The 57,671-nt window shown below is 66.7% G+C and carries 43 protein-coding genes (1 of these 43 running past the window's edge); 21 read left to right on the forward strand and 22 right to left on the reverse strand.

Features of this window, described 5'->3' with window-relative positions; genetic code table 11:
- The first annotated feature begins 34 nt into the window (after positions 1 to 34).
- Positions 35 to 12,004, forward strand: coding sequence for a filamentous hemagglutinin family protein (locus AC27VE_RS18610; RefSeq protein ID WP_488704656.1), 11,970 nt, complete (start codon positions 35 to 37; stop codon positions 12,002 to 12,004).
- A gap of 32 nt (positions 12,005 to 12,036) precedes the next feature.
- Here AC27VE_RS18610 and AC27VE_RS18615 read toward each other — a convergent pair whose 3' ends face one another.
- Positions 12,037 to 12,933 carry a LysR substrate-binding domain-containing protein gene (locus AC27VE_RS18615; protein WP_488704657.1) on the reverse strand — a complete coding sequence of 299 codons (897 nt, stop codon included), beginning with the start codon at positions 12,931 to 12,933 and terminating at the stop codon, positions 12,037 to 12,039.
- 150 nt (positions 12,934 to 13,083) lie between these two features.
- Here AC27VE_RS18615 and AC27VE_RS18620 point away from each other — a divergent pair, with 150 nt between their 5' ends.
- Together AC27VE_RS18620 and AC27VE_RS18625 are read left to right on the forward strand one after the other, a co-directional pair.
- Positions 13,084 to 13,479 carry a RidA family protein gene (locus AC27VE_RS18620; RefSeq protein ID WP_006223328.1) on the forward strand — a complete coding sequence of 132 codons (396 nt, stop codon included), beginning with the start codon at positions 13,084 to 13,086 and terminating at the stop codon, positions 13,477 to 13,479.
- A 1-nt stretch (position 13,480) separates the two neighbouring features.
- A complete protein-coding gene (locus AC27VE_RS18625) occupies positions 13,481 to 14,638 on the forward strand; it encodes an NADH:flavin oxidoreductase (protein WP_488704658.1) in 1,158 nt (385 codons plus the stop codon).
- Between the two features lie 24 nt (positions 14,639 to 14,662).
- Here AC27VE_RS18625 and AC27VE_RS18630 read toward each other — a convergent pair whose 3' ends face one another.
- The 6 genes from AC27VE_RS18630 to AC27VE_RS18655 all read right to left on the reverse strand — a co-directional run bounded on the left by AC27VE_RS18630 (position 14,663) and on the right by AC27VE_RS18655 (position 20,784).
- The gene (locus AC27VE_RS18630) at positions 14,663 to 15,160 is read right to left on the reverse strand and encodes a transporter suffix domain-containing protein (protein ID WP_488704659.1); all 498 of its coding nucleotides are present in this window, start codon (positions 15,158 to 15,160) and stop codon (positions 14,663 to 14,665) included.
- Complete coding sequence (locus AC27VE_RS18635) at positions 15,157 to 16,242, reverse strand: DUF2955 domain-containing protein (RefSeq protein ID WP_488704693.1); 1,086 nt, start codon at positions 16,240 to 16,242, stop codon at positions 15,157 to 15,159. The genes AC27VE_RS18630 and AC27VE_RS18635 overlap by 4 nt, the downstream gene beginning before the upstream one ends.
- A 19-nt stretch (positions 16,243 to 16,261) precedes the next feature.
- The gene (locus tag AC27VE_RS18640) at positions 16,262 to 17,413 is read right to left on the reverse strand and encodes an HlyD family secretion protein (protein WP_488704660.1); all 1,152 of its coding nucleotides are present in this window, start codon (positions 17,411 to 17,413) and stop codon (positions 16,262 to 16,264) included.
- Positions 17,406 to 18,959 carry an efflux transporter outer membrane subunit gene (locus AC27VE_RS18645; RefSeq protein ID WP_488704661.1) on the reverse strand — a complete coding sequence of 518 codons (1,554 nt, stop codon included), beginning with the start codon at positions 18,957 to 18,959 and terminating at the stop codon, positions 17,406 to 17,408. The genes AC27VE_RS18640 and AC27VE_RS18645 overlap by 8 nt, the downstream gene beginning before the upstream one ends.
- A gap of 449 nt (positions 18,960 to 19,408) precedes the next feature.
- Entirely contained in the window at positions 19,409 to 19,960 is a 552-nt protein-coding gene (locus AC27VE_RS18650; RefSeq protein WP_488704662.1) for a Dps family protein, read from the reverse strand.
- A 149-nt stretch (positions 19,961 to 20,109) separates the two neighbouring features.
- Positions 20,110 to 20,784 (reverse strand): TetR/AcrR family transcriptional regulator, encoded by a 675-nt coding sequence (locus AC27VE_RS18655; protein WP_488704663.1) that lies wholly within the window; start codon positions 20,782 to 20,784, stop codon positions 20,110 to 20,112.
- A gap of 111 nt (positions 20,785 to 20,895) precedes the next feature.
- Here AC27VE_RS18655 and AC27VE_RS18660 point away from each other — a divergent pair, with 111 nt between their 5' ends.
- The gene (locus tag AC27VE_RS18660) at positions 20,896 to 21,597 is read left to right on the forward strand and encodes a DAPG hydrolase family protein (RefSeq protein ID WP_488704664.1); all 702 of its coding nucleotides are present in this window, start codon (positions 20,896 to 20,898) and stop codon (positions 21,595 to 21,597) included.
- 61 nt (positions 21,598 to 21,658) lie between these two features.
- Positions 21,659 to 22,831 (forward strand): MFS transporter, encoded by a 1,173-nt coding sequence (locus AC27VE_RS18665; protein WP_488704665.1) that lies wholly within the window; start codon positions 21,659 to 21,661, stop codon positions 22,829 to 22,831.
- Positions 22,832 to 23,202: 371 nt separating this feature from the next.
- On the opposite strand, the gene AC27VE_RS18670 is transcribed toward AC27VE_RS18665, so the two are convergent.
- Together AC27VE_RS18670 and AC27VE_RS18675 are read right to left on the reverse strand one after the other, a co-directional pair.
- Positions 23,203 to 23,415, reverse strand: coding sequence for a YbdD/YjiX family protein (locus tag AC27VE_RS18670; RefSeq protein ID WP_085946884.1), 213 nt, complete (start codon positions 23,413 to 23,415; stop codon positions 23,203 to 23,205).
- A gap of 18 nt (positions 23,416 to 23,433) precedes the next feature.
- Positions 23,434 to 25,515: a carbon starvation CstA family protein gene (locus tag AC27VE_RS18675; RefSeq protein WP_488704666.1), complete on the reverse strand. Its 2,082-nt coding sequence runs from the start codon at positions 25,513 to 25,515 to the stop codon at positions 23,434 to 23,436.
- Between the two features lie 313 nt (positions 25,516 to 25,828).
- On the opposite strand from AC27VE_RS18675, the gene AC27VE_RS18680 reads away from it, so the two are divergent.
- The 7 genes from AC27VE_RS18680 to pdxR all read left to right on the forward strand — a co-directional run bounded on the left by AC27VE_RS18680 (position 25,829) and on the right by pdxR (position 33,180).
- Positions 25,829 to 27,250 (forward strand): cache domain-containing protein, encoded by a 1,422-nt coding sequence (locus AC27VE_RS18680; protein WP_006223340.1) that lies wholly within the window; start codon positions 25,829 to 25,831, stop codon positions 27,248 to 27,250.
- Entirely contained in the window at positions 27,247 to 27,903 is a 657-nt protein-coding gene (locus AC27VE_RS18685; RefSeq protein WP_315130930.1) for a response regulator, read from the forward strand. The genes AC27VE_RS18680 and AC27VE_RS18685 overlap by 4 nt, the downstream gene beginning before the upstream one ends.
- A gap of 125 nt (positions 27,904 to 28,028) precedes the next feature.
- Entirely contained in the window at positions 28,029 to 28,574 is a 546-nt protein-coding gene (gene folE, locus AC27VE_RS18690; protein WP_006223342.1) for a GTP cyclohydrolase I FolE, read from the forward strand.
- Positions 28,575 to 28,802: 228 nt separating this feature from the next.
- Entirely contained in the window at positions 28,803 to 29,831 is a 1,029-nt protein-coding gene (gene tauA, locus AC27VE_RS18695) for a taurine ABC transporter substrate-binding protein (protein ID WP_088588276.1), read from the forward strand.
- A gap of 30 nt (positions 29,832 to 29,861) precedes the next feature.
- Entirely contained in the window at positions 29,862 to 30,698 is an 837-nt protein-coding gene (locus AC27VE_RS18700) for a taurine ABC transporter ATP-binding protein (protein ID WP_006223344.1), read from the forward strand.
- Positions 30,691 to 31,518 carry an ABC transporter permease subunit gene (locus AC27VE_RS18705; protein ID WP_035212592.1) on the forward strand — a complete coding sequence of 276 codons (828 nt, stop codon included), beginning with the start codon at positions 30,691 to 30,693 and terminating at the stop codon, positions 31,516 to 31,518. The genes AC27VE_RS18700 and AC27VE_RS18705 overlap by 8 nt, the downstream gene beginning before the upstream one ends.
- A 123-nt stretch (positions 31,519 to 31,641) precedes the next feature.
- On the forward strand, positions 31,642 to 33,180 hold the full coding sequence (pdxR, locus tag AC27VE_RS18710; RefSeq protein ID WP_280027387.1) for a MocR-like pyridoxine biosynthesis transcription factor PdxR: 1,539 nt from the start codon (positions 31,642 to 31,644) through the stop codon (positions 33,178 to 33,180).
- A 46-nt stretch (positions 33,181 to 33,226) separates the two neighbouring features.
- Here the strand turns inward: pdxR and AC27VE_RS18715 are convergent, their stop codons facing one another.
- The 11 genes from AC27VE_RS18715 to xsc form a co-directional block, all read right to left on the reverse strand.
- Positions 33,227 to 34,642: an NAD(P)/FAD-dependent oxidoreductase gene (locus AC27VE_RS18715; RefSeq protein ID WP_488704667.1), complete on the reverse strand. Its 1,416-nt coding sequence runs from the start codon at positions 34,640 to 34,642 to the stop codon at positions 33,227 to 33,229.
- Positions 34,643 to 34,712: 70 nt separating this feature from the next.
- On the reverse strand, positions 34,713 to 35,105 hold the full coding sequence (locus AC27VE_RS18720) for a nuclear transport factor 2 family protein (RefSeq protein WP_488704668.1): 393 nt from the start codon (positions 35,103 to 35,105) through the stop codon (positions 34,713 to 34,715).
- Between the two features lie 110 nt (positions 35,106 to 35,215).
- Positions 35,216 to 36,190: a CobW family GTP-binding protein gene (locus AC27VE_RS18725; protein ID WP_488704669.1), complete on the reverse strand. Its 975-nt coding sequence runs from the start codon at positions 36,188 to 36,190 to the stop codon at positions 35,216 to 35,218.
- Position 36,191: 1 nt separating this feature from the next.
- Positions 36,192 to 37,847: an amidohydrolase gene (locus tag AC27VE_RS18730; protein ID WP_427959634.1), complete on the reverse strand. Its 1,656-nt coding sequence runs from the start codon at positions 37,845 to 37,847 to the stop codon at positions 36,192 to 36,194.
- A 25-nt stretch (positions 37,848 to 37,872) separates the two neighbouring features.
- On the reverse strand, positions 37,873 to 38,898 hold the full coding sequence (locus tag AC27VE_RS18735) for an ABC transporter ATP-binding protein (RefSeq protein WP_488704670.1): 1,026 nt from the start codon (positions 38,896 to 38,898) through the stop codon (positions 37,873 to 37,875).
- The gene (locus AC27VE_RS18740) at positions 38,895 to 39,893 is read right to left on the reverse strand and encodes an ABC transporter ATP-binding protein (RefSeq protein ID WP_488704671.1); all 999 of its coding nucleotides are present in this window, start codon (positions 39,891 to 39,893) and stop codon (positions 38,895 to 38,897) included. Before AC27VE_RS18740 ends, AC27VE_RS18735 begins: the two co-directional genes overlap by 4 nt.
- A complete protein-coding gene (locus tag AC27VE_RS18745; protein ID WP_488704672.1) occupies positions 39,890 to 40,792 on the reverse strand; it encodes an ABC transporter permease in 903 nt (300 codons plus the stop codon). The genes AC27VE_RS18740 and AC27VE_RS18745 overlap by 4 nt, the downstream gene beginning before the upstream one ends.
- Complete coding sequence (locus AC27VE_RS18750) at positions 40,789 to 41,757, reverse strand: ABC transporter permease (protein WP_006223354.1); 969 nt, start codon at positions 41,755 to 41,757, stop codon at positions 40,789 to 40,791. Before AC27VE_RS18750 ends, AC27VE_RS18745 begins: the two co-directional genes overlap by 4 nt.
- A 12-nt stretch (positions 41,758 to 41,769) precedes the next feature.
- Positions 41,770 to 43,347, reverse strand: coding sequence for an ABC transporter substrate-binding protein (locus AC27VE_RS18755; protein WP_488704673.1), 1,578 nt, complete (start codon positions 43,345 to 43,347; stop codon positions 41,770 to 41,772).
- A 132-nt stretch (positions 43,348 to 43,479) separates the two neighbouring features.
- The gene (locus AC27VE_RS18760) at positions 43,480 to 44,418 is read right to left on the reverse strand and encodes a bifunctional enoyl-CoA hydratase/phosphate acetyltransferase (RefSeq protein WP_488704674.1); all 939 of its coding nucleotides are present in this window, start codon (positions 44,416 to 44,418) and stop codon (positions 43,480 to 43,482) included.
- 81 nt (positions 44,419 to 44,499) lie between these two features.
- Positions 44,500 to 46,311, reverse strand: a complete 1,812-nt coding sequence (gene xsc, locus AC27VE_RS18765) for a sulfoacetaldehyde acetyltransferase (protein WP_488704675.1) — start codon at positions 46,309 to 46,311, stop codon at positions 44,500 to 44,502.
- Between the two features lie 161 nt (positions 46,312 to 46,472).
- On the opposite strand from xsc, the gene AC27VE_RS18770 reads away from it, so the two are divergent.
- The 6 genes from AC27VE_RS18770 to AC27VE_RS18795 all read left to right on the forward strand — a co-directional run bounded on the left by AC27VE_RS18770 (position 46,473) and on the right by AC27VE_RS18795 (position 51,828).
- The gene (locus tag AC27VE_RS18770; protein WP_006223358.1) at positions 46,473 to 47,231 is read left to right on the forward strand and encodes an IclR family transcriptional regulator; all 759 of its coding nucleotides are present in this window, start codon (positions 46,473 to 46,475) and stop codon (positions 47,229 to 47,231) included.
- 137 nt (positions 47,232 to 47,368) lie between these two features.
- Complete coding sequence (gene dbpA, locus AC27VE_RS18775; protein ID WP_006223359.1) at positions 47,369 to 48,757, forward strand: ATP-dependent RNA helicase DbpA; 1,389 nt, start codon at positions 47,369 to 47,371, stop codon at positions 48,755 to 48,757.
- 204 nt (positions 48,758 to 48,961) lie between these two features.
- Complete coding sequence (locus tag AC27VE_RS18780; RefSeq protein WP_006223360.1) at positions 48,962 to 49,369, forward strand: DoxX family protein; 408 nt, start codon at positions 48,962 to 48,964, stop codon at positions 49,367 to 49,369.
- 250 nt (positions 49,370 to 49,619) lie between these two features.
- Positions 49,620 to 49,784 carry a hypothetical protein gene (locus AC27VE_RS18785; RefSeq protein ID WP_006223361.1) on the forward strand — a complete coding sequence of 55 codons (165 nt, stop codon included), beginning with the start codon at positions 49,620 to 49,622 and terminating at the stop codon, positions 49,782 to 49,784.
- A 30-nt stretch (positions 49,785 to 49,814) separates the two neighbouring features.
- On the forward strand, positions 49,815 to 51,209 hold the full coding sequence (locus AC27VE_RS18790; protein WP_488704676.1) for an adenylate cyclase: 1,395 nt from the start codon (positions 49,815 to 49,817) through the stop codon (positions 51,207 to 51,209).
- 82 nt (positions 51,210 to 51,291) lie between these two features.
- Positions 51,292 to 51,828, forward strand: a complete 537-nt coding sequence (locus tag AC27VE_RS18795) for a peroxiredoxin (protein WP_088588289.1) — start codon at positions 51,292 to 51,294, stop codon at positions 51,826 to 51,828.
- A gap of 53 nt (positions 51,829 to 51,881) precedes the next feature.
- On the opposite strand, the gene AC27VE_RS18800 is transcribed toward AC27VE_RS18795, so the two are convergent.
- Positions 51,882 to 53,330: a CoA transferase gene (locus tag AC27VE_RS18800; RefSeq protein WP_488704694.1), complete on the reverse strand. Its 1,449-nt coding sequence runs from the start codon at positions 53,328 to 53,330 to the stop codon at positions 51,882 to 51,884.
- Positions 53,331 to 53,606: 276 nt separating this feature from the next.
- On the opposite strand from AC27VE_RS18800, the gene phrB reads away from it, so the two are divergent.
- Both phrB and AC27VE_RS18810 read left to right on the forward strand, forming a co-directional pair.
- The gene (gene phrB / locus AC27VE_RS18805; RefSeq protein ID WP_488704677.1) at positions 53,607 to 55,025 is read left to right on the forward strand and encodes a deoxyribodipyrimidine photo-lyase; all 1,419 of its coding nucleotides are present in this window, start codon (positions 53,607 to 53,609) and stop codon (positions 55,023 to 55,025) included.
- Between the two features lie 129 nt (positions 55,026 to 55,154).
- Positions 55,155 to 56,840 carry a methyl-accepting chemotaxis protein gene (locus AC27VE_RS18810; RefSeq protein ID WP_488704678.1) on the forward strand — a complete coding sequence of 562 codons (1,686 nt, stop codon included), beginning with the start codon at positions 55,155 to 55,157 and terminating at the stop codon, positions 56,838 to 56,840.
- An 18-nt stretch (positions 56,841 to 56,858) separates the two neighbouring features.
- On the opposite strand, the gene AC27VE_RS18815 is transcribed toward AC27VE_RS18810, so the two are convergent.
- Positions 56,859 to 57,191, reverse strand: coding sequence for a tetratricopeptide repeat protein (locus AC27VE_RS18815; protein WP_315845945.1), 333 nt, complete (start codon positions 57,189 to 57,191; stop codon positions 56,859 to 56,861).
- A 207-nt stretch (positions 57,192 to 57,398) separates the two neighbouring features.
- Here AC27VE_RS18815 and AC27VE_RS18820 point away from each other — a divergent pair, with 207 nt between their 5' ends.
- On the forward strand, positions 57,399 to 57,671 hold the 5' end (the start) of the coding sequence (locus AC27VE_RS18820; RefSeq protein ID WP_488704679.1) for a DUF1800 domain-containing protein. It continues 1,266 nt past the right edge of the window; 273 of the gene's 1,539 nt are visible here — the first part of the coding sequence; the start codon lies at positions 57,399 to 57,401; its stop codon lies off the right edge, out of view.

A 57,671-nucleotide genomic window follows, 5' to 3' on the forward strand; every position in this document is an offset into this window, starting at 1 on the left:
CGTGGAAGGCGGATTATGGGAAGCGCAAGGCACCATGGCCAAATGGGAAGGCGCACGCACCGCCGTCGCCACGGCCCGGGACGGCAAGCACACCGTCACCATCGAGCAAACGCAGTCGCGGGCCATCCTGAATTGGGACACCTTCAACGTGGGGCGCAACACCACGGTGCAGTTCAAGCAGGATGCCAGTGATGCCGTGCTAAATCGGGTGGTAGGCGCAGGAGCCAAGCCCAGCCAGATCCAGGGCGCGATCAAGGCGGACGGCACCGTGCTGGTCGTGAACCAGAACGGCGTGATCTTCACAGGGACAAGCCAGGTCAATACCCGCAACCTGGTCGTGGCCGCCGCCACCATCACCGACGACCAGTTCCGCGACAAGGGCTTGTTCGTCGACGCCGACGGCACGCAAGCGACGTTCAAGAATGCACGCGGGCAGGTGCAGGTACAGGCGGGCGCGCGCATCGACACCGCGCTGCCCACCACCGCCACCAAGGGCGGCGGCTACGTGCTGCTGCTGGGTAGCGAGGTCCACCATGCGGGCGCCATCACCACGCCGCGCGGCCAGACTGTGCTGGCCGCCGGCGACGACTTCGTCATCCGCCGCGGCTATGGCACGGACGGCAATCCGAAGTCCACCACCACGGGCAACGAAGTCAGCGCCATCCTGAAGCCGGAAAGCCAGGCTGGCCTGGTCCGCAACACCGGCCTGATCAGCGCCCCCACCGGCGACATCACGCTGACCGGCCACGACGTGCGCCAGGATGGCGTGCTGGTATCCACCACCGACATCGGTACCCGCGGCGCGATCCACCTGCTGAACCGTGCCAGCGACACGACCGGCAGCGTCACCCTGGGCGCGGACAGCGTCACGGCCGTTTTGCTGGAAGCCTCGGCCGTCACCGGTCTGGACAGCCAGCGAGATGCCGCGATCAAGGCGCTGGACGGCACCGCCACCAACAAGGCGAGCGGCAACTTCGACCACCTGAGCACCATTGCCGACCGGCAGGACCTGTCTCGCATCGAAGTCGTGACCGGCAATCTGGCGACGTTCCAAGGGGGGTCCACCACGCTGGCCACCGGCGGCCAGATTGCCGTGTCGGCCAAGAAGCAGGCCGTCCTGGACAGCGGCGCCGAACTGGACGTGGCGGGCGCAATCGGTGTGCGGATGTCGATGGAATCGAACAACCTGCAGATCAACGTGCAAGGCAACGAACAGCGCGACGCGCCCGTCAACCGCGACAGCAAGCTGCTGAACAACAGCGACGTCTGGGTGGACCGCCGGACCCTTGTCAAAGTGGCTAGCGGCACCAACGGCTATAGCGGCGACCGCTGGTACACCAGCGGCGGCCTGCTGGAGGTGGGCGGCTATCTGGTGAACGACAACCGCGGCGTGGGGCAATGGTTGGCCCAGGGCGGCACGGCCACGTTCACGGGTGGCGAATTGCTTACCCGTGCCGGTTCCGGCATCAACCTGTCGGGCGGCACACTGGATGTGCAGGACGGCGTGATCCGGCAGACCTGGCTGCGGGGCGCGGACGGCCGCCTGTACGAGGCCTCGCGGGCGCCGGGCGACTTGCTTTACACCGGCCTGTACAAGGGCTATGAACAGACCCACGAGCGCTGGGGCGACAAGGCCACGCGCACGTTCTACAACCCGTTGATCGCCCCTCGCGAACGGTTCGAAAGCGGCTATACCGTGGGCCGCGATGCTGGACAACTGATTGTGTCGACCAATGCCGCTCAACTGGCCGGCACGCTGACGGGCGAGGTCTATCAAGGCGCCCGTCAGGTCGACGCGCCGCAGTGGGACGCGGACGGCTACTCCCAATCCCAGACCGCCGTAGCGCGCCGTGCGCAACTGGTGGTGGGACGCTACACGCCGCTCTTTGACGCCAGCACCAACCTGCTTGCCTGGACCCTTGGCGGCGTGGCCCGGCAGGTCACGGCGGGCACGGGCGACGCCGACGCGGGCGAGATTCGCCTGGACGCGTCGTGGCTGAATACCGCCCGATTGGGCAACATCCGCCTGGCCGGCACCGAACAGGTGGCCATCAACGATGCGCTGCACCTGGCACCCGGCGCGGGTGTCGTCTTGTATGCACCGCAGGTTGATATCAACGCGGGCATCCAGGCGGCGGGCGGCCGGATCCTGGCAGGCAACGTCCTCAAGCAGTGGAACGCCAACGGCCGCAATGAAGATACGCCCGTGTCCGCCCCTGCCGGCAAACCCACCGGCGTCACGCTGGGCGCAGGCGCGGTGCTGGACACCAGCGGCCTGTGGACCAATTTGAATGCCACGCCCGATGCCTCGGCCAACCTGGCCTACCGCAACGGGGGCATCGTGGCGCTGCGAGACAGCACCGGCGTCACGCTGGAAGCCGGCAGTGTCGTCGACGTGTCGGGCGGCGCGGCCATGCTTGCGACCGGCAAGACGCGCAACGGCAAAGGCGGCGACATCACGCTGGCAGCCGGGGTCAATGCCGAAGGCGGCATGCTGACCCTGGACGGTGCGCTTGCCGGCCAGGGTGTGGACGGCGGCGGCAAACTGACGCTGCAAGCCGATAAGGTGCGCATCGTAGCTGCAGATCAGGTCCGCGCGGCGGTCGCGGCTGCGCGCGTCGACGAACAAGGCGTATCAATCCTGGCCGACAATGCATTCGGCCAAGGTTTTTCGCAGTACGAAGTCATCGGTTACCACGGTCTGGACGTCGCCGACGGCGCGCAACTGCGAGTGACGATGCCTGTGCAGCGTTACGCGCCAGGCGCACGCGCAGCCCATGACAAGGCCCAGGCCTTGTCCCTCTGGACGCCCCCGCTGTACCTGGAAGACCCGCTGAAAAGCACGTTGACGCAACGCAAGGGCGCAAGCCTGGCGCTGCAGGCGGGTACTGCGCAAGCCACCGCGGCGGAGCTCGCCGATACCGTGTTACGCGTGGGCGATGGCGCGCGGATCGAGGTGGATCCGGGCCAGAAGATCGATCTGGGCGGCGTCGGGCAGATTACGCTAAACGGTACGCTGAATGCCTGGGGCGGCGCCATTGCGGTCCGCGCGGTGCGCTCGGGTGCCACTGACGATGTGGCGGCGGCCGGCCATGGCCGATCCATCTGGGTGGGTGAACACGCCGTGCTGGACGTCGCGGGGCGCGCCGCCACGGCCATCAATGACCAGGGGAACACCTACGGCCGCGTGCAGGATGGAGGCAACATTGTGCTGGGCAGCCAGCTCGACGCGTCGCTGGGCGTCGTGGTGGCGCCGGATCTGTTCGTTGTGTTGCGCCCCGGCAGCCGCCTCGAAGCCTCTGGCAGCGCCGCGACCGTGCTGTCCAACGGCGCCCCCGCCGCTCTCGCGGGCGCGGGCGGAACCATCGCCATCAGCTCCGCCAATGGTCTGTACCTGGATGGCCAGATGAACGCGCGTGCCGGCGCCGCAGGCGCGCCCGCCGGCACGCTTTCCGTCGCCCTCGACGCGCCGGCCTATCGCATCGCGGCATTGACCGCGCGCGCGGACCAGGGACGCAATCTGGTCGTTTCGCAGCACACCGTGGAAGACGCCCTGGCCGGCTTTGGGGATGCGGACGCCGTGGCGGATGCGCTCGTCTACGGTCGCGGGACGCTCAGCACCGCTCAGGTCGAGGCTGGCGGCTTCGGCAATCTGAATCTGCTCAGCAACGGCACGATCAGTTTCGCCGGTGATGTCAGCGTACGCATGGCGCAAAGCCTGCGTCTGTTCAGCATTTCGATGGGCATGACGGAAGCGTCCACATCGACCGCGCGCGTGCTGCTGGCGGCACCTTATGTGATGCTGGCTGGCGCCACCGACAACGGCGCAAAAGACGGCTTTACCCGGCCGTCTTCCACCATCCCGCCGTCGCAGCGCAACAGCGAATCCGTGCTGCTCACGCAAGCCGGCTTCATCGATGTGCGCGACACGGTCGACTTGGGCTCGCTACGCGCCCTGCATGCGCCGGACGGCTCGGTCAGCCACATCGGCACCGGTTTTACCCTGGCCGATCTGCGCAGCCAAAGCGATATCCGCCTCCTTGGCGGACGCGGGTCGCAACTGGCGCTGTCGAACCAACCCTACACAACACTGCTGAACGCCCCCGGAAACCTGACCCTCACCGCCGCGCAGGTCTATCCCGACACGGGCGCCGTCACGCGCATCGTGGCGGGCGCGGGCAGCAGGCGCGACGGCGTGGCGGCCTACGAGGAAGGCAGCACCATCACCGTCCGCCGCAACACGGACACGTTGCCGCCCATGCCCTACAGCGCATTCGGCAGCCTGCGTCTGGCGGCCGACATCATCGACCAGGGCGGCGTATTGCGCGCGCCGCTGGGCCTGCTGGAAGTGGGCGTCAGCGACACCAGCGGCATCACATCCCGCGTCAGCCTCTTGCCGGGCAGCGTTATCTCCGTCAGCGGTCGGGGGCTGGTGATGCCTTACGGCGGCACCGTGGACGGCGTCAGCTACCAGTACGCCGGGCAGAACATTGCACTGACAGGCGTGGGCGCCGCCACGATCAGCGGCGAGTTGCGGGCGGGCCTGCAACTGGCCGGCAAAGAGGTTCGCGTAGGCGACGACGCCATGCTCGACCTGTCGGGCGGCGGTCAATTGCTGGGTGCCGGTTTTGTGACCGGGCGCGGCGGTTCCACCGACGCCCGGTTCAGCCCCCTGGTCCAGGTCAATGCCAAGGGCCAAGGCTTCACCCTTCCTGGCCTGGCCACCAATCCGGTCTACGCGCTGGTCCCTGGGGTGCAAGCCGCTATTGCGCCAACCGCGGCGGACGCACGCCAGACGTCGCCGCAAATCGGACAACAGGTCACAATCGGCGGCGGCGTACCGGGGCTGCCCGCCGGCACCTATACGCTGATGCCATCGACCTACGCCTTGATGCCCGGCGCCTTCCGCGTGGAAATCAATGGCGCCGCAACGGGGGTCGCGGCCAGGGGCGCCATGCCGTTGCGCAATGGCTCCTGGGCGCTCGCGGGCAGTTTCAGCATCGGCGGCACGGACATCGCCAGTGCCGTACCCAAGCAACTGCTGATCACGTCCGGGCAAGTGCTGCGCCAGATGTCGCAGTACAACGAAATGGATTACGCCTCCTTCGTGCAGGCCGACGCGGTGCGCCGCGGCGTGCCGCGCGCGATGCTGCCTGCGGATGCGCGCACGCTTCGGGTCCATCTGTCGCCGGGTGCCGAAGGCCAGGCGTTCTCGTTTGCGGGACGCACGGACTTCTCAGCTGCGACCACCGGTTATGGCGGCACCTTTGCCGTGACCTCGAGCGGGTTCGGCGCAGGCCATGTTGAAGTCACGGCAGCCGGTGCGGGGCGCAGCGCCGGATTCGAGGGGCTATCGCTGGATTCCGCCCAGCTCAGCGCAATGGGCGCACCGCGCATCGTCCTGGGTGCCCTGCCCAATGTGGACTATGCCGATAACAGCAATACCGTGGACTTCGGCTACGCGGGGACGCACTTCACGTCCCTGGTGATACGCGACGGCGCCACGCTGTCGGCCGCCGAAGTTTTCATGGTAACCAGCGGCCTGACCACAGGCATCACCGTCGAAAGCGGCGCAACGATCAACACCATCGGCCGTGGCAAAGCGCCCTTCGACTCCACCGCCGGCTACAACTATGGCGCGGCGGCCAGCAGCATCCTGGCCTTGTCCAACGGCTGGATCAACATGCTTCCGCCCACCGCGGACCAGCCCCCAAGCGGTGCCGGCCCGATCCGCATCGGCACCTGCGCCACCGCCCCCTGCTCGGGCCAAGCCCTGCTTTACACCGAAGGCACCCTGGCCGCCGTCACCAACAAGATCTTTGATCTGGGCGCCGCCGTCAGCTATGGCGCACGGTATCTGACCCTGGGCGTGGGCGCCGTCAACGCCGGCAGCGAACCGGCGCTGGCGGCCGCCGCCGCACGCGGCAGCCTGCCTGACGGGCTTACGTTGAACCAGAGCCTGCTGAACCGCCTGATGGCGGGCGATCGACGCTTTGGCGCACCGGCGCTGGAAATGCTGACGCTCGCCGTCAGCGACTCGTTCAACTTCGTGGGCAATGTCACGCTGGACACCACCGATCCGGCCACGGGCAAGTCCCGTCTGCAAACCCTGGCCCTGACCACCCCGGCCATCTACGGTCTGGGTCAGTCGGGCGACGTGGCCCTGCTGCGCGCCGGCAACCTGATCTGGAACGGATCGGTCGCGCCGCCCGTCGGCATCGTCGACAACGGCGCGGGCACCGGCAGCGGCAGGCTGGACATCCAGGCCGAGCGCATCGAATTCGGGTACGGCCCCTACACGCAAGCCCTGGGCGACGCCGACAACGCGCGCCTGGCACTGGGCTTTGCCGAAGTCAACCTGACGGCCAGTGACCGCATCACCGCCAATCACCGAGGCAGCCTGGGCGTCTATCAGTCGCGCGGGGCCTTCGACCCCATCGGCGGGTGGCAATACAGCGGCGGCACGCTCAACCTGAACGCGCCGCTAGTGACGGGCGAGGCCGGCTCCGTCAACCGCATCAAGGCGGGCAACGCCATCCATGTCAGCAGCCCCGCCACGGGCGCGCCCTCTCCTGCGCCTCAGGGGTTGGGCGCCGAGCTGGCGCTTGACGCCAGCTCGGTCCACCTCGACGGCCGCATCGCATTGCCCACGGGCAAGCTGAGCGTCAGTGCCGACAACACCTTGATCCTGGGCGCCAACGCCCATCTGGACGTGTCCGGCCGCCCCGTGCCGTTTGATGACATCACGAAGTACAGCTGGGGCGGCGACGTCAATCTGGAAAGTCGGCGCGGCGACATCAGCCAGGCTGCGGGCAGCACCATCGACCTGTCCGCGCAATACAACCGCGCAGGCCGTCTGACCGCGGTGGCGCTGGACGACAACGCCGGCCGCGTCGATCTGCAAGGCCGCATCCTGGGCGCGGCCTCGGGCGATTACGACGCTGGCGGCACGCGGGTGCCCTATGCCTTTGGCGAGGTGGACATCCGCGCGCAGCGCGTGGATTTTGCCGGTCTGAACCAACGGCTGAACGAGGGGCAAGTCTTTGGCGGCCGCAGCTTCCAGATCAAGCGCGGCAATCTGGTCGTGGGCGACGAGGTGCGGGCGCGCATCGTGAATATCTCGGTGGATAACGGCAGCCTGTCCGTGGCCGGCCGTATCGACGCCAGTGGCGAAGGCGTGGGCAGCATCCGCCTGGCCGCGCGGGACGGGCTGCGCCTGGCGTCCACCGCCGTGCTGGACACGCATGGCACGACGCTGCGCGTGGACAGCTACGGCAAGATCATCGACGCGCCCAACCGCGCCATCGTGGAATTGAACTCGGGCAAGGGCCTGCTGCAACTGGACGCCGGCGCCGTGATCGACCTGCGCGCCGGCACGGCCTCGACCCGACACGACGGCCTGCCCCGCGGCACGCTGGACCTGAACGCGCCCCGCTTAGGCGGCATCACCGCCGGCGACATCGACATCGACACGCGTGGCCCGCTGGATATTCGCGGCGCGCACAGCATCTCGGTGAACGGCGTCTGGGTCTACACCGACGCGACGCCGGGCACCGAGCCCACGGCGGACGGGAAACCTTATCAGGTCATTGACCAGGCCTACCTGAAGCAGTTGCACGAGGACAGCACCGGATTCATCAACCATGCCCTGGCCAATGGCAACCTCGTCAATACCAAGCTGGCCGGCCTGCGCGCCTATGGCGACGCGCTGCACCTGCGCCCCGGCGTCGAAATCCGCAGCGCCACTCCGGACGGCAATCTGGTGGTGCAAGGCGACCTGGACCTGTCCGGCTATCGCTACGCCAGCCTCAACCCGCATACGCCGCTGCGCCCGGGCGCCTATGGCTCCGGTGAAGTCGGGAATCTGGTCATCCGCGCCGGCGGCGACTTGCAGATCCATGGCAGCATCAACGACGGCTTCGCACCGCCTCCCGAGGTTAAGCAGGATCTGAACGGCTGGCGACTGCTGCCGGGCTTTGATTTCACCGGGGCCGACATGGTCACCCCGCATGCCGGCGTGGTGCTGGCGGCCGGCACCGCATTCCCCGGTGGCGTCGCCCTGAACTACGACGTCATGCTGCAAGGCGGCACCCTGTCCGAGAACGTCGTGCTGCCCGTTACCGCGCCCTTGGCGCGGGAGCTGTTGCTGCCCGCCGGCACGGTGCTGTCGGCGCCCATCTACCACCCGGACGGCAGCGTGGCCCAGGCCGCCGGTACCGTGCTGCGGCAGGATCTGACCCTGGCGCCCGGCATGCGCCTGGGCGCCGGCACCCGCTTGCTGACCAAGACCTTCATTGGCCCCGTCACCTGGCCCGCGGGTATCCCGCTGCCCAACAACGCGAACCCGGAAGGCGGCAACGTCTTCAACGAGGTCAAGCTGGCAGGCGAAGTCATTCTGCCGCGCGGCGCGCTGATTCCGTCGGGCACGAACGTGAAGTTGCGGGAGGGCGTGGAATACATCGACCTGCGCCCGCGTGTGGATGGCGCCCAGGGCCAGGTGTGGGCCGTGGCGCCCATGCTGCCCGAAGGGTCGCAATCCTGGTCAATGCGGCTGGCCGGCGGCGCCGATCTTGGCGCGGCCGACACGCGAACCACACGGTTTGGCGACAAGGACGCCAACAAGCCAGGCAATCTGGTGCTGGCCGACAACCACTACGGCATGTATGGCTTTGACGGCCCCCGCCCCTTCGTCTGGGGCGACCTGGTCGCCGAAATCCTGGGCATGCCCGAACTGATCGGACAGCCCGTGGACGACGAATTGGCCCAAAGTTTCGGCTACGCCGACGCCGCCGCGCTTTGCACGGACAACCCCGATTTTTGCGTACCCATGGGCGAAAGAACCTTCGTCGCCCGCCCCGCGACCGCGCGCTTCAGCGTTGTGCGCACGGGCACGGGCGACCTGGACCTGCTGGCGGGCGGCAGCCTGCGCATGCAGTCGCTTTATGGCGTCTACACCGCCGGGACATCGTCGGCCGGCACGTATTCGGGCGACCCCTACAATCAGCCCCGCCTGATCAATGCCGACGGCACTGTGCTGCGTGATCCCAGCAAGGGCTTTGAAGCGTTTGTGAACGGCGGGCCGGAAAGTGTCTATCGCGCCTGGTATCCGGATGGTGGCGGCAACGTCACACTGCGCGCCGGCGTCAGCCTGACGGGAGACCTGCTGAGAGGCTCGGAGGGGTCGAATAGCCGTCCCCAGCCCCGGTCCACCGGCTACAACTCCGATCAAGTCGGAAACTGGCTTTGGCGCCAGGGCAGCGGCGACGCGGCGATCGGCCAGGCCGAGCCCACGGCCTGGTGGCTCAACTTCGGCACCTACACCTCCAGTGACGCGATGCAGGCCGACGAACTGCGGGGGTTCACGGGCTTTGGCACCTTGGGCGGCGGCAACCTGGACATCGATGTTCGCGGCGATGCGGGCATCATCATGGCGCGCCCCATCAGCGACCGCGAACGCCAGATCAACGCGCAAAGCCAAGGGCTGGTGCTGGCGGTGGGCAGCACCGGCCGCATGTTGGCCGATGGCACCTTGGCGCTGACCGGCGGCGGCGACATCACCCTGCGTGTGGGCGGCGGCCTGAATCCCGCGCTGCCCAGCTACTATGAATCCACTGGCGCGGTGACCAACCTGCGCGGCCAGACCTTGCTGCAAGCCGCAGCCATCGGACGGCTGGATCCGCTCTACAACGTACGGGCCGTCCGCGACACGCGCGCCCTGGACCGCTTCCACGCAGCCTCCTTCAACGTCAACGGGGGCCTCACCCTGACACCCGGCGACAGCGCGTTCCACGTGCAAAGCCTGGGCGATCAGGCCATCGTGACCGCCCGGGATCCTGGACGCGTGTTCATGCCCGTGTCCATGCCCTATCTGCAGTCGGACGCCACACCGGGCGTGTACGGCGCCAACACCTGGTTCTCATTGTGGACCACCAACACCGCCATCGACCTGTTCAGCGCAGGCGGCAATGTGTCGCCGGTTTCCGCGTTAGGGGTGGACGGCGACGGCGTCATCATCTACCCGTCGCAATTCTCTGCGGTGGCCGCCAGCGGCAGCATCCAGTATTCCCGGAATACCTCCCTGGCACCGGGCGCGCTTGCACGCCTGGACCTCCTGGCAGGCAAATCCATCTACGGCAACGACGCTTCGTTCGGACGTACCAGCGCCAATACCAGCGCCCTGGCCTCGATCTACCGGCCCGCTTTTGTCGGCAGGGTGCAGGCTGCGACAAGCAGCAGCATCATCTGGGGACCCAACACACTATCGCCGGATGGCGCATACAAAGACCTGGCCCTGTTCGCCTTTGAATCGATCTCGGCTGCCACGTCCGGCGTCGTCGCCCCTTCACGCATCTACGCCAAAGAGGGCGACCTGATCGGCGTCAGCAGCGGCCGGCTGCTGCAACTGATCAGCAGCGGTACGACGCTGACCGGCACCAACTGGTATGCGGCGGGCGGCCCGGTGCGCATGATTGCCGGCCGCGACATCGTGGGCAGCGGCAGCCCCCTGGGATTCAACGGTACGCTGAACGACCCGTTTCCCCATCAGTACAGCAACAACTACTTCGTGCATGGCGACGCGCGCGATGTCTCCGTCGTTCAGGCGGGCCGCGACATCCTGTACAGCAATTTCACGGTTGCGGGCCCCGGCACACTGGAGATCAATGCAGGCCGCAATATCCTGATGGAAGACAAAGCCGCCATCGTCAGCCTGGGGCCTATCGTGCCGGGTGACACTCGCCCCGGTGCCACCATCGCAATACTGGCCGGGCTGGGCGCGAAGGGGCCCGACTACGCCGGTTTCCTGGGCCGCTACCTGGATGCCGGCAACCTGGCGGACCCCAGCCGGCCGCTGACCGACCAAGGCAAGCCGTTCAAGGCCTATGACGCGGAACTGCTCTTGTGGCTGACGCAACGGTATGACTTTGCCGGTAGCACCGACGATGCGCGAGCCTTCTTCAACGCCCTGCCGCCAGAGCAGCAACGGGTGTTTGCACGCCAGGTGTACTTTGCGGAACTGCGCGCGGGCGGCCGGGAATACAACGACAAGAGCAGCCCCCGCGAAGGCAGCTACCTGCGCGGCCGGCAAGCCATCGCCGCCCTCTTCCCCTCCCAGGGCGCTGACGGCCAGGCGCAGTCCTACCAAGGCGGCATCACGATGTACGGCGGAGCGGGAGTGCAAACCCGCAACGGGGGCAACGTCCAGGTGCTGACACCGGGCGGCGCGCAGGTTTATGGCGTGGAAGGTGCGGCGCCGCCGGGTTCCGCGGGCGTGCTGACCCAAGGCCGTGGCGATATCCAGCTGTATGCGCAAGACAGCATCCTGCTGGGCCAAAGCCGCGTCATGACGACGTTTGGCGGCGACGTGCTGGCGTGGTCGGCGCAAGGTGACCTCAACGCGGGGCGGGGTTCCAAAACCACGGTCGTGTACACCCCGCCGCGTCGCGTCTACGACAGCGTCGGCAACATCACGCTGTCGCCCGCCGCGCCGTCCAGCGGAGCAGGTATCGCCACCTTGGCGCCGTTGGCGGAAGTGCCCGCCGGCGACGTCGATCTGTATGCGCCACTAGGCACGATCGATGCGGGCGAAGCCGGCATCCGCGTGTCGGGCAACGTGTACATCGGAGCCCAGACGGTCTTGAATGCCGCCAACATCAAAACCCAAGGCGACAGCATCGGCGTGCCGGTTGCCGCCACCGTCAACACGGGCGCGCTGACCTCTGCCAGCAGTGCGGCGACCTCCGCCGCCAGCGCCGCCCAGGACTCCGCGCAACGCGCCCAGCAACAGGCGCGCCAGAATCAGCCGTCCATCATCAATGTGCAGATCCTGGGCTTTGGCGCGGAACCGATTTCCGGGGCCGAGCCGACGCCGTCCAAGGACGGCCAGCCCGCCAACGCCTCGGCGTACCGGCCCAACAATATGGTCCAGGTGGTAGGCGACGGCGCGTTGAGCGCGTCGCAATTGGCCAAGTTGAGCAGCGAGGAAAAGGCGGCATTCGGGCTGTAGAACGGGCACGCTGCTTCTTTCGGGACGGGGGCCTATTCCCCTTTCGCCTGCGCCGCCTGTGCCCGCAACCATTGCGCCACCGCCTGGACCGGCGCCGAGCGCGGCCGGTCGGCGTGCGTGGCCAGATGATAGGTGTGCCCGTCGATCGCCGGGCCGAAGGGCTGCACGAGGTGGCCGGCCTGCAGTTCGTCTGTTACCAACGCCAAGCTGACCAGCGCGATGCCATGGCCGGCGACGGCCGCCTGTATGGCATGGCCTTCGTCCGAAAAGCGCAGGCCGCTTGCCTGAGACGGTTCTTCCCGTTGCGCGACCTTGAACCAACGTTCCCACGTAGGGTTGTCGGGCTGCGGCCGCTTCCAGTCGAAACGGATCAGTGGCACGCGCGCCAAGTCTTCCGGGGACGTGACGCCCAGGCGCGGGTTTGACACCGGCGCGAACCGGTCGTTGAACAGGGGTTCTGTCACCAGACCGGGATACGGCCCGCGGCCATAGCGAATTGCGATATCGACCGCCGTCGATCGCAGGTCGACGAGATCGTCGCTGGCCAGCAACTGCAAGTCGATGCCGGGATGCAGGGCCCGGAAGTCGCTCATGCGCGGCACCAGCCATTTCACGGTGAAGGCATTCGTCGCGGAAATGCTGACCTGGGTCCGCGTTCGCTGTTGCATCAACCGGGTCAGCGTCGCTTCAAACGCATCGAACCCGTCACGCAGCACCGGGTAAAGCAGCATCCCCGCATCGTTCAGCGTCACCTTGCGCACTTGACGATCGAACAGTTCAAGACCGGTCTGCGCCTCCAATGCCCGGATCTGGTGGCTGACGGCGGTCGGGGTCACGGACAGTTCGTGGGCGGCAGCCTTGAAGCTGCCCAGGCGCGCGGCCGCTTCGAATGCGCGAAGCGCAGAGAGCGGAAGAAATCGGCGTTGCATGTGTAGAGCCTGACCTATAGATGAGAATTTCTCTTCTTATAGCTGACAAATGAACCTTTGTCACGAGCGATGGCGGTGCCTACATTTGAGGCCTGAACCGGCCATTCCCTGGCTGACCCGCCTCCCCCTACAAGTGAAGGAAATCGCATCATGCTGCAACGCGTCAAGACCCAACCCGACAATTACGAACCTTTCCTGCTGTCGCAAGGCATTCAGTACGGGAATCTGCTCTTCATCTCCGGGCAAGCCGGCGCCGCCGACGACGGCAAGATCGTCTCGGGCGGCTTTTTGGCCCAGGGCGAGCAGGCCTTCTCGAATTTGCGCCGCGCGTTGGAAGCCGGCGGCTCCAGCCTGGCGGACGTGATCAAGGTCACCATCTTCGTAACCGACATGGGACATTTCCAGGACGTGGTGACGCTGCGCCGCCGCTTCTTCTCGGCGCCCTACCCGGCCGACACGATCGCGGAGATCAAGGCGCTGTACGACCCGGCCGCGATGATCGAGATCGAGGCCATCGCCGCAGTACGCCACCCGGAGGGCCGTTGACATGGACACGACTTTCGATCGTTCGACCGGCGATGCGCACACTGCGCACGCCAGATTGTTCACGCCGCTGCAGGTGGGACGGGAATTGCGCCTGGCCAACCGTCTGGCCGTGGCGCCCATGACCCGGGTCAGCGCCACGGCGGACGGCCACGCCACCCCGCTGATGGCCGACTACTACGAAGCCTTTGCCGCCGGCGGCTTCGGCCTGGTGATCACCGAGGGCATCTATACGGACAAAGCCTATGCGCAGGGCTATCTCTTCCAACCCGGCCTGGCCGATGACGCGCAGCGCGATGCGTGGCGCACCGTGGTGGACCGTGTGCATGCGCACGGCGGCCGCATCATCGCGCAATTGATGCACGCCGGTGCGCTGTCGCAGGGCAATCCTTATTGCACCGGGACGAAGGGCCCCTCAGCCGTGTTGCCGGCGGGGCAGCAAATGGCCTTCTATCGGGGTGAAGGGCCGTACCGCTGGCCCGACGCGATGTCCGCCGATGACATCGCCCAAGCGATCGAAGGTTTCGCGCAGGCGGCGCGTCGAGCGCAGGAAGCAGGATTCGATGGCGTCGAGATACACGGCGCTAATGGGTACTTGCTGGACCAGTTCCTCACCGCCCACACGAATCTGCGCCAGGACCGCTACGGCGGCAGCCTGGAGAACCGCCTGCGTGTGACGGCGGAAGTCATCCAGGCCGTCCGGCAATCGACGACACAGCCCTTTGTCGTGGGCGTGCGCAGCTCGCAGGGCAAGGTCAACGACTTCACGCACAAGTGGGAAGGCGGCGAGGCCGATGCGGCGCAGATCTTCGGCACGCTCGGCGCGCTACCCATCGATTACCTGCACACGACCGAGTTCGAAGCCTGGAACGCCGCCTTCGGCGCGCCAGGCGCAAGCCTCGCCGCGCTGGCGCGTCGGCATGTTTCGGTGCCGGTGCTGGCAAACGGGTCGCTCCATGACGCGACGCAGGCCGCCGGGATGCTGGCGCGGCATGAGGCGGACTTCGTGTCGCTGGGCCGCGGCGCGCTCACGCACGCCGACTGGCCCCTGCGGCTGCGCGCTGGCCAGGCGCACGAGACGTTCGATCGCGGGTTGCTCGCGCCGATCGCTGACTTGGCCAATGCGGCTCGTCATCGTACGGCCCGTGCAGAGGCGAAGTAGCCAGTCGCATGAAAATGCCATTGCCTACACCGAGCGGACGAACAGGCCTCGCAGCTTGTTCCAGAAGTCGCCGCCCAGCACGAAAAAGCTCGCGATGAGCATGACGTCTCCCAGCAGTTGCAGCTGCCACAGGTTGGGCCTGAGCCCGGGCCAGATCTGGTCGATGTAGGGTTCAAGCATCGACGTCAGCAGCGGCAGGACGAACATCACCAAGCCAATGGCGTGGCGGACAGGACCAACCTTCTGCACCGGCGCCAGGCGCTTGGCGTGGCCGAAGACGATCGCCTTGAGCTGCTGGAATCCTTCTTTGCCCATGACGGCGATGCACGAGATCAGCAGCACTTTGTTGGCGATGAAGATCGCGCCCGTCAGGGCCGCGATGCGCGAACCCGGCGTGTCCATCGAGGCCGCGATCGGAATCAGGAGCCACAGCGCGAAGGCCAGGATGAACATTCCGATGCCGCACTTGAAGCGCCATCCGGCGGTGGAGGCAGCAGGGGGTTGAGTGTCTTGCGGGGTCATGGCGGGCTCCTTTTGAGTCTTCCAGGCGAATAGCGGTGAAGAAGGCCAGGTTTGCGCGGCGTCCGGGGTTGCGGTTCAAGCAGGCGCAGCATCAGGCAGGCATAGAGCGTGACGACGATGAACAATCCCATGCGCACCGCGAAGGCGGTGTAGACGTCCTTGCCCGCGACACTGTCCTGCACCGATTGGCCAAGCAGGATGATCAGCGTCACCAGCGTGTTCAACCAGAAGCTGGGCGGATGCCGCGTCGGGGCCAGTCGATAGAGTTTGCGCGCGGCCACCAGGCCAAACAGCAGCATCCACAGGAAGAACATCCACAGATTCACGAACAGGCTCAGCGCGCACCAGAAGACGATCGCCAGCGCGCCTCCCAACAGCGTCGAGCCCAGCAGCTCGCGCGCAGCGCCTTGCGCCGCGGCAACACCACTCTGTCGGCCCAGGCTGATCGATTTCAGGATGATGGGCATGTAGCCCAGCGGGTCGGTCAGCGCCAGCAGAAAAGCGGGCAGTACGACCAGCGACGCACGCAGCGCCAGCCGGCTGGCCTCGTTGTCGGGCAGGACCGGAGGCGGCGGCGGCACCGGCGCGTTGGGCAGTTCAGGAAGCAGCCAGTGGCAGAACCCCAGAACCAGGACGGCGACAAACAAGCCCTTGACCAGCGCCTCGATCACGATCGCAGCCAGCCTGAAATCGATGGTGCCGGCGGCCGAAATCATGGTCAGGCCGATGGCCAGGAACAGGGACACGAGGTTGTTGCCACCGCGCATGCCGAAGCGAAAGGCAAGAAAGAGCCCCAGGCCGATCAGCAGCACGCCGCTTAGCGGGTAGTAGCGCAGCACCGGGCTGAGCAACAGGCCCAGGGCCGTGGTCACCAGGACCACGACGATCAGGCCCAGGCCGGCCTTGAACGACAGCGGGCGGTTCATCGAGGCCAGCAGGAACAGGCCGAGCACCGGCGCGACCATGGGAATCGGCAGGTCCAGGCCGAAACCGATGGCCAGGCAGAGCGCGGTGCCGATGGCCAGGCGCAGCGCCCGCCGGGCACGTGGGTCGGGATCAGCATGCGTAGCGTCAGAGGGCATAGCGTCAGAGGGCATAGCGTCAGTAGGCATAGGAAAGCCAGCTCATCAGGCGCAAGTACACGCGGCCCAGCGGGTTGAGCGGATTGCCCGGAAAAGGAAACGCCATGACCTCTGCCTGGCCCCCTACGCGCACGCCGCGCAAATGGGGCAATTCCCCCGGATTGATCTCGACCGCGACCGGAAAGCGTTGCGCCGGGCGCAACCAGTCGCGGCTGTTTTGCACCGTCGGCAGGCTGCCAGGCGGCGTGCCGGGCCCGACGCTGACGCCATACCCCACGCTGCGCACGCGGCCTTCGAAGATTCTGCCGGGCAGCGCATCCAACACCACCGACACAGGCGTGCCGGCTTCGACATGGCCCAGATTGTTTTCCGTCATTTCCGCGTTGATCCAGACGTCGTGGATGGCGATCAACGTCATCACCGGGTTACCGGCGGCGGCGAATTGACCGACATCGGTGCGCAGGTCGGTGACCAGGCCCGCCGCTCGGGCGCGCACCTGCGTGTTGGCCAGATCCAGTTCTGCCTTTTCCACGGCGGACGCGGCGCTGCGCAGCTTGGCGTTGTCTTCCTCGTTGCCGCCCTCCTGTTCGCGCGCCCGCTGCACTTCCGCCCGCGCCGCCGCGACCTGGCTGACGGCCTGCGCCAGGTTCGCCCGCGCGATCTCCAGCCGGCGCAGCGAAATCGTGCCTTGGTCGTCGCGGTACAGGCGCTCGAGTCGACTGCTGTCCTGGCGCGCCCTGACCTCATTGGCCTGCGCCGCGCGCAACGACGCCTGCGCGGAATCGATGCCGGCCGTGCTGGCGCCGATCTGCCGGCGCGTCGCCTCCAGGTCTGCGCGGGCGCGGTCCAGGGCGATCCGGTAATGCTCCGGATCCACTTCGAACAGGATGGCGCCGGCCTGGACGTCCTGGTTGTTCCGCACATGCACCTTGGCCACGCGGCCCGACACCTCCGAGGCCACGGATACGACAAAGGCCTGCACGCGCGCCTGCTGCGTGTAAGGCGTGAACCGGTCGGCCAGCAGATACCACACCAGGCTCACCACGATCAGCAGGCCGACCCACTTGACGCCCTTCCGGGAGGGGTCGGAAGGAGGTGGCGGCGGAGCCGCGGGTGGCGCTGAGGGCGTTGGGGTCGCGGGAGCGGCGGGGGGACGGGGCGTGTCACTCATCGGATCGCACCTTCTGCAGGGAAGGACCCGCGGGGGGGCCGGTCGGCTCGGACAACAGATCGCCCCAGTCGGTGCGCTGCCGCATCTGGTCGCGCGTGGCCGGGTCGAGCACGGGCGCGTCGCTGTGCCAGCCGCCGCCCAGCGCCTTGTACAAGGCAATCAAGTCGCTTACGGCGGCGCCCCGGTTCACCACGTAGGCGTCCTGCTGGGCGGCCAATGCACGCTGGGCGTCCAGCACCCGCTGGAAGTCGGAATAGCCCTCGCGATACAGCGCGTTGGCCAACGTCAGCGAGCGCCCGGCAGCCTGTGCCGAGTCATGCAGGATGCCATCACGCTCCAACGCCTTGATCAGCCCGCTGGCGGCGTCGTCGGCCTCGCGCGCCGCTTGCCGGACCGCGTCCTGGTAAGCGACGATCAGTTGCTGAAGTCGGGCGTCCTGCACGCGCACGTTGTTCTTCAGGCGGCCGTGGTCGAATACGTTCCAGCTCAGCGTGGGGCCACCCAGCAGCGCCATTCCGCCCGACGTCCCCGCCAGCGACGTGGCGGACCAGACGATGCTGCCCAACAGGGCCACCGAGGGATAGAGGTCCGCCTCGGCCACGCCGACCAGCGCCGACTGCGCCGCGATACGAAATTCCGCGGAACGGATGTCGGGGCGCCGCAACAGCAAATTGGCGGGAACGTCCTGCAGGACCGCCCGGTCGATCAACGGCACGACGGCCGCCTTTTCCGCCTGCGCCGGCAGTTCCGGCATGGGGCCCGGCGGGCGGCCAATCAAAATGGCCAGCGCGTTGCGCGTCCGCGCGATCTGGCTTTCAAATTCAGGGATGGTGGCCAGGGTGCTCAGATACTGGGTCTTTGCCTGCTGCAGGTCGAGTTCATCGGTCTCGCCGCTTCTGAACAGCCGTTCGGTGATTTCGTAGCTGCGCTTCTGGATGACGGCGTTGTCGCGGGCAATGCGCAACCGCGCCTCGGTCGTGCGCAGGGCGAAGTAGCTTTCGGCGACTTGGGCATGCAGCAAAACCAGCACATCTTCACGATGCGCCTGGGCCGCAAAATATGACGCATCCGCCGACTCGATAGCGCGACTGAATCGCCCCCAGAAATCCAGTTCCCAGCCAATATCGAATCCCGCGCTGTATTGCCAGAAGCTGCTGGGGCGCGGGTTCCCCTCGGCCGAGCGCGAAGACCGGCGCTGATACAGGGCGTCAGCACCCACGATCTGGGTTTGGGGATAAAGGCCGCTGCGGGCGATGCCAAGCTGCGCGCGGGCTTCCATGATCTGCAGCCCGGCGATTTGCACGCCCGGATTGTTCGCATCGGCCTGCGCGATGACATATTCCAGGACCGGGTCGTCGAAAAGCCGCCACCATTCTCTGGCATCTGGTTGCGGCCGCGCCTGGGTGGCCAGCTGCAACGCCGGCGTGTCCCATTGGCCGGTCCACGCCTCGCGCGAAGGTTCGAAGTCGGGGCCAAGCTTCGCGCACCCCTGCAGGCAGAGCACGCCGGCCAGCAGCAGACGACGGTAACGAGTCAGCAGCGACATTGGGCTAAAGCTCGATCAAAAGCCGAACCGCAACAATTCAAGCTGCCGCGCGTACTGCGGCGCGTGCCGCGTGAACGCCCTTACACCCCGCGTCTATGCGTGCCAGCCCTTTGCTGCCGGCGGCGCTTGCGCCTGGCGGTCAATATCGACGGTGCCTTTTCGCGTTGGCGAGTTGCCTTCGTTTGGTCAGTGCAAACATGCCCGCAAATGATTCGGTTCTTTTACTGCTTCCCGCCGCCTGCGCCTATTGGATAAAAGCCTTAGTCGCGGCGGGAAAACGCGGGCGCCGCAGGCCATGCGTCCCGAATTAGGGTCCGGCTACGGTAGTCTCGCCAGGCCGATACGGGTGAACGTTCATGGGCCAGAAAATGAACAAGCCGGGGGCATAAAAAACCGCCCAGGCCGTCATGGCTGGGCGGTGGTTCGTGCGCGCCGGGTGAACGCCGGGATCAATGGCCCGTGGAGTCGCCCTGGCGGCTGGCTTCGAACAGGAACCAGGTGCGGCGTTCGGTCTCGTCGATCCAGTTCTCGATCAGGCTGGAGCTGGCGATGTCCCGGTGCTCGTCGGTGATATTGTGGGCTTCGCGCAGCGAGGCCGCCAGCACCTTGTTGTCTTCGCGCAGCTCGGCCAGCATGTCCAGGGGCTGGACGTAATCGGCGTCGTTGTCCGAAATGCGCTGCGTGCGCGAAATGTGCCCGATCGAACGCAGCGTGGTGCCGCCAATCTTGCGGATGCGTTCCGCGATGGGGTCGGTCATGGCGAACAACTGGTCGCCTTGCTCGTCAAGCAGCAAGTGATAGTCGCGGAAGTGCGGACCGCTGACGTGCCAGTGGAAATTCTTGGTTTTCAAATACAGCGCGAACACGTCGGCCAGTAGCTGGTTCAGTGCGGCGGAGATGTCGCGGGTGGCAACAGCCGCCAGGTCGGTAGGCGTTGCCAGCGGAAGTTTGCGCCGCTCTTTGAGCGTCTTGGTGGTCTTCTCATTCAGTTTCTTGGCCATGAATTGCCGCTCCTTGGAATGATAGAAAGTACGCAGTCTCGGCATGGACTACGCCATGCGAGATACCCCAGGGTAATCCCGCACGCGGCCTTTGCCAATGGCTTGAATCAACTGGCGGCAAGCTGAACGCCTGAGGCCGCCCTGCCCCCTCAGCCATTCAGCGCAAACCCGGGCCCGTCGCCGGTGCGGCTTGCGGCAAGCAGCGCAAGCGCCGCCTGGATGCGGTCGCTGACGGAACCCTCCGGCAACGGCGGCGCCAGGCCCAACGCCATCTGCCGCAGGGGCTCGGCGATCACCATGGACAGCAACAGGCCAGCGGTGACGTGCGGCTGTCGGATCTGGATCAGGCCGCGTTCGCCCAACCCGGCGAGCCAATCGCCCAACATCGCCGTGCCCCGTTCGATGCCGTTCTTCTGATACACGGGCAGCAGCGCCTCGCGCGCCGGGAAGTCCGCCGTCAGCAATCGAAACATGCCCACTGCGTCGGCCGACAGCGCACGCGCTGCAATCACGTCCAACACGCGGGCCAAGGCGGGCAACACCTCGGCGGACGTCTGCACTTCCTGGGCCATCACGGGTTCAAAGGCATCCGTCCAGCCGCGTACCACCTGCGCCACCAGATCCTCTCGATTGGCGGCATACCGATAGACAGTTTTCTTGGCCATCCCGGCGCGCTTGGCAACCGCTTCCAGCGTGGTCGCGGCATAGCCGGCGTTCAACAGCAGCCACGTGGCGGCTTCAAGCGCCGCCGCCAATTGTTCCGATTCCGGCCGGGCCGGACGCCCGCGCGCACGGGGCGCGGCGGTCGGGGATGTTTGCGGCATCGACGCCGTCCTCCTGAGTGTTCCGGATGCGATCTTACACGTCCGTTTATTTAGGAAACGTTTAACGTTTCTCTATTATAGAATAGATGCTCCCCAACTCGGAGCCTCTCCATGGCCACCCCGCACCCCGACGATTCCCACATCCTGGCAGACATCGACACCCTGCTGGACCCCTCCCCCTTGCGCCTGGAAACGGGCATCACCCGGTTGCCCGGCGGCGGACTGGTGGTGGCCGCGCGCACCGACCTGCACGGCTGCAAGGGCCGCATGCTGGACTGGTGGTTCACGTTTTTCGAAACCACCCAGCACATCAAATGGTGGCACCCGCAGGACCATGTCGAGCATCGCGGGTGGGACGCCCAATGGCGGCGCGGCGAAAGCTATATCGGCGCATCGATCCACGCCGTGGAATCCCTGGCCGACATCCCGCCCGTGGCCGCGAAGCTGAAATTCCACGACCCGCGCGAATGCTTCGATCCGCTGCGGCTGCAGGCGGCCCGCGAACGCCAGGACGTGTCGGCCGCGGTCTACGCACGCATCGGATTCGGCGAACACATCACGCTGGACGCCGACGGTGATCCGCTGGACGGCGACATGATCCATCTGGTGCGCGACACGCCGTTCGGCTGCGTGTTGCGCAGCCGCTTCTACCTGGGCAAGTCCAGCGCGCAACCCGAACACGACGTGCCCGATGCGCTGGGCCTGAGCCTGCTGCGGCATTGCTATACCGAATTCACCTACCTGTCGCGCTTCCTGCCGTCGATCTATTACGGCGAACACGCCAACGGTGAAAAGGCCCCGCTGCCCTGGTAGCGCCCGCCGCGGGAAGGAGTATGCTACGCGCCTTCGTCTCAGCCAGATTCACACCATCGCTATGCGCGGCAATCCCGACGCCAGACAAGGCGCCATCGCGTTGCACGGGTTCTACTTCCTGTATTACGGCCTGCAGGGCGTCAGCATCCCTTTCCTGCCCTTGTGGTTCGCCAGCCGCGGCGTGGATCCCGCCGTCATCGGGCTGATCGTCGCCACCTCCTTCCTGCCCAAGATCTTGTCCACGCCGGTCGTTGCCCATCTGGCCGACCAGAGCGGCCGCGCGCACGCGCTGATCGCCTCGGCGCTGGCGGCGTCGCTCGTGCTGTTCATCTGCTATCCGTTTGCGCAAACGGCAGGCTGGATGCTGGCCATCACGCTGCTGCTGAACGCCGTCTTTCCGGCCGTGCTGCCGCTGATGGACCGCATGGCGATCGCCAGCGGCAGAAAGCAAGGAAACGCCTACACCATCATGCGGGCCTGCGGATCGCTGGGCTTTGCGGCAGTCACCGTCATCGGGGGCTACCTGATCAAGACCTTCGACGCCGACTGGGTGATGTGGCTGTCGATCCTGCTGATCGTGGCCTGCCTGGCTTGCGTGCGGCTGCTGCCACAGGCCGCGCGCCCTGCCGCCGACGACGCCCCCGTCGAACGCGTGCGCCTGCCCATGCTGGCGGTGCTGCGCGACCGGCCGCTGCTGATGTGCATCGCGGCGGCGTCGCTGGTCCAGGCCAGCAACGGCTTCCTGTATTCCTATTCCACGCTGTATTGGACCGCCAACGGCCTGACGACCGCACTGATTTCGCTGCTGTGGGTCGTGGGCGTCAGCAGCGAAGTGCTGTTCTTCTTCCTGGCGCCCAAGGTGCTGGCCCGGACCGGGGCACAATGGCTGATCCTGATGTCGGCCGTCATGACGGCGATCCGCTGGGCAGGCCTGTCCGCCACCACCGACCCGGCGCTGATCGCTGCACTGCAACTGCTGCAGTGCTTCACGCTGGCCGGCAACAACGCCGCGATCATGTGGTACATCACCCGCCACGTCCCCGCCGCCTGCAAGACCTCGGCGATCGCGCTCTACGCGCTGCTGTCGGGCGGCGTGTTCATGTTCGGCAGCATCCAGCTGGGCGGCGCGCTGTACCGCAGCTATGCACCGGGCGGCTTCATCGTGATGGCCGTGTGCGCGCTGTGCGCGGTACCGCTGGTGATCTATTCGGAAAAGCTGCGACGGGTCTCGTAGGATGGGTGAAGCGCGAGAATCCTTGAGGAAGAACCCGACTGCAGAACGCGCGTAACCCATCAAGCAGCGGCGGATTCTTGGACAACGCAGCCATGGAATCATCGCTGCATGATGGGTTCTTTTCCCCTTCGGCCAGGGAACTATCGCTGCTTGATGGGTTACGCGCGGCCGAGGGCGGCGTTCTGTTGGCGGAATTGGCGCGCTCCACCCATCCTACGTCCTTGCCTACGCCCCAATTCCACGTCCGTGCGTACACCCAATCCCGCCTTGCGTACGCCCCAATCCCACGTCCTTTCGTACGCCCCCAATCCCACGTCCTCTCATACGCCCCAATCCCACAACCAAAGAAAAAGCCCCCGAAGGGGCTTTCGTCAGCAGCAGCCGATCCGTTTCTTGCCGCCGTAGCGCGCGTCTTGGCGCTCGCGGAAGAAGGCCTCGTACGTCATCGGCTCCTGGTCAGGGTGGGTACGTCGCATGTGTTCCACATACGTCTCGTAGTCCGGCACGCCGACCATCAACCGGAGCGTCTGCCCCAGGTAACGGCCGGCGGCGCCGGCGGCTGAACTCATGTTGCCAAACAGCATGCGGCGCCTCCTTGGCGGTCAGTCGGCGCCCGCGGCGACGGGCAGCGTTTCGTACGGCGTCTCGCGCGAGGTCGGATTGTTCTCGGCGCGGGCGCGCTGCACCGACTTCAAGCCGAACACCACGATGCTGACCACCACGAACATGAAGATCGCGCACAGGCCGGCGTTGATGTAGTCGTTCATCACCACGCGCGACATCTCGCCCAGCGACTTGGCCGGGGCCAGCACCTTGCCTTCGGCGATGGCCGCGTTGTACTTGGCGGCGTGGGCCAGGAAGCTGACGCGCGGGTCGGCGTCGAACAGCTTCTGCCAGCCGGCCGTCAGCGTGCAAGCCAGCAGCCACAGCGTGGGCAGGATCGTGACCCACGCGTAGCGGTCGCGCTTCATCTTGAACAGCACGACGGTGCCCAGCGTCAGCGCAATCGCGGCCAGCATCTGGTTGGCGATGCCGAACAGCGGCCACAAGGTGTTGATGCCGCCCAGCGGATCGACCACGCCCTGATACAGGAAGTAGCCCCAGGCCGCCACGCACAAGGCGGTGGCGATCAGGTTGGCGGGCAGCGAATCCGTGCGCTTGAGCGACGGGGCAAAGGTGCCCAGCAGGTCTTGCAGCATGAAGCGCCCGGCGCGCGTGCCGGCGTCAACCGCGGTCAGGATGAACAGCGCTTCGAACAGGATGGCGAAGTGGTACCAGAAGGCCATCATGCCGGGGCCGCCGATGGCCTGGTGCAGGATGTGCGCCATGCCCACGGCCAGCGTCGGGGCGCCGCCCGCGCGCGAGATGATCGTGCTTTCGCCGACGTCCTTGGCCGTCTGGATCAGGTCTTGCGGCGTGACCACGAAGCCCCAGCTGGACACGACCTGGGCCACCTGGTCCGGCGTGGTGCCGATGACGGCCGCCGGGCTGTTCATGGCGTAGTAGATACCCGGCTCGATCACGCAAGCCGCCACCAATGCCATGATGGCCACGAACGATTCCATCAGCATGCCGCCGTAACCGATATAGCGGGCCTGGGTTTCGTTTTCGATCAGCTTGGGCGTGGTGCCCGACGAGATCAGGGCATGGAAGCCCGACACGGCGCCGCAAGCGATGGTGATGAACAGGAACGGGAACAGGTTGCCCGACCAGACCGGGCCGGTACCGTCCACGAACTGCGTCAGCGCGGGCATCTTCAGTTCAGGCGCCACGACCACGATGCCGATCGCCAGACCGAGGATGGTGCCGATCTTCAGGAACGTCGACAGGTAGTCGCGCGGGGCCAGCAGCAGCCACACGGGCAGCACGGCGGCGATGAAACCGTAGATGATCAGGATCCAGGTCAGGCCCTTGCCATCGAAGTCGAACATCGGGCCCAGGACCGGATGCGCGGCCACGTCCTGGCCAAAGGTGATGGCGGCCATCAGGCCGACAAAGCCGATGATGGACACTTCGCCGATCTTGCCCGGACGGATGTAGCGCAGGTACACGCCCATGAACAGCGCGATGGGGATGGTGGCCGCAACCGTAAAGGTGCCCCAAGGCGAATGCGTCAGCGCCTTCACCACGATCAGCGCCAGCACGGCCAGGATGATCACCATGATCATGAAGGCGCCGAACAGCGCGATCACGCCGGGGATCTTGCCCAGCTCGGACTTGACCAGATCGCCCAGCGAACGGCCGTCGCGGCGGGTCGAGATGAAGAGAATCGTGAAGTCCTGCACGGCGCCGGCGAACACCACGCCGGCCAGGATCCACAGCATGCCCGGCAGATAACCCATCTGCGCGGCCAGCACCGGACCCACCAGGGGGCCGGCGCCGGCGATGGCGGCGAAGTGGTGGCCGAACAGCACGTGCTTGTTGGTGGGCACGTAGTCCAGGCCGTCGTTGTGCTTCCAGGCCGGCGTCATGCGCGAGGCGTCCAGCTGGAAGACGTTCTTTGCGATGAAACGGCTGTAATAGCGGTATGCGATCAAATAGACGCATACGGCGGCGATCACCACCCATAGCGCGTTGATGGTCTCCCCTCTGGCCAGCGCCACGGTGCCCAGCGCGAATGCGCCCAGTACCGCAACCGCCAGCCAGACCAGGTGCTGACCCAGTCCCTTACTGCTGGTATGCATAAGTGCTCCTCTTGCCTCCCGCCATGCTTGTGGCGTGAAACGCTTTTTTCGTCCCGCGGAAGGCAGACTCATTGTTGTGGGGTGGCGGACGCGCACGCGCCCGCACTGCGTCCTGGGGACGCGGGCGTTAGTATTTCGTTTTGCCCCCCTGGCAACAAGCGCGAAACTACGCAAACGAGCTACGTGTTACTACGCAATGCGCCGCAGCATAAATCGCCGGGAATCGTAAAATCCGGTAGGTAAACGGGCCGTTTCCCCGCGGAGCCGGCCGTGATGCATCGCACCAATCGCTATCCGGGTTGAACCCCACAATATGAAGCTGCGCCTGAAAATCCTGCTGCTTGCCGCGGTCCCCCTGCTGGTGGCCGTGGCCGCCATTACCGTGGCTGTCTACGTGCAGGGCCTGCAGCTGGCCCAGCGCGAAAAGCAGGTCGTGGAAAGCGCCTGGCTGGCCAGCAAGGAAAGCGAACTGCGCCACTACGTCAGCCTGGCCTACAGCGCCGTCGCCCCGCTGCAGGCGGCGGGCGACGACGAGGCCTCGCGCCAACGGGCGCTGGAACTGCTGGCGCAAATGGAGTTCGGCCACGACGGCTATTTCTTCGTCTACGACCTGCACGGCAAGAACCTGATGCACCCGCGCCAGCCCGAGCTGGTGGGGCAAGACCTCTGGAACCTGCGCGACACGCGCGGCCAGTCCGTCATCCAGAACCTGCTGACGGCCGCCCGCCGCGGCGGCCAGCAAGGCGAAGTGGTGCACTACCTGTGGGAGAAGCCCTCCACGCACCAGACCGTGGAAAAGCTGGGCTACGTGGTGGTGCTGGACCGCTGGGGCTGGATGCTGGGCACCGGCATCTACCTGGACGACGTGGAACAGGCCCTGGTGCGCATCGACGCCGCCGCGCAGGCCAACATCCGCAGCATGTTCGCCTGGGTGGCGGGCATTGCGGCCGTTTCCATCCTGGGGGTGGCGGCTTGCGGCCTGGCGCTGAACATCAGCGATCACCGGCAATCCGACGCCAAGCTGCGGCTGATGGCCCAGCAACTGGTGCGCTCGCAGGAAGACGAACGCGCCCGGCTGTCGCGCGAACTGCACGACGGCATCAGCCAGGTGCTGGTGTCCATCAAGCTGTCGTTGGAAGCCGCGCGGGAACGGCTGCGGCAATCGTTGCCGGAACAACCGCAGGCGCTGGCCCACATCGACCGCCCGCTGGGCGGCGCACTGGACCGCCTGAACAGCGCCGTGGGCGAAGTGCGCCGCATCTCGCACAACCTGCGCCCCACGCTGTTGGACGACCTGGGCCTGCCCGCCGCGCTGGAACACCTGGGACGGGAATTCGCCATTCCCAGCACGGACGGGGCGCCGCCCTTGGCCGTGCGCCTGCGCACCACCGGGCGCCCGGTCAAGCTGCCCGACGCCTACGCCACGGCGCTGTTCCGCGTCACCCAGGAAGCCCTGACCAACGTGATGCGCCATGCGGGCGCCACCCGCGCCGACATGACGCTGGCCTACAGCGCGCACGACCTGCGCCTGACGATTTCAGACGACGGCCGCGGCTTTGACTTCGCCGCGGTCCAGCAAGACCCCCGGCGCGGCATCGGCCTGCGCAACATGCGGGAACGCATGAGCGCGCTATCCGGTAACCTGAGCTTCCATTCCACCGCCCAAGGCACCACCTTGCAGGCCTGGCTGCCCCTGCCGGGCGCGGCTGCCCCTACCGCGACGACCCAAGCATGACCGACACCCCCGACGCCATCCGACTCCTGCTGGTCGACGACCACCCCCTGGTGCGCGACGGCCTGCGCCTGCGCCTGGAAACCGTGCCGCGCCTGCGCGTGGTGGGCGAAGCCGGCAATGCGCAGGCGGCGCTGGCCTTCCTGGCCGCGTGCCTGGCGCAAGACCCCCAGGGCGACACCCTGCCCCATCTGGTGCTGATGGACCTGAACATGCCGGGCGTGGGCGGACTGGAGCTGACGGCCCTGCTGCACGAGCGCTATCCGCAGATCGCAGTGCTGGTGCTGTCCATGCACGACAACCCCGAGTACATGGTGCAGGCGGTGAAGGCCGGCGCCCGGGGCTATCTGCTGAAGGACGAGCCCGCGGAAGAAATCGTCACCGCCATCGGCGCCGTCGTCGCGGGCCGCAGCTATTTCAGCGCGGCCGCCGCCGTGCGCCTGTCGCAGGCCAGCGCCCCCGCCACCCTGCTGACGCAGCGCGAACGCGACGTGCTGCGCCACATCGCCGACGGCCAGGCGAACAAGCAGATCGCCCTGGCGCTGGGCCTGTCCGTGCGCACGGTCGAGACCCACCGGCTGAACATCAAGCGCAAGCTGGGCATCGACGGGCAGGCCGAACTGATCAAGTACGCCGTGGAGAACCGAGGCGTCTGACGCCCCGAAGTTCGACCCGGGCGCCTGACCCGCCGCCCCGGCTGCGGTAGACTTGCCTGCATTCCGGCGTCCCGACGCCACACGACACAACGCCACGACGAGCGCGCTGCCCCAGGAGTCCCCCCATGTCATTGGAAAAGAACTACACCGCCATTCTCGAAGCACTAGGGGAAGACCCGTCCCGCGAAGGGCTGGCCGATACGCCCGCCCGCGCGGCCAAGGCCATGCGCCACCTGTGCCGCGGCTACAGCCAGAACCTGGACGAAATCGTCAACGGCGCGCTGTTCACCTCCGACACCCGCGAAATCGTGCTGGTCAAGAACATCGAGCTGTACTCGCTGTGCGAGCATCACATGCTGCCCTTCATCGGCAAGGCGCACGTGGCCTACCTGCCGGCCGGCCGCGTCCTGGGCTTGTCCAAGGTCGCCCGCATCGTCGAGATGTATGCCCGCCGCCTGCAGATCCAGGAAAATCTCAGCCGCCAGATCGCCGAGGCCGTCCAGACCGTCACCGGCGCGGCCGGCGTGGGCGTCGTCATCGAAGCCCAGCACATGTGCATGATGATGCGCGGCGTGGAAAAGCAGAACTCGTCCATGGTCACGTCCGTGATGCTGGGCGAATTCCACGACAACCCGTCGACCCGGGCCGAATTCCTGAGCCTCATCCGATAGCAGGACACGCCCCCCTCTTTTGGGGCATATCGCGGGCCCGCCCGCTGCGACGACGATGCCAGACATGGCAGCGCCGGCGCGGCAGGCGGGCCCCGCCGCTTTGGGCTCCCGGCTTTTGGCTCCTACTGATCCAGGCATCTGGCCCTAGCGTTCTGGTCCCATCCGGGCAAACTGACATCCAGCAAGCCGGCCGCGCCGGGGCGCGGCCGATCCCTCCCGGAGACCACCATGAACGCGATATTCCGCCACATCCGCCGCTGCACCCTTGCCGGCCTGGCCGCCGCGCTGCTGGCCGCACCCGCTTATGCCCAGACCAAGCTGGTGGTCGGATATCAGCTGATCGTGGGCCCGTTCCTGTCCGCCATCGCGGACGGCAGTTTCGATTCCGCATTGAAGGAAGCCGGCTACCAGGTCGACTGGCGGCAGTTCACGTCCGGCGGTGACATCTCCACGGCGCTAGCCTCCGGCAATGTTCCGGTCGGCGTCCTGGGGTCCACCGGCATCACCTCGGCCGCCACCCGGGGCGTGGACATGCAGCTGTTCTGGGTCCTGGACAACATCGGCAAGTCCGAAGCGCTGGTCGCGCGCAACGGCTCCGGCATCAACAGCACCGCCGACCTGAAGGGCAAGCGCGTCGCCACCCCCTTCGTATCGACCTCCCACTTCCACCTGCTGGTCGGGCTGGAGCAGGTGTGGAAGATTTCGCCGCGCGACGTGCGCATCCTGAACATGCAGCCGCCGCAGATCGTGGCCGCCTGGCAGCGCGGCGACATCGACGCCGCCTATGTCTGGCCGCCCGCGCTGACGGAAATCGCCAAGAGCGGCAAGATCATCGCCGATTCCCAGCAGATCGGGGCGGCCAGCGTGCCCACCTTCGACGGCATCGTGGTCGACCGCGCCTGGGCCGCCAAGAACCCCAAGTTCATGGCCGCCTTCACCGGCGTGCTGGCCAAGTCCTACGCCGACTACCGCGCCAACGGCGCCAAGTGGACGGCCGAGTCCCCGCAGGTCAAGGGCATCGTGCGCCTGATCGGCGGCAAGCCCGACGACGTGGTTGAAGCGCTGGGCCTGTTGGTGTTCCCCACCGCGCAGGAACAGGCCTCGAACGAATGGCTGGGCGGCGGCAAGGAGTCAGGTGCGGCGCGGGCCTTCGCGGCCAGCGCCACCTTTCTGAAGGACCAGAAGCAGATCGACCGCGCTTTGACCGACTACAGCCCGCACGTCACGGACCAATACGCGAAGGCCGCGGCCAAATAAACGGCCCGGCGCGCTACAAGGGGAGCCCGCATGACCATGCCGTCCACCTCCACCGCGCAGCGGCTCTGCGCGGAACAAGTCAGCGTCACCTATCCCGGCCTGCACGACAGCGGGCCGGTGGTTGCGCTGCAAAACGTCAACCTGACCATCCAGCCGGGCGAATTCGTCGTCGCGCTGGGCGCCTCGGGCTGCGGCAAGACCACCTTGCTCAGCCTGCTGGCCGGGTTCCTGTCACCTACCGAGGGGGAAATCACGCTGGGGGGCCGCCCCATCGTGGGGCCGGGCGCCGACCGCGGCGTCGTCTTCCAGAAGCACGCCCTGCTGCCCTGGCTGAACGTACTGGAGAACACGGAATTCGGCCTGAAGCTGCAGGGCGTGGACAAGGCAACGCGACGCGCCCGGGCCCGCCGTAACCTGGAACTGGTGGGGCTGCAGGACTTCCATCGCCACATGATCTATCAGCTGTCGGGCGGCATGCAGCAACGCGTGGGCATCGCGCGCGCGCTGACCTGCGACCCCGCCATGCTGCTGATGGACGAGCCGATGGCGGCGCTGGACGCCCTGACGCGCGAAACCATCCAGGAACTGCTGCTGGATATCTGGCGCCAGACCAGCAAGATGTTCTTCTTCATCACCCACAGCGTGGAAGAGGCGCTCTTCCTGGGTTCGCGGCTGATCGTCATGTCGCCCCGCCCGGGCCGCATCACGCACACCTTCACGCCGGACTTCAACCGGCGCTACCTGGAGACTCGCGATGGACGTGGCATCAAATCCAGTCCCGACTTCATCGCCATGCGCGAAGAAGTCCTTGGCATCATCTACGGCGACGAGCGCGCCGCCGCCTCGCCCGAAGCCGTCCATGTCTAGGAACCGGTCGGGGCACAAGCCCGCGACGCCCGGGATGGTCTACGGCGCCCCGGGCGCGGGCTACAGCGGGCACATCAGCCTGTTGACCAGCCTGGCATTGATCGCCCTGTGGTTCCTGGTGACCAGTGCAGGCTGGGTGCGGCCGCTGTTCCTGCCGTCCCCCATTGCGGTCTACGACAAGTTCGTCTCGGCCATGACGGACGGTGTTGCCAATTCCACCCTGGCCGAGCATGCCCTGGCCAGCCTGACGCGCGTCTTCAGCGCGTTCTTCCTGGCCTGCCTGACGGCGATTCCCGTGGGCATCCTGATGGGCGTGAACCGCTATGCGCGCGGCATCTTCGACCCGCCCATCGAGTTCTACCGCCCGCTGCCGCCGCTGGCCTACCTGCCGCTGATCATCATCTGGTTCGGCATCGGCGAATTCCCGAAGATCCTGCTGATCTACCTGGCCATCTTCGCACCCATGGCGATCGCCGCGCGGGCCGGCGTGCGCTCGGTCTCTATCGAGCAGATCCATGCCGCCTACGCGATGGGCGGCACGCGGATGCAGATCGTCTGGCACGTGATCCTGAAGGCAGCCATGCCCGAAATCTTCACGGGCATGCGCATCGGCATCGGGGTGGGATGGACCACGCTGGTCGCAGCCGAAATGGTGGCCGCCGACCGGGGCCTGGGCTTCATGGTATTGAACGCCGCCCAGTTCCTGGCCAGCGACACCGTCATCATGGGCATCATCGTGATCGGCGTGTTCGCCTTTGCCTTCGACCTGCTGGTGCGCTACCTGGAGAAATTCGCCATCCCCTGGAAGGGACGCATCTAGGACGTTTTCCAACAGGGCAATCCCCCATTTCTTCCCCCTGGCCGCTCCTCTATCCTGAGGCACAGATCCGGACCCCGCCCGCAGCGTGCGGCGGGGTCCGCATCGCCGTCACAAGGAGCCGTCATGTCCAGCCAGGCCTCGATGCTCAAGCCTGTGTTGTGGGAACGCCTGTTCGAAAGGGAAAGCGCACCCAACCTCAGCCTGCAGGGCCGGGTGCGCCAAATGCTGGTGTCGGCCATCCTCAGCGGCCATCTGCCGCCCGGCATGCCAGTGCCCTCCAGCCGGCAACTGGCCGATCAACTGCACATCGCCCGCAATACGGTCGTGTTCGCCTACCAGCAACTGGTCAGCGAAGGGTATCTGGTGTCGCGCGAACGCAGCGGCCACTTCGTCTGCGATTCCGTCATGCAAGGGCATTCCGGTTCGGCCGCGGATGCCGCGCACGCGGCGCCGCCGGATACCGTGCCGGACCCGCAGCGCGTGCGTTGGGACGAACGGCTGCGCTTCCGCCCGTCGCGGCAACGCAATATCACCAAGCCGCAAGACTGGCAGAAGCAGCCCTACCCCTTCGTGTACGGCCAGTTCGACCCCGACCTCTTTCCCACCGCCGAGTGGCGCGAGTGCTGCATCAAGGCCCTGTCCGTGCTGGATATCCGCAGCTGGGCGCCCGACCTCATCACGCACGATGACCCGACGCTGATCGAACAGATCCGCACCCAGGTGCTGCCCCGCCGGGGCGTCTGGGCCGACGCCGAGGAAATCGTCATCACCGTGGGCGCGCAACACGCCCTCTACCTGCTGGCTGATCTGCTGGTCAACGACGACACCGTGGTCGGCATGGAAGACCCCGGTTACCCCGACGCCCGCAACATCTTCGCCAGCCACACGCGCAACCTGCTGCCGCTGCCGGTGGACGAACGCGGCCTGTGCACGGGCACGCACCTCTTGGGCTGCGACTACGTCTTCGTCACGCCCGGCCATCAATGTCCCACCACGGTCACGCTGGCGATGGAGCGCCGGGAAAACCTGCTGGCGCTGGCGCGCCAGGCCGACAGCATGATCATCGAGGACGACTTCGAAAGCGAAAGCCGCTGGGGCGAAGGCGCCATTCCGGCACTGAAAAGCCTGGACCGCGACGGCCGCGTCATTTACGTCGGCAGCCTGGCCAAGTCGTTCGCGCCGGGCCTGCGCATTGGCTACATCGTCGCGCCGCGCGAACTGACGCGCGAACTGCGGGCGTTGCGCCGGCTGATGCTGCGCCACCCATCCGCCTATATCCAGCGCGCCTTCTCGCTGTTCATTTCGCTGGGCCATCACCATTCGCTGCTGCGCAAACAATCGCAGGCCTACCAGAAGCGCGGCGCCGAGCTTGCCCAGGCGCTGGCCCGGCACCTGCCCGACTTCAAGGCGATCCCCATCACAGGTTCTTCGTCCTGCTGGCTGGCCGGGCCGCCCTGGCTGGACGCCGCCGAATTGTCCGAGGCCGCGCTGGCCGAAGGCGTCGTCGTCGAACCCGGCAACGTGTTCTTCATGAACGGCACGGAGGCGCCCCGCAACTACCTGCGCGTGGGCTTCACGTCGATCCGGCCCGAACATATCGGGCCGGGCATCGAAAAGCTGGCGCAGGTAGTGCGCCGCTACCGCATGCGGGCGGCGGCGTAGAGGCTGACTTCGGGGCCTGCCTCCTGGTCTGGGCTGCAATGCCCGGCTACAGGTGTTCGTCCCGCAGGTGGTACCAGCGGTACAGCAAGCCCTGCCCGATCCGCCGGAACGGTGCGAACAAGTGCCCCGGCAACGGCGAATCGTAGATGGGCAGATCCCAGGCGAGCCCGTCCTTGCCCATCATTCGTTCGGCCAGGCGCTTACCCGCGTGCGCCGAGAACGCCACGCCGTTGCCGCCGTACCCGAACGCGTAGTACACCGGCAGCGCGGCATCCGGCTGGGTCACGCGCGGCATCATGTCGTGGCTGACGTCCACCCAGCCCCACCAGGAATAGGCCACGTCCACGCCCCGCAGCGACGGAAACTTGCGCGCCAGTCCTTCGCGCAGCAGCGCCAGATGCCTGGGGTGCTGCGCATCGGCGCCGCGCAAGGCGCTACGGCTGCCGATCTGCATGCGGCCGTCCGGCAGCAGGCGGTAGTAGAAGCGCAAGGTGCGCGTATCGGTGATGAACACGGTGCTTTTCAATCCCGCCGCCTCGCGTTCGGCGGGCGACAGCACACGCGTGACCAGCGAATTCGACAGCACCGGCATGATGCGGTTGTCCAGCAACGGGTTCACGCCCTGGGCGGTATAGCCACCGGTCGCGAACGCCACGCGGCGCGCCCGCACCACGCCGCCCGGGGTCTCCAGCAGGATCACGCCGTTTTCCACACGCCAGCCCAGCACCGGACTTGACGGGTGCACGCGCACGCCCAGGGCCCGCGCCTGACGCAGATAGCCGTATGCCAACTTCAGCGGGTGCACGCCCACGCCGTCGGGCTCGTGCATGGCGCCGACCGCTTCGTGGTCGTCGACATAACGCTCGCGCAGTTCCGCCTTGCTGAGCATCTTCGCGTCGTAACCGAACACCTCGCGCATCACGCGGGCCTCGTTCTGCAGAAAGCCCATCTTCTTCTGGCGGTGCGCCGTGTATAGATGCCCGCCCGGCTGCGCATCGCAATCCACCTGCGTGACCAGGCTCTTCCAGTATTCGAAGCCTTCGCGAATCTCCGCGTCCAGGCGGCGGGCGGTATCCAGCCCCCAGCGCGCAATCCACTGCGACCGGTACAGACGCCCCGACGCGTTCTGCCCCTGACCGCCGTTGCGGCTGGTGCAGCCCCACACGACGCGGTTGGCTTCCAGCACCAGGGCGCGCACGCCGAAGTCGCGCGCCAAGGTCAGCGCCGCCGACAGGCCGGTGAAGCCCGACCCCACGATCACCATGTCGGCGTCGACGTCGCCCTGGATGGGGCCGTCGTCCTCCGGCGGTTCGCCGGCGCTGGCGACCCAGTACGTAGGCGCGTAGTCCTGCCCCCGGCCGGGCGGCGACACCAGGGGGTCATAGGTCGGGTTGTAGGCGTTGGCCCCTGGGGTGGCCGCGCGGGGCGGGCGGGAGGTGTCGAAGGGCATTTGGGTATCCATGCTTCGAATCCGAGTCCTGGGTGTGTCCGGGAAAGTGCCGGGGGGTGTCCGAGGCGAGACGGGCCGGGCCTCAGGCACGGGCCGGCAGCGCCGGGCGCTGCTTGCGGAATGCGTTCTTCACGCGGATCTTGCCGTCCTGGAACGTGAAGACATCGACCATGTCGGCCTCCACCCGCGAGCCGTCCGCGGCGGTACCGGTGAACGTGCATTCGGACACGCCGCGGTCGCCTGCCACCCAATGCCGGCCGTTGTTCCATTGCGCGTCGGGAAAGTTCTTCCACGCCGCAGCGAACGCGGCGCGGACCGCCTCTGTTCCGGTGTGCCGGCTGCCGCAGGCCTCGGGGCCGCCCACGGTCTCGAACACGCAGTCCTCGCTCATGAAGCTCATCAAGGCATCGATATCGTGGCGGTTCCAGGCGGCCGCGAATTCGGCCAGCATTTCCACGGTGACGGTCTTGTGCATTGCCAACCCTCCGATAGACGCCGGCGCGGCATGCGCCCGCGTACAGGATCCAAGGTAAGTGAGCGGTCCCGCAGGGTCTAGAACCAGAAAAGGGAAATCGCTTGCACCAGTCATGACGCCGTGGCGGGCGCAAGCATCGCGGACACTTGCCGCGGATCGATCGCGTCGCGCAAGCCGATGAACACCAGCCCGGTCGCGCCCAATCCATCGGGCGGCGCGGACTGCATGTCGTAGCGCACGCGGCGGCCCGCCCATTGCACCAGCACCAGGCCGTGCCGGTCAGTGCGGACCCATCCCTTGGCCCTCAACAGTTGACGGGGCATTTGCCGCAACTGCCCCGCCAAGTGGTCGGCATTCAGCGTACCGGGCGCTTCCCAGAGCCAGCTTTGGAAGGGATGGTCGGGGTCCTGCCCAGGCATCGCGCCGCGATGCCCGGCGTGGTCGCAGCCCGCATGCCCACACGCGTGGACAGACGCGCCCGGCATCGCCTCGCCCGACAGATAGCGCAGGTCGACGCGCCCTTCCCGCGCGGCAATCATGGCCGCGCCCTGCGTCACGTCCTTCAGCCACCCCTGCACCTCGGCCAGCGCTTGCGGCGTCGCCAGGTCTGTCTTGTTCAGCACCAGCAGATCGGCCGCCTTCAACTGCCGCGCCACGGTATCGCTCAGCAAGTGATCGGCGGCCAACGCCCGTACGTTCGCCACATCCACCAACACCACAACGCCTTCCAGTTGCAGCAAGGGGTCGCACATGCCCACCTGCGCGATCCGCGAGGGGTCCGACACGCCGCTGGCCTCGATGACGATCCATTCCGGCAGCGGGTCCAGCGTCAACACACGCGCCAGCGCATCATCCAGGCCACCAGCCATCGAGCAGCACACGCAGCCGTTGGCCAGGCGGATCACCGCGTCCGCGCGTTGCGCGACGATACCCGCGTCGATATCGATCGGCCCGAAGTCATTGACCAGCACCGCCGCCCGGCGGCGGCTGGTGCTCAGCACATGGTTAAGCAGGGTCGTCTTGCCCGCGCCCAGAAAGCCGCCGACGACCGTCAGCGGAATGCGCGCCGCGCCGGTGGCGGCCATCTCAGGCGCCTTCCAGCGCCAACGGCCGTCCGCCGACGACGGTTCCCAGCACGGCGACGTCCTTCAACCGGTCGGCGGGCACCGTCGTGGGATCGTCTTCCAGCACGCAGAAGTCGGCGTACTTGCCCACCTCGATGGAGCCGACCAGATGGTCCATGTGCAAGGTATAGGCCGCGCCCAGCGTGACGGCATGCAGCGCCGCATCCACGCTGATCCGCTCGGACTCGCCCAGAATGCGGCCCGAGGCCGTTTGGCGGTTGACCGCGCACCAGGCGGTAAACAAAGGTCCAAGCGGCGTGATCGGCGCATCGGAGTGGATCGAGAACGGGACCCCCGCGCGCGCCGCCGACGCGCAGGCGTCCATGCGGTTGGCGCGGTCGGGGCCCATGGTAAGCGCGTAATGGGCGTCGCCCCAGTAGTAGAGATGGTTGGCGAACAGGTTGGCGCACATGCCCAGGCTGGCCATTTTCCGGAACTGCGCCGCATCGGCCATCTGGCAGTGCTGCAACGTGTGGCGGTGGTCCCGGCGCGGCGTGCGGCGCAGGGCAAGGTCCACGGCCTCGATCGCACGTTGCGTGGCTTCATCGCCGTTGGTGTGGATGTGCAATTGCACGCCGGCATCGTGATAGGCCTGCACGGTTGCGTCGAGCTCGGCGGGCGCGATGACCCAGATGCCGTTGGGGGCTCCGTTGTAATAGCCGGGCCAGCGCACCCGGGCGGTGAAGCCCTGGATCGATCCGTCCACCACCAGCTTGACCATGCCCAGGTGCAGCTTGTCGTGATTCAAGCGCTTGGCGGCTGCCAGTTTTTCCAGGCAGCGCGCGGGATCACCGGCATACGTCAGCGCCGAGGCGGCGGGCACGATGCGCACGGGATAGTCGGGTTCGGCCGTGATGCGCGCCAAGGTCGCCACGCCCTCGTCGCCCAGTTCGTTGACCAGGTCCGTGGCGGTGGTCACGCCCGCCCATTGCGCCACCTTGCCAAACATGCGCAGCCCGTCTTCCGACAGCCCAACCGTGCGGAATGGGCTGCCGATCAGGCGCATGACCGGAAACATGGCCGCAAATTCGCACAGCTCGCCGCTGGGCTGGCCGTCTTCCATCCGCGTGACGCCTTCGATGTCGGTATCGCGGTCGATGCCGGCCCGGGCCAGCATCGGCGTGTTCACGTTCATCAGGTGCATGCTGGCGTGCATGACAACGACGGGGCGCGCCGCGGACACACGATCCAGATGCTGGACGCCCATGCGCTGGCCGTCGAAGAAGATGGGATCGAAGCCCCAACCGATCAGGGTTTCTCCCGCCGGCAGGCTGCGTTCGGCCTCGCGCAGCCTGTCGGCCACCGCATCGAAACTTTTCAGGCCTTCCCAAAGGCGGCCATCGGGCCCCCGGCGATCGTAAAAGCCCACGTACACGAATTTCCACATGCCGCCTTCCGGCAGATGGCAATGCCCTTCCACCAGGCCGGGCATCAGCACCTTGCCGGCATACCGGTCGTCCACGTCCGCCGGCCCCCAGCCTGCCAGGTCTTCCCTGCTGCCCACGCCCAGGATGCGGCCGTCCCGCACCGCGACGTGGGTGGCACGCGGCTGGGCCGGGTTCATGGTCAGGATGCTGCGGGCGGCGTAGATTGTCGTCTTGCCTTCAGGCCGGGTCATCGAGAGTTCCTTGTGACGGTTGGATTCAGCCCTGCAACGGCGCCACCACGGCGCCGTCGCGGACCTCTACGAAATGGCAGGCAACGCGGTGGCCCGGCACGATTTCGCGCAGTTCGGGCTCGCGCGTCGAACAGGCGGGCTGCGCGGCCGGGCAACGGCCGGCAAACCGGCAACCCGGCGGCGGGTTCACCGGACTGGGTGGGTCTCCCATCAGCCGCACGCGGCGCGCGGCCGATTCGCGCCCGCCCTTGACGGTCGGTACCGCCGACATTAGCGCCACGCTGTAGGGATGCAGCGGGCGCGTGAAGAAGGCGCGGCGCGAAGCTTGTTCGATGATCTTGCCCAGGTACATCACCGCGATGTCGTCGCAGATGTGCTCGACCACGGCCATGTCGTGCGAAATGAACAGGAACGATTGCCCCTGCTCCCGCTGGATCCGCCGCAGCAGGTTCAGAATCTGCGCGCGGATGGCGATGTCCAGCGCCGACACCGGCTCATCGCACACGATCAGGTCCGGCGCGCTGGCCAGCGCCCGGGCCACGTTCAGGCGCTGCCGTTGCCCACCGGAAAACTGGTGCGGAAACAGTTGGCGCTGTTCTGGCCGCAGACCCACCAGTTCAAACATTTTGGCCACGCGCGCTTCGCGCCCGCCGGGCGGGTCGATGCGCATCAAGTCCAGCGGCGCCCGCACAATGTCTTCGGCGCGCTGGCGCGGGTTCAGTGACGAATACGGATCCTGGAACACCAGCTGCAGCCGGCGTCGCATCTGCCGCAACGAGGCGCCGCCCAGGGCGGTCAGGTCGGTGCCGTCGAAATGGATGGAGCCCGCGGTTGGATCCGCCAGCCGCAGTACGGACAGCGCCGTGGTGGTCTTGCCGGAGCCGGACTCGCCCACGATCGCCAACGTGCGGCCACGCGCCAGGTCGAACGACACGCCGTCCACCGCCTTGACCACGACCGGCTTGCCATCGGCGCCCTTGCCCCCCACGGGAAAGTGCACGGCCAGGTTCCGGACGGACAGCAATGCGGGAACATGCAGCTGCGGCGTCATGCGGCCTCCTGATAGAGCCAACAGGCCACGTCCTGGCCCTCGTCCACGTGCACCAAGGGCGGGAATTCACTGCGGCAACGCGCAAGCGACCGGGTGCAGCGGTCCAGAAAGGGGCACCCCACGCCGCGGTCCCAGACCGAGGGCACCACGCCCGGTATCTCGGGCAGGTCCGGCCGGATATCGTCGGGTTCCCGGTCCAGTTCGGGCAGGCAGGCGATCAGCCCCTGTGTGTAGGGATGGCGGGGATGCGCCAGGATCTGCCGCACGCCGCCCTGCTCCACAACCCGCCCGCCGTACATCACGACGACGCGATCGGCCATTTCCGACACTGCGCCCATGTCGTGCGTGATCAGCAGAACGGCAGTGCCGCGCCGAGCCTGCTGCTCGCGCAGCAGGTCGAAGATCTGCGCCTGGACGGTAACGTCCAGCGCCGTGGTCGGTTCGTCGGCGATCAGCACGTCGGGATCGCAGGCCAGCGCGATGGCGATCATCACCCGTTGGCGCATGCCGCCGGACATCTGATGCGGGTAGTCGTCCACGCGCCGCTCGGCGACCGGGATGCCCACCGACTTCAGCATGTCGATGGCGCGCGCGCGGGCGTCGGCGCGGCTTAGGCCCTGGTGCAGCCGCAAAGGCTCCGCAATCTGGTCGCCCACCGTGTACACGGGATTCAGCGCCGTCATGGGTTCCTGGAAGATCATCGAAATCTTGTTGCCGCGCACCCGCCGCATGGCCTCGTCGTCGTGCAACGCCAGGTCCGCGCCCGACAAACGAACGCGGCCGGCGCCGATCCGCCCCAGCGCCGGGATCAGCCGCATGATGGCCAGCGCCGTCATGCTTTTGCCACAGCCCGACTCCCCGACCAGGCACAGGGTTTCGCCTGCACGCAACTCGAAGCTGACCTGGCTCAATACCTCCGCCACGCGGCCACGCGAGCGAAACTCCAGGCTGAGCGCCTCGACTTCCAGGGCGGGAACTTCCAGGCGCGCGTTCATGAGCGCCCCCGCGACGTGGGGTTCAATGCGTCGTTCAGTCCATCGCCGATCAGGCTGACGGCCAGCACCGTCAAGAAGATGGCCGCGCCGGGCAGCGTCACCGCCCACCACGCCGTCAGGATGTAGGGGCGGTTACTGCCGATCATCAGCCCCCAGCTCATGATGTTCGGGTCGCCCAGCCCCAGGAACGACAGGCCCGCTTCGAACAGGATCGCCGTGCCGATGGCCAGCGTGGCCGACACGATCAGCGGCGCCAGCGCGTTGGGCAGGATCACGCGCCAGATGATCCGCGCGTCGCCCGCGCCGATCACGCGTTCGGCCAGCACGTATTCCCGCCGTTTCAGGCGCAGGAACTCGCCCCGCGCCAACCGCGCGGTGCCGGTCCAGCTGACCACGCCGATCGCCACCGCGATGGTCGCAAGCGACGGGGTGAACAACGTCACCAGCACCATCGCGAAGAGCAAGGTGGGCAGCACCTGGAAGAATTCAGTGATGCGCATCAGCGTCTCGTCGACCCAGCCGCCGTAGTAGCCCGCCAGCGCGCCGACGGTCAGGCCGATGGCCATCGACAGCACCGCGGCCACCACGCCGACCAGCAAGGTGGCGCGGCCGCCATAGACCATGCCGGTCAGCACGTCGCGCCCCAGGTAATCCGTGCCCAGCAGCATCTCGCCGCCGGGCGGCTCCATGGGCGCGCTGGCGATCTCGAACGGGTCCGCCTGCATCAGCATCGGACCGAAGATCGTCACCGCCAGGATGGCGGCCAGCAACAGCACCCCGAAGACAGCCGACGGATTGCGGACGAACACCCGCAAGGCCTCGTAGGACTGCCGCGCGGGTGCACGCGACGCCGTGGCGGCTACGGCAGGCAGGGGAATCACGGAAGGCGCTTGGCTCATGATGTCTTGATCCGGGGATCGATCAGGCGGTAGGCCAGATCGGTTAGCTGATTCATCACCACCACCAGCAGCGAGGCGAACAGCAGGATGCCCAGCAATGTCGGGTAGTCGCGCCGCAGCACAGAGTCGAACGCCAGCCGCCCCAGCCCGGGCCAATTGAAGACCGTCTCGACGAGGATGGCGCCTGCCAACACGTTGCCGAACTGCAGGCCCAGCATGGTCACCACCGGCAGCACGCCGTTGCGCAAAGCGTGCTTGTACAGGACCGAGCGCTCCGGTAACCCCTTGGCGCGGGCGGTGCGGATGTAGTCGGCGGACAGCGCTTCCATGACGCTGGCGCGCGCCAGGCGGCTGTACTGCGCCAGGTAGACGAACGCCAGCGTGAACGCCGGCAGCGCCAGGTGATGCAGTACGTCCACCACACCCGCCCAGCCGTCCTGCGGCCCACCCGCCGACCGCATGTCCGACACCGGGAAGACCGGCAGCACCGACGCAAACAGGATGATCAAAATGATGCCCGTCCAGAAAACCGGCGCCGAATAGCCCACCACAGACAGCAGCGTGATGCCTTGCGACAGCGGTCCGTTGGGCTTCCTGGCGGCCAGCGTGCCCAGCAGCGTGCCCACGATGAAGGCGCTGAACACCGAGGTCACCACCAGCAGCAGCGTGGCGGGCACGCGATCCCAGATCAGGTGGGCGACGGGTACGTTGAAGAAGTAGGAATAGCCCAGGTCGCCGCGCAGCACCTGCGCCAGGTACAGGCCCAACTGCACCAGAAAGGGCTTGTCCAGTCCGTACTGCGTACGCAACTGAGCCCGCAGGTCTTCGCTGATGCCGCCCATGGAACCGGCGATGGTCTCGACGGGATCGCCGGGCGAAATATGGATCAGCAGGAAATTCAGCGTCACCACGGCCAGCAGCAACAGGCCCGCGTAGGCAAGACGGCGCAAGATGAAACGCAGCATGGCGGCTCCGCCTTATTGCAGGTAGACGTCGTCTAGCGGCGACAACATGCCCCATATCCCCTCGGGCATGCCGTGCACCTTCTTGGACGTCAGCGTGTGGTACGGAATCACCGTCAGGAAATCGATCGGCACGTCTTCGGTCACCAGGCGCTGGAACTCGGCGTATTGCGCGCGGCGCTTCTCCACGTCGGTCTCCATGCCCGCCTGCGCCAGCAGCGCGTCGACCTTCGGGTTGGAGTAGGACTGCGTATTGGTCCAAATGATGTCGCGGATGTTGCTGGACAGGTAGGTGCGGTGCACGCCGATGACCGGGTCTCCCCAGTTGAAGACAATATCGGTCGTCATGTCGAAATCATGGCTGGCGATGCGCTTGGCCCAGGTCGGAAAATCAGGCGATGCGCGCACCTGCACCGCGATGCCCACCTTCTTCAACTGGCTGCGCAGGTACTCGGCCACGTTCTTGCCCTGCACGTCCGAGCCGGGCATGTAGTCCACCGTCAGCGTCATGCGCTCGCCCTTGGCGTCCTTCTTGAAACCGGCCTCCTCCAGCAGTTGCTCCGATTTCTTGAGGTCCAGCGGGTACTTCTTCACGTCCGGCGTGGCGTAGGGGCTGGTGCCCACGATCGGGCCGTCTGCGGGTTTGGCGAACCCCGCGTTCAATGCCTTGGTGATGAAGCCCTTGTCGGTCGCGTAGGCGATGGCTTGGCGCACGCGCACGTCGTTCAAGGGCTTGCGCGCCGTATTGAAGGCCAGCCAGCTCAGCGCACCGATGCCCTCGTAGCCGCGATTGGTCATGACGATGGCGGTATTGTCCTTGGCGCGCCGCAAGATGGTCGGCTCGGTCATGAAGGGCAAGGCCCCGATGTCGCCACGTTCCAGCCCGATCAACAGATTGGTGGCGTCCGGATTGATCTTCACCACGATGCGGTCCAGATACGGCTTGCCCGGCAGGAAGAACTTGTCGAACCGCTCCAGCACGATCTCCTGGCCGGGCTTGAATTCCTTGAACTTGAACGGGCCCGACCCCACTACGTCCGTCGAATTCCGGGGATGCGTCTTGATGTCTTGCCCGTCGTCGTAGATATGCTTGGGCAACACGGGCATCAGCGCCGGCGACAAGGCCAGCAGGATCGCCGGGTGCGGCTGGCTCATGCGCAGCACGGCCGTATAGGGATCGGGCGTCTCGACGGATTGCACGGGCGCAAACATGGTCTGAAACGGGTGATTGTTCTTGACCGCCATGACCGAGAACGCCACGTCTGCGGACGTAATGGGCTTGCCATCATGAAACACGGCGTCTTTGCGCAAATGCAGCGTCAAGGACTTGCCGTCCGGCGCCAATTCCCACGATTCGGCCAGATAGGGTTGCGGCTTCCAGTCCGCGTCGTAACGCAGGGGGCTGGCAAAGAGCTGCGCGCTGGGTAGCGCAGTTGCCGTACCCGATTGCACCGCGCCGTTTAGATGGCGGGGCACCTGCGTCGATCCCACGACCAGCGTGCCGCCGGGCTTGGGCGCATCCGCCGCCACCGCCCCGCCCGCCATCGCCATCACCGCCAGAATCGTTGCCAAGCCTTGTCGTGCGCTGCGCATGATTTTTCCCTTGATGTGTTTGCTACACGGGCCACTCGTTGGATGGCTTTCGCGTAAGCGTAGCCATCCAATGGACCAGGCCTTAGTACCAAACAGGCAGAGTCTTTGGTACCAGCGACGCCAGCGAGACGGTCATGCGGAAACGGCGGCGCTTGCCGCGCAGGCGCGTGCATACAGGACGGCGACCGCGCAGCTGCTGACGCGCGCCTGCATGGAGTCGGAGCGGCTGGTCAGCAGCACCGGCACACGCGTGCCCAGCACGAGGCCGGCCGTGCCCGCACCGGCCAGCCAGGTCAGCTCCTTGTAGAGCATGTTGCCCGCCTCGATGTCGGGCACCAGCAGGATGTCGGCGTCGCCGGCCACGCGCGACACGATGCCCTTCTGGTCCGCCGCGTCGCGCGAGATCGCGTTATCGAACGCCAGCGGCCCATCGATATCGCCGCCCCGGATTTGCTGGCGGTCGGCCATCTTCGACAGCGCGGCGGCGTCCAGCGTGGCCGGCATCGACGGATTGACGGACTCGGTTGCGCACAGCACCGCAAGCTTCGGGCGCGTCACGCCCAGCGCCCGCGCCAGGTCGATGGCGTTCTGGGCGATGTCCGCCTTTTCCTGCAAGGTCGGCGCGATGTTGACGGCCGCGTCCGTCAGGATGAACAACTTGGGATACGCGGCCACCGCCATGACGAATGCGTGGCTGATGCGGCGGTCCGTGCGCAGCCCGGATTCGCGGGCCACCACGGCCGACATGAAATGGTCCGTGTGCAGGCTGCCCTTCATCAACATGCTGGCCGCGCCATCGCGCGCCAAGGCGGCGGCGGCCCGCGCGGCAAGCTTCTCGTCATCCGGCGTGTCCACGATCTCAAGTTCGCCGGCACGCACGCCCATCTCAGCCAGCAAGGCCGCGATGCGGCGCGCCGGGCCCACCAGCACCGGCTCGATGTAGCCGGCGTCCCGCGCCTGAACGGCCGCGCCCAGGCTTGCCGGGCAAAGGGGATAGGCCACCGCGGTGCGCAGCCGCCCGGCCGATAGCGCGGCATCGCGCAGGGGTTCGAACAATCGGTCGATTGCCATGGGTACGTGCTCCTGCCGCGGATGTCCGCAAGGTCAAATGGAATGCCTGCGGCTCGGCACCGGCCGCGCCGCAGGCATCGGTCACCCCTTGACGGGATCGATCGACAGCGGCACTTCGCCCGAATGGAACGGTTGGTTCACGTACTGCTTGTACTTGTCCAGCAAGCGCAGCGGCTGCTTGAGCGCGTCGCGCCGGAACGGGTCGCCCAGTTCCTGGCTGACCATCATCTCCAGCATCGTGGTCTTGCCTTCCGACTGCGCCTTGCAGGCGGCCTGCAACGCGGCGCCGACCTGATCGGCGTGCTCAACACGGATGCCTTCCGCGCCCATCGCACGGGCCAGTTCCGCGAAGTTGGGGTTGATCAGGTTGCTGCCTACGAAGCGACGCCCGTAGAAGTCCACCTGGTTCTTCTTTTCCGCCCCCCACTGCCCGTTATGGAAGACCACCGCCGTCACAGGGATCTTCTCGCGCACGCAGGTCAGCAATTCCTGGAAGCTCATGCACCAGGCGCCATCACCCACGTAGGCCACCGCCGGCCGGTCTGGGCGGCCCAGCTTGGCGCCGATCAGCGCCGGCAGCGCATAGCCGCAGTTGCCGAAGCTCATGGCGGCCAGCATGGAGTTCGGTTCGTCAAAGCGCAGATAGCTGTTGGAGACCGAGCAGATGTTGCCGATGTCGGTGGATACCATCACCTGCTTGGGCATCGCGCGTTCCAGCTCGCGCAGCATGCGGCGCGGATGCATGCGGCCGCCGCCGTGTTCGATGATGTCCAGGCTCCAGTCGTCGCGCTCGTGCGACCACCCGTCCAGTTCCTTTTCCCATTCGGCCTTCTGCGAGGCGATCTCGTCGCCGCGAGCCGTCCTGGTACGCGTGCAGGCGACCTCGCGGTCCTTCAGCTTGGCGGTCAACGCCGCCGCGGCCGGCCGCGCGTCGCCGCAGATGCCTACCGACACCGGACGCACCAGGCCCAGCATGCGGTGGTCGGCGTCCACCTGGATGATGCGCGCGCCTTGCGGCCAGTAGTCCAAGCCGTGCTGCGGCAAGGTGCCGAACGGCCCCAGGCGGGTACCCAGCGCCAGCACCACGTCGGCTTGAGACAGCAGTTTCATGCCGGCCTTGGCGCCCTGATAGCCCAGCGGCCCGCACCACAGCGGGTGGCTGGCGGGGAACGCATCGTTGTGCAGATAACTGGTCACTACCGGCGCGCCCAATAGTTCGGCCAACGCCACGCATTCAGCCTGGCCTTCCGAGAACAGCACGCCGCCCCCCGCCACGATGACCGGGAACTTTGCCTCGGCCAACAGGCGGGCCGCCGCTTCCAGGTCTTCTTCCGAGCCCGGCCCGCGGCGGATGCGGCGTGGTTCCGGGATGGCCACATCGATTTCGCCGTAGAAGTAATCACGCGGAATGTTCAGTTGCGTGGGGCCGCGTTCGGCCATTGCATTGTCGAAGGCCTTGGCCGTGAATTCCGCCATGCGGTCCGGGCGGTTCACATGCGCCTGATACTTGGTGATGCGCGAAAAGATGGGCAGTTGTTCGGTTTCCTGGAAGCCGCCCAGCCCCATGCCGGACGTGCCGGTCTCGGGCGTGATCGCCACCACCGGGCTGTGCGCCCAATACGCGGCGGCCACGCCGGTCACGAAGTTGGTGATGCCGGGGCCGTTCTGCGCAATGCATACGCCGTGGCGGCCCGTCACCCGGGAATAGCCGTCCGCCATGTGCGCGGCGCCCTGCTCGTGCACCGTGGGCACGAAGCGGATGCCTGCGGCGGGGAACAAGTCCAGCGCATCCATGAAGGCCGAACCGACGATGCCGAATACGTCTTTGACGCCCTGCGCGACCAGCGTTTCAACAAACGCTTCGCTGGGGGTCATGTGTTGCTTGCTGCTCATGGTCTCTCTCCTGGCAGGCCGGCGCTTGTGTGGTTGCATCGTGGCCGGGGTGATTCGATACTGCCGGAGAAAACCCGCCCGTCCCACCCCTCTGCGTTTCATTTTCTGCAAAATCCGTGCGACGATGGGTCATTGGCCGCCGAATCTTCAAATATTGAAAGATGAAAGACGAATCCTCCGCCGCGTTGCGCGCGCTGACCTTGCTGGAGCAGGTCGCCCGATCCGAATCACCCGTGTCGCTGGCAGCGCTGACCGACGCCACCGGGCTGCCCAAGCCGTCCGTGCTGCGCATCCTGACGCGCCTGGTCGAGGCCGGCATGTTGCTGCGCGAACCGGCCGGCAAAAGCTACGTCAGCGGCCCGCGGCTGAGCGCGCTGGCGCGCGAGACGCTGCTGAATTCGCCCTTGCGCGGCGAACGCCACCGCATCCTGGACAGCCTGGTCGATGAAATCGGCGAAACCTGCAACTGCACCATGCTGGACGGCGACGAAGTCATCTACCTGGACCGCGTGGAAACCGCCTGGCCGCTGCGCGTGAACCTGCAGACCGGGTCGCGCGTGCCGCTGCACTGTTCGGCCAGCGGCAAACTGTTCCTGGCCCATATGCGGCGCGAGCCGCGCGCCCGGCTGCTGGCGGCCGCCCCCTTGCCGCGATACACGCCGAACACCTTGTGCGACGTCGCCGCGCTTGAGCAAGAGCTGCGCGCCATCAAGAAAGAAGGCGCCAGCTTCGACCGCGAAGAATTCCTGCTGGGCATCGTCTGCATGGCCGTGCCCATCCTGCATGGGCCGCGCGTCATCGCCGCCGTGGCCCTGCACGCGCCGGTCGCCCGCCTGTCCATCGACGGCGCGCGAGCCTGGCTGCCCCGCATGCAGGAAGCGGCCCGAGCGCTGGCGGGCACATACGAACCGCAGCCGTAGCCTGCGGCGGCATGCGCACTACGTCCCTGATTTGATTTATCTGGGCGCCCGGCCCGCCCGGGCGAAGGTCTGGCCATGCCCAGGGCTTACACTGTCGGTCGACTCTGTTTTTCGCATTTTTTGCGATCCCTCCTATTGTGACCAACACGCCCTTCTCCTCCCTGCCCCTCTTGCCCGCCCTGCTCGACAACCTGCAAAGCCTGGGGTTCGAGCAAATGACGCCCATCCAGGCGCAAAGCCTGCCCCTCATCCTGGAAGGCCGCGACATCATCGCGCAAGCCAAGACGGGCAGCGGCAAGACCGCGGCGTTCGGCCTGGGCGTGCTGCAAAAGCTGGACACGAGCCGCCTGACGCCCCAGGCGCTGCTGGTCTGTCCCACCCGTGAATTGGCCGATCAGGTCGCGCAGGAACTGCGCCGGCTGGCGCGCCTGATCCCCAACGTCAAGATCCTGACCCTGTGCGGCGGCGCCGCCGCCCGCCCCCAGGCCGAATCGCTGGCGCGCGGCGCCCACCTGGTCGTCGGCACGCCCGGCCGCATCCAGGACCACCTGACGCGCGGCAGCCTGGACCTGGCTGGGCTGACCACGCTGGTGCTGGACGAAGCCGACCGCATGGTCGACATGGGCTTCTATGACGACATCGTCGCCATCGCCTCGCACTGCCCGGCCAAACGCCAGACGCTGCTGTTTTCGGCCACCTACCCCGACAACATCCGCAAGCTCAGCGCCCGGTTCCTGCGCAACCCGGCCGAAGTCAAGGTCGAAGCGCAGCACGACGCCAGCCGCATCGAACAGATCTTCTACGAAATCGACGGCAAGGACCGCCTGGACGCCGTGGCGCGCCTGCTGGCGCACTTCCGCCCCGTCTCCACGCTGGCCTTCTGCAACACCAAGATTCGCAGCCACGACCTGGTCGAACGGCTGCAGGCCGACGGCATCAGCGCCCAGGCCTTGAACGGCGACCTGGAACAGCGCGAACGCGACGAGATCCTGATCCAGTTCGCCAACCAGAGCTGCGCGGTCCTGGTCGCCACCGACGTGGCCGCCCGCGGGCTGGACATCCAGAACCTGGGCGCCGTCATCAACGTGGACGTCACCAAGGACACTGAAGTCCACGTGCACCGCATCGGCCGCAGCGGCCGGGGCGATCAGAAGGGCCTGGCGCTCAGCCTGTGTTCGCCCGACGAAATGCGCTGGGCCAACCTGGTCGAGCAATACCAGGGTTCGCCGCTGAAGTGGGGCGACATCAAGTCCTTGAAACCCAAGGCTGACCGCCCCCTGCGCGCGCCGATGGTCACGCTGTGCATCCAGGGCGGCAAGAAGGACAAGCTGCGCCCGGGCGACCTGCTGGGCGCCCTGACCGGCGACGGCGGGCTGACCTTCGAACAGGTCGGCAAGATCAACATCACCGAGTTCAACTCTTATGTGGCGCTGGACCGCCAGATCGCCAAGCAGGTGTTCTCGCGCGTATCCAACAGCAATATCAAGGGCCGCCGGTTCCGCATGCGGTTCCTCGAAGAATTTTGATTGCTGCCGGGACAGGGAATTTTTCTGGTCGACCGGTCGAAAGACCGCGATGAAAGCTTGATGATTTTGCTCGGGTTTTGCCATAATGGCCCCGCCTGGCCCGGCGTTGCCGCCTCAATCGGGGCGCGCCGGACGCGGAACCAAAGGTAAACAGCGCGCTCCAACGAGCCGCTGTCCCCTTAACCATCACAAGAGAAACTCACCATGATCAAGTCCGACGATACCGGCAAGCTGATCCTGCGCCTGACCCTCGGCATTCTGATTCTGCTCCACGGCCTGTCCAAACTGATGGGCGGCGGCGTCACCGGCATCAGCGGCATGCTGTCGTCGCACGGCCTGCCGGGCTTTCTGGCCTATGGCGTGTACGTGGGCGAAATCATCGCCCCCGTGCTGCTCATCATCGGCGTTTACACCCGCCTGGGCGGCCTGATCATCGCCATCAATATGGTGGTTGCGATCCTGCTGGCCCACACCGGCCAGTTGGGCACCATCACCAACACCGGCGGCTGGGCCCTGGAACTGCAAGGCATGTTCCTGTTCACCGCCCTGGCCATCGCCTTCATGGGTGCCGGCCGTTTCAGCCTGGCCGGCAACGGCGGCCGCTGGAACTAACCACCTGGCTTGGCGTTGCGCCCTTACCCGGCGCGATGCAATACAACGGGGTCGCTCAGGCGGCCCCGTTGTTTTTTCCGCAGAGATTGATACGAACGACATGCGCCGTCACGCAGCCGCAAACATCCGTCACTTGAAAGCTGTTTCGGAACGATTACAGCCGCGAACTCCCGCCTGAGGGTATGGCCTAATCCGTATCAGCGCATTAGGAAGTAAGCCACACACCTGGCGCTGGTTGGGAGTGACTCAAATGAAGAAGCGTCTGCTGCTGGTGCTGGCCATAGCCAGTTCGTTGACCGGATGCGTCGTGGTGCCGGCCCGCCCGGCCTACTACCGCCCGGCCCCCGTCTATTACACGCCGCACTACTATTACCCGGCGTACCCCGCTCCGCATTACTACTACCGCGGATATTGATCCTCGCACCCGAGGCGATCAGGAACAGCCATGACACCGTCCGTCCGGATTTCCCGCTTTCGGCCCCTGGCCACCGCAGCTTTGCTGGCGATTTGTGCCGGCGCGGCCGCGCAGACCTATGCGCCGCCCCCCGCGCCCGCTGCCCCGGCGTATGACAACGGCGACCCCGCCAACGCCAACCTGGCCCTGGTGGACCGCAGCCCGGAACCACCGCCGCCCCTGCCCGTCTATGTGCAGCCGCCCGCACCGGCAGACGGCTACATGTGGGTGCCCGGCTACTGGAGCCGCAATCGCTACGGCTTTTTCTGGGTGCCCGGCGCATGGGTGATGGCCCCCTACCACGGCGCGCTCTGGACGCCGGGCTACTGGGGCTTCGTGAACGGGCTGTATGTCTGGAACGCCGGCTACTGGGGCCCTCATGTGGGCTTCTATGGCGGCATCAACTACGGCTTCGGTTATGTCGGCATCGGCTACGTCGGCGGCTACTGGAACCGCGACCGCTTCTACTACAACCGGTCCGTGACGAACGTGAACGTGACCCGCGTCACCAATGTCTACAACCACACCGTCGTCGTCAACAACGTCGACAACCGTCGCGTGAGCTACCACGGCGGGCCTGATGGCATCCGCCGCGACGCCGACCCCCGCGAATTGGCCGCCCGCAACGACCGGCACGCGCCGCCCACCGACATGCAGCGCGGGTTCGTGCGCGATGCGGGCAACAACCGCGCGCAGTTCTACGATCACAACAAAGGCCGCCCGCCCCAGGCGTTCGTCGACCATCCCAACAACAACGGGCGCCCGCCTGACGCGCCACGGCCCGGCGGCGACGCGCGACCGGGCAATGGCCCAGGAAACAACCCCGGCAATGGACGGGACCACGGTCGCGACAATCGCCCGGGGCCTGGCGCCGGCAATGGCGCTCCCGCCGCCAACTTCGCTGGCGGCCAGAGTCCGGGACAAACCGTCACGGGCACGGCGCGTCCCCCACAATCGCCAGCGCCGCAGCAGGTGCGGGACCCGGCCCGCGACGCGGCGCGGGACCAAGCCAGGGGTGCGCAGCAGCAAGCGCAACAACAAGCACAGCAACAAGCGCAGCAACAGCAAGCGCGCGACCAGCAAGTGCGACAGCAACAGGCCCGCGACCAGCAGGCGGCGCGACAGCATCAGGACCGCGAGCAGCAACAGCAGGCGCGGCAGGCCAGGGACGCCCAGCAGCAGGCGCGTCAGCAGCAGGCCCGCGATAACCAGCAGCACCAGCAGCAGCAACAGGCGCGCGAACAGCAGCATCAACAGCGTCAGCAAGCGCAGCAGCAGGTGCGCCAACAGGCCTCGCCGCGTCCGGAAGGACACCCGCAGCAGGGCGGCGGCCGAGACCGTGAAGCGCAGCGCGGCGAGAGTCGCGGCGGGCCGAACCGCGACTGAACTGGACCCCTGTCAACGGCGGGACTACAGTAGGCACTTTGCCGCGCCCGCCCGCGCGCCACACTGGATATCGGAGCCTCCCATGAAACGCCTTGTCTCCTGCTTGATGCTTTGCGGCCTGCTGGCCGGCACGTCGGCCCAGGCCGCCTTGAACGTGGGAGCGCCCGCGCCTGACTTCAGCACCCAGGCCTCGCTGGGCGGCAACGTCTTCACATTCAAACTGACCGAGGCCTTAAAGCAAGGGCCCGTCGTGCTGTATTTCTTCCCCGCCGCGTTCTCCAAGGGCTGCACGATCGAAGCGCACAACTTCGCCGAAGCCACGGACGAATACAAGTCGCTGGGCGCCACCGTCATTGGCGTGTCGACGGACGATATCGACACGCTGAACAAGTTTTCGGTCAGCGAATGCCGCAGCAAGTTCGCCGTGGCGGCCGATGGCGACGGCAAGATCATGAAGGCCTATGACGCCGTGCACGACAAGCGCCCTGACTACGCACAACGGATCTCGTACGTGATCTCGCCGCAGGGCAAGATCCTGTATGAATTCACGGACATGAATCCGGACTCGCACGTGGCCAACACCATGCGCGCGCTGCGCGACTGGAAGGCGAAGCAGTAAAACGTAAAAAGCCCGGGTATTCGCCCGGGCTTTTTTACGACGGCGCTTGCGGCCTAATTGAAAGGCCAGACCGGCGGATGCGTGCCGGGCGGATTGGACGGGCGCGTCCACCGCGCCGGCGTTTCCGAGAACCGGGCGGCATGACGGACCGCCAGCAATTCGCCGAAGCCCGACGGCTCGGTTTCCAGCAAACCCTCGAATTCCGGCATCTGACAGGCCAGCCCGCCGTCCACCCGGCCCAGGCTGCGCAGCCAATGCGCGGTTTGCGCCAGCGACACGCGCACATGCCAGCTGCCACCCTCGGTCACCTGCCGCGCCAGCGCGACTTGCGCGCCGAATGCCATCAGGTACCCGGACGCATGATCCAGAATCTGCATGGGCAGGGGCTTGGGCGCTTCCTGTCCTGCTGCCTGCGCCTCGGCGTGGTTGAAGCCCGTGGCCGTCTGCACCAGCGAATCGAACCCGCGCCGGTTGGCCCAGGGGCCGGTAGTGCCGTAGGCCGATAGCGACACATAGACGATGCCAGGCCGGATGCGCGCGGCGTCCTGCGGCCCGAAGCCCAACGCGGCCATGCCGCCCGGCCGGTAGCCCTGCACGAACACGTGCGCGCTGCGCAACAGGTTGCCCAGCGCGATGCGGCCGTCGGCCGTATCCAGGTCGGCCAGCACCGACAACTTGCCGCGGCTGGTGTCGATGATGTTGTCGATATTGGGCAGTTGCGGCGAGTTCACCAGCATCACGTCTGCCCCATAGGCGGCCAGCGCGCGGCCACAGACGGGCCCGGCGATGATGCGGGTCAAGTCCAGTACCCGGATGTCCTTCAGCGGCCGCGCGTCGTGCCCGTATTTGGGCAAGGGCCGCGGGTCGGCCTCGCCGATGCGTTCGATGGTCATCAGGGGCTGCGAGGCGATTGCCTGGCCCTGCGCATGGCGGTCCCATTCGTCAAAGCTGCGCATGGCGGCAACCACCATGCCGGCATCGGCGGCGACCTGCTCGAAGTCCAGCGCCTTCCAGCGGCTCAGCGCGCGCTCCACCATTTCCCGCGTGGTGCCCTCACCGGTCGGACACCCCAGCAATGCCAACGCACCGTCGCGATGATGCGCGAAGTTGGCGTGGATGCGCACCCAGCCCCCGTCGCCGCAGCGGTACACACCGCTGACGGGATCCCACGGATTGGGCGTCACGCCGTTGATCTTGAAATGGCTGCGGCATTCCTGAGCGGCGTGCAACATGTCGACCGAAACCTGTTGACGCGCGCCGCCGCGCAGATGCCAGAGTTCGGCCGCAGCCAGGGCGGCAGCGGCCATGCTGGCTTGCGCCGCCGCGCCAACCGCAAAGGACGAGGGCAGCACAGGGTCCGCGCCGGTCAGCAACACGTGATCCAGCGACTCGTCGGGAAGGTCGAGTGAACGCCACAGTTTTTGCAGGACATCGAGCGACGTCTTGCCGGCGGGTGTGCGTCCCCTCAGAAAGGACGGGCGTAGGTCCATCAGATTTCCCATAGCGTTCACTTTTGCTCTCGTCGTTAAGTGAATTACATGGCGCGGGGACAAGCGCGTCAATACGTATGCGGCCTCAGCGTGTTTCATGGTTTGACCGCGTGCTGTCGTAGAAACCTCGGATCTGGCCCAGGGCCCCACCCGTCCCCTCGCCGCATTGCCCCGGACACATCTACTCGTAGTTTTTACATCGTCTTCCATGGACGGGCCGCGCGATAGAATGCCAGCCTCAATGGCCGGGCGCGCCTGTCCGCCGATTTCCGTCCTGGATTGCCCTAGATGAACACGCTGCTCTGGCTACGCACCGATCTGCGCCTGCACGATAACCCCGCTCTGGCCGCCGCCGCCGAAAACGGCACGGTCACTGCGCTGTTCCTGGCGTCGCCCCGCCAATGGCGCCTGCATGGCGACGCGCCGGCCAAAGTGGATTTCTGGCTGCGCAACCTGCGCGAACTCTCGGCCGACCTGGGCAAGCTGGGCATTCCCCTCAAATTATTGACGGTCGCGGACTGGAGCGAGGCGCCCGGCGCCATCACCGGCTTCTGCCAGGAACACGGCATTGGGCAAGTCCACGCCAATACCGAATGGGCCATCAACGAACGCCGCCGCGATGCGGCCGTGGCCGACGCGCTGCAAGCGAGCGGCGTGGACTGGACGCTGCATCACGGCGCCTCGCTGCTGCGCCCCGGCACGGTGCTGACAGGCAAAGGCGAGTGCTACCGCGTCTACACCCCCTATGCGCGCACGTGCCGGGAGCGCCTGCGCACCGCGCCGATCCGCCCCGTGCTCGCCCCCCGGGCCCAAACCGCACCGGCGTGGAAGGCCGACGCCCTGCCCGATGCCTTCGACGGATTCCCGCCTGCAAGCGATGCCGTGCGCGCGCTGTGGCCCGCCGGCGAAACCGCGGCCAGCGACCGGCTGGCCGCCTTTGCCGACGGCGTCATCGATGCCTACAAGGACGAGCGCGACTTCCCCTCGCTGCCTGGCACCAGTTGCCTGTCGCCTTATCTGGCGGCCGGCGTGCTGTCGCCCGGGCAAGCGCTGCGTGCGGCGCTGGCAGCCAATCACGGCGAATTGGATAGCGGCAAGGCCGGCGCCGCCACATGGATCAACGAACTGCTGTGGCGCGAGTTCTACCAGCACCTGCTGGCCGCCTACCCGTCGCTGTCCATGCACCAGCCCATGAAACCCGAAACCGCCGCCGTGCCGTGGCGCGACGCGCCTGCAGACCTGCATGCCTGGCAGCAGGGAAAAACGGGCATTCCCATCGTCGACGCCGCCATGCGGCAGCTGCTGGCGCTGGGCTGGATGCACAACCGGCTGCGCATGGTGACCGCCATGTTCCTGTCCAAAAACCTGCTGATCGATTGGCGCTTGGGCGAAGCCTGGTTCATGGCGCAATTGGTGGACGGCGACCTGGCCGCCAACAATGGCGGCTGGCAATGGAGCGCCTCCACGGGGGCCGACGCGGTGCCCTACTTCCGCGTGTTCAATCCTCTGTCGCAATCCCGCCGGTTCGATCCTCGCGGCGTCTTCCTGAGGGAATGGCTGCCTGAACTGGCGCACCTGGACGATCAAGCCATCCATGACCCCAGCCCCATGGAACGCGCGGCCGCCGGCTATCCCGCGCCCATCGTGGACCTGGCGCAAAGCCGGCTGCGCGCGCTGGAAGCATTCGGCAACCTGCCTGCCGTATGACCCACATCGCATGAATTTACGTTTTGCATAACATTCCAATATCTTGATGTAGATCAACCCCGCGCACGCGCCCCTCCCCGATGATCCCCGGCTGCACCACGCCCCCGCCCATCACAGGACGACAGACGCATGCGCAACAATCAGCCGGTTTACGACAAGGAATACACGCTTCACGACGAGCAGTACCTGATCTCCCGCACCGACGCCCGTGGCCGCATCATTTACGCCAATCCCGCGTTCGTGGAAGTCAGCGGCTTCTCTCGCGAGGAACTGGTGGGCGCCGCCCACAACATCGTGCGCCACCCGGATATGCCCGAAGCCGCCTTCAAGGACTTGTGGCGCACCATCCAGCGCGGCGAATCCTGGACGGGCGTCGTCAAGAACCGCCGCAAGGATGGCGGCTACTACTGGGTGCTGGCCAATGTCACCCCCATCATCGAGCGCGGGGAAACCGTCTGTTATGCGTCGGTTCGCGTCAAGCCGACCCAAGCGCAGATCGACGCAGCTGACAAGCTCTATAGAAGACTGCGCGACGGCACGGCGCGCGGCGTGCGGCTCGTGCGTGGCCAGGCACGGCCAACGGGCATCGCCGGCATCCTGGCGCGCGGCAAGCTGTGGCGCCTGACCGGCGTGCGTTCGCGCATGCTGGCCTGGGCCATGCTGGCGTCCACTCTGTTCCTGGGCGCGGCCGGCGTCGCGCTGTATGGCATGTTCGACCGCATGCAGCCCGAAGAACTCGCCATCGCCGCGGCCGTGCTGGCGGCAGGCGTGGTCCTCATCTTCGCCTCAGGCTGGGGATTCGCGCGCAGCATCTCGGGGCTGCTGGCGACCGCCACCGACTTCACGCGGCAGATCGCCGCGGGCAACCTCAGCACGCCCCTGCCCTCGGCCAGCCTGCGCGACGAGATTGGCGCCCTGAAGTTCTCGCTGGAAGTCATGCGCAAAAGCCTGGTCAGCATCACGCGCGACGTGCACGACGGCATTGAAAGCGCGCTGCACTCCGCCTCGGAGATCGCCGACGGCAACGAGGACCTGTCCGCGCACACGCAGCGCCAGGCCGCGTCGCTGGAAGAAGCCGCGGCCAGCATGGAACAGCTGGCCGCCACGGTGAAGCAGAACGCGTCGAACGCGCACGGCGCAGACCGGATGGCTAGCCAGGCCTCGGACGTGGCCAAGCGCGGCGGCCAGGTCGTAAACGAAGCCGTAGCCGCCATGCACGGGATCGTCGAGAGTTCCTCGCGCATCACCGAAGTGGTGGGCATCATCGACGGCATCGCGTTCCAGACCAACATCCTGGCGCTGAACGCCGCTGTGGAAGCCGCGCGCGCCGGCGAATCCGGCAAGGGCTTCGCGGTGGTAGCCACCGAAGTGCGCAGCCTGGCGCAGAAAAGCGCCACCGCTGCCCGCGAAATCAAAGCGTTGATCGAAGCGTCCAACGAGCGCGTCAACGATGGCGTGCGGCACGTGGAGCGTGCGGGCGCCGCCATGCTGGACATCGTGGATTCCGTGCAGCAGGTCACGCAGATCATGAATGAGATCGCGGCCACCTCCACCGAACAGCACACCGGCATCGACAACGTCAGCCGCACCATTTCGGAAACGGATACAGCGGCCCAACGCAATGCGGTGCGGGTCGAGCAGGCCGCGCTGGCCGTGGACAACCTGCGCACCCGAGGCGCGCAATTGCGCCACGCCATCGAAGTGTTCCGCGTGGCCGGCAGCCAGACGGTGCTGCCCAAGCGTGCCGCCCCGCCTGTGCCGGCGGGATTGATCGCGACGCCCAGCGCGCGGCCGTTGCTGAAAGGCCAGGCCTGACGACGACGCGAGGCCGGCTCAGGCGCCGGCCGCCGCCTGCTTGTCCAAGCGCTTGATGAAAACCTGCAATTCTTTTTCGACCTGTTTGTCGCCACGCGCCTGCGCGGCCTCCAGGCCCGAGTTCCACGCCGCCCGTGCGCCTTCCACGTCGCCCAGGCCCAGGCAGGCCTTGCCCAGCCATTTCCAGGCGACCGAGTAAGCGGGGTCGAACGCCAGGGCCGCCCGCAAGTGCGGCTCGGCTTCGCGAAAGCAATCCTGCTCTGCATAGGCCTTGCCCAGCGAAAACCGCAGCAGCATGTTGTCGGTGCCCTTGGCCAGCATGGCCTCCAGGCGTTCAATCATTCCTTCCATCGCGGCGCTCCTGCTGGCACTTGAATATCGTTGCGACATGATAGGACGGCGGCTGCGTTGCCGCCTGAATGGCCCCTCGCCCGCGCGGGGATAGGCTCGTCAGGAACAAACGATCCGTTTCCTTGCGTTTCAAGAATACGCCGACGGGGAATGCTTCAGTAAATACTCTGTCTGACATCAAGTGTCCTGGTTGAAGGAAACCGCTTTATGGCACGGCTGACCTCCTGGCTTTTCCGCTTGGCCCCCTTGCTACTGCTGCCGCTGGCCGCAGGGGCGCTCGCCCAGCAAGCCTCCCCACAGCAGGCGCGGGAAGCCGCCTTGGTCAATCGGGTGACTTGGGGCGCCACGCCGACCGAATTGGCGCGTGCCCAGACGATGGGGATCGACCGCTATCTGCTTGCGCAATTGCATCCCGCGGCTCAGGCGCCATTGCCGCCCGAGGTGCAGCAACGCATCGACGCCTTGTCCATTTCGCAGCAA

Source organism: Achromobacter sp. 18P8.1.1 (assembly GCF_057799415.1).

Excerpts from the sequence above, each read along its gene's own strand:
- AC27VE_RS18610 (WP_488704656.1), top strand. The coding sequence starts at position 35 with ATGGCCAAATGGGAAGGCGCACGCACCGCCGTCGCCACGGCCCGGGAC.
- AC27VE_RS18615 (WP_488704657.1), bottom strand. The coding sequence starts at position 12,933 with ATGCAACGCCGATTTCTTCCGCTCTCTGCGCTTCGCGCATTCGAAGCG.
- AC27VE_RS18620 (WP_006223328.1), top strand. The coding sequence starts at position 13,084 with ATGCTGCAACGCGTCAAGACCCAACCCGACAATTACGAACCTTTCCTG.
- AC27VE_RS18625 (WP_488704658.1), top strand. The coding sequence starts at position 13,481 with ATGGACACGACTTTCGATCGTTCGACCGGCGATGCGCACACTGCGCAC.
- AC27VE_RS18630 (WP_488704659.1), bottom strand. The coding sequence starts at position 15,160 with ATGACCCCGCAAGACACTCAACCCCCTGCTGCCTCCACCGCCGGATGG.
- AC27VE_RS18635 (WP_488704693.1), bottom strand. The coding sequence starts at position 16,242 with ATGCCCTCTGACGCTACGCATGCTGATCCCGACCCACGTGCCCGGCGG.
- AC27VE_RS18640 (WP_488704660.1), bottom strand. The coding sequence starts at position 17,413 with ATGAGTGACACGCCCCGTCCCCCCGCCGCTCCCGCGACCCCAACGCCC.
- AC27VE_RS18645 (WP_488704661.1), bottom strand. The coding sequence starts at position 18,959 with ATGTCGCTGCTGACTCGTTACCGTCGTCTGCTGCTGGCCGGCGTGCTC.
- AC27VE_RS18650 (WP_488704662.1), bottom strand. The coding sequence starts at position 19,960 with ATGGCCAAGAAACTGAATGAGAAGACCACCAAGACGCTCAAAGAGCGG.
- AC27VE_RS18655 (WP_488704663.1), bottom strand. The coding sequence starts at position 20,784 with ATGCCGCAAACATCCCCGACCGCCGCGCCCCGTGCGCGCGGGCGTCCG.
- AC27VE_RS18660 (WP_488704664.1), top strand. The coding sequence starts at position 20,896 with ATGGCCACCCCGCACCCCGACGATTCCCACATCCTGGCAGACATCGAC.
- AC27VE_RS18665 (WP_488704665.1), top strand. The coding sequence starts at position 21,659 with ATGCGCGGCAATCCCGACGCCAGACAAGGCGCCATCGCGTTGCACGGG.
- AC27VE_RS18670 (WP_085946884.1), bottom strand. The coding sequence starts at position 23,415 with ATGCTGTTTGGCAACATGAGTTCAGCCGCCGGCGCCGCCGGCCGTTAC.
- AC27VE_RS18675 (WP_488704666.1), bottom strand. The coding sequence starts at position 25,515 with ATGCATACCAGCAGTAAGGGACTGGGTCAGCACCTGGTCTGGCTGGCG.
- AC27VE_RS18680 (WP_006223340.1), top strand. The coding sequence starts at position 25,829 with ATGAAGCTGCGCCTGAAAATCCTGCTGCTTGCCGCGGTCCCCCTGCTG.
- AC27VE_RS18685 (WP_315130930.1), top strand. The coding sequence starts at position 27,247 with ATGACCGACACCCCCGACGCCATCCGACTCCTGCTGGTCGACGACCAC.
- folE (WP_006223342.1), top strand. The coding sequence starts at position 28,029 with ATGTCATTGGAAAAGAACTACACCGCCATTCTCGAAGCACTAGGGGAA.
- tauA (WP_088588276.1), top strand. The coding sequence starts at position 28,803 with ATGAACGCGATATTCCGCCACATCCGCCGCTGCACCCTTGCCGGCCTG.
- AC27VE_RS18700 (WP_006223344.1), top strand. The coding sequence starts at position 29,862 with ATGACCATGCCGTCCACCTCCACCGCGCAGCGGCTCTGCGCGGAACAA.
- AC27VE_RS18705 (WP_035212592.1), top strand. The coding sequence starts at position 30,691 with ATGTCTAGGAACCGGTCGGGGCACAAGCCCGCGACGCCCGGGATGGTC.
- pdxR (WP_280027387.1), top strand. The coding sequence starts at position 31,642 with ATGTCCAGCCAGGCCTCGATGCTCAAGCCTGTGTTGTGGGAACGCCTG.
- AC27VE_RS18715 (WP_488704667.1), bottom strand. The coding sequence starts at position 34,642 with ATGGATACCCAAATGCCCTTCGACACCTCCCGCCCGCCCCGCGCGGCC.
- AC27VE_RS18720 (WP_488704668.1), bottom strand. The coding sequence starts at position 35,105 with ATGCACAAGACCGTCACCGTGGAAATGCTGGCCGAATTCGCGGCCGCC.
- AC27VE_RS18725 (WP_488704669.1), bottom strand. The coding sequence starts at position 36,190 with ATGGCCGCCACCGGCGCGGCGCGCATTCCGCTGACGGTCGTCGGCGGC.
- AC27VE_RS18730 (WP_427959634.1), bottom strand. The coding sequence starts at position 37,847 with ATGACCCGGCCTGAAGGCAAGACGACAATCTACGCCGCCCGCAGCATC.
- AC27VE_RS18735 (WP_488704670.1), bottom strand. The coding sequence starts at position 38,898 with ATGACGCCGCAGCTGCATGTTCCCGCATTGCTGTCCGTCCGGAACCTG.
- AC27VE_RS18740 (WP_488704671.1), bottom strand. The coding sequence starts at position 39,893 with ATGAACGCGCGCCTGGAAGTTCCCGCCCTGGAAGTCGAGGCGCTCAGC.
- AC27VE_RS18745 (WP_488704672.1), bottom strand. The coding sequence starts at position 40,792 with ATGAGCCAAGCGCCTTCCGTGATTCCCCTGCCTGCCGTAGCCGCCACG.
- AC27VE_RS18750 (WP_006223354.1), bottom strand. The coding sequence starts at position 41,757 with ATGCTGCGTTTCATCTTGCGCCGTCTTGCCTACGCGGGCCTGTTGCTG.
- AC27VE_RS18755 (WP_488704673.1), bottom strand. The coding sequence starts at position 43,347 with ATGCGCAGCGCACGACAAGGCTTGGCAACGATTCTGGCGGTGATGGCG.
- AC27VE_RS18760 (WP_488704674.1), bottom strand. The coding sequence starts at position 44,418 with ATGGCAATCGACCGATTGTTCGAACCCCTGCGCGATGCCGCGCTATCG.
- xsc (WP_488704675.1), bottom strand. The coding sequence starts at position 46,311 with ATGAGCAGCAAGCAACACATGACCCCCAGCGAAGCGTTTGTTGAAACG.
- AC27VE_RS18770 (WP_006223358.1), top strand. The coding sequence starts at position 46,473 with ATGAAAGACGAATCCTCCGCCGCGTTGCGCGCGCTGACCTTGCTGGAG.
- AC27VE_RS18780 (WP_006223360.1), top strand. The coding sequence starts at position 48,962 with ATGATCAAGTCCGACGATACCGGCAAGCTGATCCTGCGCCTGACCCTC.
- AC27VE_RS18785 (WP_006223361.1), top strand. The coding sequence starts at position 49,620 with ATGAAGAAGCGTCTGCTGCTGGTGCTGGCCATAGCCAGTTCGTTGACC.
- AC27VE_RS18790 (WP_488704676.1), top strand. The coding sequence starts at position 49,815 with ATGACACCGTCCGTCCGGATTTCCCGCTTTCGGCCCCTGGCCACCGCA.
- AC27VE_RS18795 (WP_088588289.1), top strand. The coding sequence starts at position 51,292 with ATGAAACGCCTTGTCTCCTGCTTGATGCTTTGCGGCCTGCTGGCCGGC.
- AC27VE_RS18800 (WP_488704694.1), bottom strand. The coding sequence starts at position 53,330 with ATGGGAAATCTGATGGACCTACGCCCGTCCTTTCTGAGGGGACGCACA.
- phrB (WP_488704677.1), top strand. The coding sequence starts at position 53,607 with ATGAACACGCTGCTCTGGCTACGCACCGATCTGCGCCTGCACGATAAC.
- AC27VE_RS18810 (WP_488704678.1), top strand. The coding sequence starts at position 55,155 with ATGCGCAACAATCAGCCGGTTTACGACAAGGAATACACGCTTCACGAC.
- AC27VE_RS18815 (WP_315845945.1), bottom strand. The coding sequence starts at position 57,191 with ATGGAAGGAATGATTGAACGCCTGGAGGCCATGCTGGCCAAGGGCACC.